Below are 57,671 nucleotides of genomic sequence, written 5' to 3' on the forward strand. Positions count from 1 at the left end.
GCAGGGTGTCTCGGMGTCGGCGACCACCGCGTTCGCGCTGTCCCGGCTCGCCGATCCGGACACCCTGCACCAGACCCCGATCGGCGTCTTCCGCTCCGTGGACCGCCCGGTGTACGACACGCTGATGGCCGAGCAGTTGGACGACGCCGTCGAGCGGCACGGCAAGGGCGAGCTCGGCGCGCTGTTCGCGGGCAACGACACCTGGACCGTCGTCGGATGAGCACCGCCGGCTGACCGTCTTCGACCACCCGCCCCTCAGGGGCCCGAGGCCCGGACGCCTCAGAGCGTCCGGGCCTCGTCGTATGCCTTACGGGCGGTCAGCACGTCGTCCATGCGCCGTTCGGTCCACAGCGCCAGCGCGCGCACCTGCTCGGCCGCCTCCCGCCCCAGGTCGGTGAGGGAGTAGTCGACCCGCGGCGGGATCACCGGCTTGGCGTCACGGTGGACGAGCCCGTCCCGCTCCAGCGTCTGCAGGGTCTGGGTGAGCATCTTCTCGCTGACCCTGCCGATCGCGCGGCGCAGCTCACTGAAGCGGTGGGGCCGCTCCTGGAGCCGGATCAGCACGAGCACTCCCCAGCGGCTGGTCACATGCTCCAGGACCAGGCGGTGCGGGCACAGCGCCTCACGCTCGCTCCGCCGGCCCTCGCCGCCCCGTACGGGCACATCGCTTACCGTCATGCCGGTACCTTACTTCAAAGTGGGTACTTTCCATTAGTTAGCGCAACTCCTAGGGTTAGTGCCATACGTACCCCCCACAAGGAGTTCTGATCATGAGCATCGTCGTCACCGGAGCCACCGGAAACCTGGGCCGCCACGTCGTGGGGCAGCTCCTGGAGAAGGTTCCGGCCGAGCAGGTCACCGCCGTCGTACGCAGTGCGGAGAAGGCCGTGGACCTGGCGGAGCGGGGGGTGCGGATCGCGGTCGCCGACTACAGCGCCCCCGAAACCCTCGACGGCGTGTTCACGGCCGGCGACAAGGTGCTGCTGATCTCCAGCAGCGAGGTCGGCGCGGACCGGGTGGGACAGCACACGGCCGTCATCGACGCCGCCAAGGCCGCCGGTGTCTCCCTGCTCGCCTACACCAGCGCCCCCGGAACGCTGACCGCCGCACTCGCCGACGACCACCGCGGCACCGAGAAGGCCCTGCTGGCCTCCGGTCTCCCGTACGTCCTGCTGCGCAACGGCTGGTACCACGAGGTCTACACCGAGAACCTCGCCCCCGTGCTGGAGCACGACGCGGTCGTCTCCGCCGCCGGCGAGGGCCGCCTCTCCTCCGCCGCCCGCGCCGACTACGCGGCGGCCGCCGTCGCCGTACTGACCGGTGAGGGCCACGAGAACAAGACGTACGAGCTGGGCGGCGACGAGTCGTGGGACCTCGCCGAGTACGCGGCTGAGCTGAGCCGCCGGACCGGCAAGGAGATCGCCTACAAGCCGGTCACGGTCGAGGAGCTCACCGGCATCCTGACCGGCGCCGGGCTCCCCGAGCCGGTGGCCGCCGTTTTCGCGGGCACGGACGCCTCCATCGAGAAGGGCGAGCTGGTCGTCACCAGCGGCGACCTGGCCCGCCTGATCGGCCGCCCGGCCACCCCGATCGCGGACGCCATCGCCGCCGCGCTGAAGGCCCGACCCGGGGCCTGAAGGTCTCGCCCATTCCCTGAAGGCCCGGCCCGGGCCAGGACGCCCCCGCTCGTCACGACCGTCTTCCCAGTATGGGAATGACGAGCGGGGCGTCCGGCGTTACGGTCGTCCGGGCGAGCGTCGCTCGCCCGGACACGCGTCAGGTGAGAAGGAGGGCGGCCCGTGACCGAGAAGTCGGACGGCGAGCGGCGTACAGGACTGCTGAACGGCTTCGCGGCTTACGGCATGTGGGGGCTCGTCCCCCTCTTCTGGCCACTGCTGCAGCCCGCCGGAGCCGTGGAGATCCTGGCCCACCGGATGATCTGGTCGCTGCTCTTCGTGGCCGCCGCCCTGCTCGTCATACGTCGCTGGGCCTGGCTCGGCGAACTGCTGCGGCAGCCGCGCAGGCTGGCCCTGGTCACCGTCGCCGCGGCGGTCATCACCGTGAACTGGGGCGTCTACATCTGGGCGGTGAACTCCGGGCACGTCGTCGAGGCCTCCCTCGGCTACTTCATCAACCCGCTGGTCACCATCGCCTTGGGTGTCCTGCTGCTGAAGGAACGGCTGCGGCCCGCACAGTGGGCGGCGGTCGGGGTCGGCTTCGCGGCGGTGCTCGTCCTCACCATCGGCTACGGCCGCCCGCCGTGGATCTCGCTCTGCCTCGCCTTCTCCTTCGCCGCGTACGGACTGGTGAAGAAGAAGGTCAACCTCGGTGGCGTCGAATCGCTGGCCGCCGAGACGGCCGTCCAGTTCCTCCCCGCGCTCGGCTATCTGCTCTGGCTGGGCAGCCGGGGCGAGTCCACCTTCGGTGCCGAGGGAGCGGGACACGCGGTGCTGCTGGCCGCCACCGGCCTCGTCACCGCGCTCCCCATGGTCTGCTTCGGCGCCGCCGCGATCCGCGTACCGCTGTCCACGATGGGGCTGCTCCAGTACCTGGCCCCGGTCTTCCAGTTCCTGCTCGGCATCCTCTACTTCAAGGAGGCCATGCCGCCCGAGCGCTGGGCCGGATTCGCGCTGGTGTGGCTGGCGCTCATGCTGCTGACCTGGGACGCGCTGCGCACCGCCCGCCGGTCCGCCCGCGTACTCACCACCGAGCGCGCGAGGGCGGCGGCCGTGGCCGGCGCGGCGATGAGCCCGGTGGACACGGTGGCCCCGGTGGTCGTAGCGAACCCGGCGGAAGCGGTGAACACCGTGAATACGGCGAACACAGTGGACACGGTGGACACGGTGGATGCGCCGAAGGCCGGGCCGGAGCACTCCTCAGCGCGTTGAACGGCTCCGTCCACGCCCACTCACCCGTGCCGGGCGCGGGCGGTCAGCCGGCCCATGCGGGTGCGGGCGGACTCCAGTTCCTCGATCTCGTCGGCCGCCGGGCCGTCCTCGGCGGCGAGTTCGGTCCACAGCTCGATCAGCCCGCGTCCCAGCTCCAGCCCGCGCAGCGGATCGCGCACCGCGCGCCAGGCGGTGGCCGCGCTGCGGACGTTGCCGTAGGCGGCCTCCGCGTCGCCCGCTCTGCGGTGGATCCCGGCGAGGTCGAGGGAGAGCCGGAAGGCGTGCAGCGGCTCGTCACCCAGGTAGGCGATGTACGCGGACAGCTCGCACAGCTTGAGCACCTCCGGGTGCTCGGGCCCCAGCGTCCGCGACGCCTCGGTCACCGTCTCCCCGGCCAGTCGCGCCGCCGTGTCGATCCGGCCCGCCCGAACGGCCTCGTTGATCCGTCCCATGGGCTCGGCCAGGTGGGTCTCGCCCGGGGCGGCGGGCGGCTCGTCCCCGAGCACCGCCTCCGCCACGGCGTCGAAACCTCGGGGCGGGGCCGGCTTGAGGTCGGGGGCGAGAGCGGGTTCGGGCTGGGCCTCCGCAACCGGTTCGGGGGTGCGGGAAGGGGCGGCTCCCGGCGCCGGGGGTGGTGTCCGGTCGGCCGGGGGCAGCGGGTCCGGCGTCCGGTCGGCCGGGGGTATGGGAGGCGCTGAGGGCGCCGGAGGTATCAGGGGTGCCTGAGGCGTCCGCGGTGTGCGAGCGGGTGCCGGGTGCCTGCCGTGGTCGGCTTCGGGGGCGGAGTGCGGCCTCGTGTCCATGAGTGGAGGCGGGCCGAACTCGCCCATCGGCGGCACGACCGTGCCGGGAGGTACGGCTTCCACCGACTCGGGCACCGGCCGCAGCCGGAAGGTGGGTGCGCTGTCGCGCACGGGAATCGGCGCCGGCCCCGGAGCCGGGGTCGGCACCGGAGCCGGGGTCGGCGCTGCCGGCTCCATGGGAACCGGTTCTCCGGCGAAGTGGCTGGCACCGTCCGGGTCGACCCGGAGCGGGACGACGTACCCGGTGCGCTCGTCGTGGATGGTGGCGAGGACGGTGTGTCCCGAGTCGACGGCGATGCGGTGGAGGCGGTTCAGCACCGCCTGCTGCACCTCCTCGTCGGGTCCGGCGACCACCAGTACCCCGCCGACCGACGCCTTCCGTGAGCCGGCACCCGCCGCAGGGGCGGGGACATGGACGTCGATCGGCACTGCCGCACGGTTCGCCGCGCGTGCGGCCTGCTGCTGTTCCCGCTTCTGCTCGCGGCTGAGTCGCGCCATCGTCCCCTCATTCGGGTCGTGAACCTACCGACGAGTCTGTCCGCATATCCCCGTTTCTCACGTCACCGCGTTGTCACAGGCTCGTCCCAACGGCCGTCCGCCCGGTTCCGTGCCTGTCGGCCGGCATGAGGACCCGGGGGGACCGCGGTCGGTCCGCCCTGACCGGCGCCTGAGCCGTCACGCACACCCCGGTATTTATTTCTCTCGCGAGAGAGATACCTTGGTAATGGCCGGGTCCCGGTGCCCCGCGGGTACCGCACCCCCCGGAGGTCTCGCACGCATGGAGGATTGCCGTGGCTCTGCCCGCTCTGTCGCCGTCCGCCTCGCCGCCCCAGGCGGCCCCTCCTGCACGACGCCGACCGGGCGGAGCCGTCATCGCCTGGCTGACCACCACCGACCACAAGCGGATCGGCAGCCTCTACCTGGTGACGTCGTTCGTGTTCTTCTGCATCGGTGGCGCGATGGCGCTGCTCATGCGCGCCGAGCTGGCCCGGCCGGGTCTGCAGATCGTGTCGAACGAGCAGTTCAACCAGGCGTTCACGATGCACGGCACGATCATGCTGTTCATGTTCGCGACGCCGATCTTCTCCGGGTTCGCGAACTGGATCATGCCGCTGCAGATCGGCGCGCCCGACGTCGCCTTCCCGCGGCTGAACATGCTCGCCTACTGGCTCTACCTGTTCGGCTCGCTGATCGCGATCGGCGGTTTCCTCACCCCGGACGGGGCCGCCAGCTTCGGCTGGACCGCCTACAGCCCGCTGTCCGACACGGTCCGCTCACCGGGCCTCGGCAACGACCTGTGGATCATGGGCCTGGCCCTGCAGGGCTTCGGCACCATCGCGGGCGCAGTCAACTTCATCACCACGATCATCTGCATGCGCGCTCCCGGCATGACCATGTTCCGCATGCCGATCTTCACCTGGAACGTGCTGCTCACCAGCGTGCTGGTCCTGCTCGCCTTCCCGGTGCTGGCCGCCGCGCTCCTGGCGCTGGAGTACGACCGCAAGTTCGGCGGGCACATCTTCGACGCCGCCAACGGCGGGGCGCTGCTGTGGCAGCACCTGTTCTGGTTCTTCGGCCACCCCGAGGTGTACATCCTGGCGCTGCCGTTCTTCGGCATCGTCTCCGAGATCGTGCCGGTCTTCAGCCGCAAGCCGATCTTCGGCTATCTGGGCCTGGTCGGCGCGACGATCGCCATCGCGGGTCTGTCGGTGACCGTGTGGGCGCACCACATGTTCGCCACCGGCGCGGTGCTGCTGCCGTTCTTCTCCTTCATGACCTTCCTGATCGCCATTCCCACCGGTGTGAAGTTCTTCAACTGGATCGGCACCATGTGGAAGGGCAGTCTCTCGTTCGAGACGCCGATGCTCTGGTCCATCGGTTTCCTGGTGACCTTCCTGTTCGGCGGTCTGACCGGCGTCATCCTGGCCTCGCCGCCGCTGGACTTCCACGTCACCGACTCGTACTTCGTCGTGGCGCACTTCCACTACGTGGTGTTCGGCACCGTCGTCTTCGCGATGTTCGCCGGCTTCCACTTCTGGTGGCCGAAGTTCACCGGCAAGATGCTCGACGAGCGGCTCGGCAAGGTCACCTTCTGGACGCTGTTCATCGGCTTCCACGGCACCTTCCTGATCCAGCACTGGCTGGGCGCCGAGGGCATGCCCCGCCGCTACGTGGACTACCTGGCGGCCGACGGCTTCACCGGGCTGAACACATTCTCCTCGATCTCCTCGTTCCTGCTCGGCCTGTCGCTGCTGCCGTTCTTCTACAACGTCTGGAAGACGGCCAAGTACGGCGAGAAGATCGAGGTCGACGACCCGTGGGGCTACGGCCGTTCCCTGGAGTGGGCCACCTCGTGCCCGCCGCCGCGGCACAACTTCCTCACCCTGCCCCGCGTCCGCAGCGAATCCCCGGCCTTCGACCTGCACCACCCGGCGGTCGCCGCGTACGACCGGGAGGTCAACCGCCCGGAGACCGCGGCCATCCAGGCCCCCGGGGACAAACAGGAGTGATCTCACAGCCCAGCGTGTGGAGGAGCATGTGAACCCCATCCAGGACAGCGCCCGAGGCCTCAACCAACTCGAGGGGTACCTGCTGTGGGCGGCCGAGGTCGAGGACGCCCGGCGGCAGGCCGGCCGATTCACCGAGCAGCTGCCGTGGCTGACGACCGCACAGCGCGAGGACGTGGAGCACGTCTACACCGCCGAGCGGATCGCGGCCTCCCGCGCCTCACTCGTCCGGATCTGCGACCGTGCGGCCGAGCTCCGGGGCGAGTACGAAGACCGCTACCGGCAGCTGCGGGTGCGCTGCGTGGCCGCGGCGGTGGTGGGCGCGGCCAGTGGCGTGGGCGCGGCGATCGTCGCGATCCTCACCGGGTCATGACCGACCGCAGCGACGCAGATGGGGGACGTTGCCCGGACTCGCGCGGGGTGCGAGGCGTTTTGACGAAGTTGAAGTCAGGCTGAGCCCCATGGCTTCATCGATCGAAGGCCCGCACCACGGACGTCCCCGAGTTCCGTCCCGGGGCGGCCGACGGTCCGCCGTTCCCGTCCGGGTGCGCGGACGGCTGCCGACGTCGGCTGTCGCGCTCCTGGTGACGGCGGTCCTCACCGGCTGCGGAGCGATCAGCGGTAGCACGGTGCGGGAGTCCCCGACGGCCGCCGCACCCACGGCCGCCGCCTCCCCGGCCACCACGCCCGAGGCCGCGCCCCCGGTGGCCGGGCCGCCCGTGGTCGGACCGCCGGAGACCGGACCGTCGGAGCACGGAGCCCCCGGCGCCGACAGCACCACACAGGGCAGGTCCGACGCCGGAGCGGAAACGGAGCCCCCCGCCCCGCTCGGCGGTCTCGGCCCGCGGACGCTGGCGCTGATCCCCGAGAACACCCGCCAGGCCGTCGTCGTCACCGGCACGGGCAGGGACGCGAACCGCTCCGAGGCCGTGCTGTACCGGCGTACCGCCTCGGGGTGGAAGGCGGGCACCCCGTGGCCCGCCCGCAACGCCCTCAACGGCTGGACCGACGACCACCGGGTGGGCGACCTCCGCTCGCCGATCGGCGTGTTCACCCTCAGTGACGCGGGAGGACTGCTGCCCGACCCGGGCACCCTGCTGCCGTACGACGAGTCATCGGGATTCGCCATCGGCGGCACGGGCTTCATGGGGGAACCGCTCGCGGGCTCCTTCGACTACGTCATCGCGATCGACTACAACCGCGTCCCGGGCACCTCACCGCTCGACCGGACACGGCCGCTCGGCGTCGACCGGGGCGGCGGCATCTGGCTGCACGTGGACCACCAAGGGCCCACCCAGGGCTGTGTGAGCCTGGAGGAACCGCACATGAGACAACTCCTGCGGGCGCTCGATCCCGCGCAACACCCGGTGATCGTCATAGGGGACGCCGGGGCACTGCGCAGGTGAACGCGATCCCGGTGAGCCGGTGCCGCGCTCTCCCGCGCCGCGTCGCGTGGTCCACTCGCCCGTACTGCGTTCGTCCCCTTCCGGGTCGACCTCGGCCCGCTGTGTTCCGCCCCTGTCCAGGAGCGGCCGGCCAGGGGTGCTCTCGCCCGCGGTGAGGTGCTCCAGCACCTGGACCAGCTCCTGGCACGCGAGTTCCACGGAACGCCCGGTGTTGCGCTGCCGGTGATCATCGCGGGCAGGAGGAGGGAGACAGCGCACGCCGGGAGCGACGGGCAGATTCCGGGGGAGCATGCCGCGTTGCAGTGCGGGGGCCGGTTCGACCCGGGAGCGCTGCACCTCGGCCTGCGCATGTGCCTGACCCGTCAACGTCCCGAGCCTGGCCGGCTGCTCGTCGCCGTCGTCCGTGGAGGCGGTACGGGACATGGATCACTCACTGGGGCCAGGGCGGTGACGCTCGGCGTCTCCCTTGGGATTCAATGCTCGTATTCAGCTGTAAAAGATGATAAGCGGAACTCAAATGCATGGGCCAGTTCCGCAGAGCCGGGCACGGACGGGTGGAACGCGAGCACCGGAGTGCGCCGGGGAAGACTTTAGGCTGTGTCCATGGAGCAGCGCGAAATCATGCAGCGGGGCGTCGGCATCCTCACCGAGGCCCTCGAGATGCGGCGGCAACTCCGGGAGAACCCGGATGCCGAGGTGATGAGGAGCGGGGCCGTCTCCAAGCTTCTCGAAGAGATGCTGCCGCACATCCAGTTGCCGGCCGACGCGAACGCCCGCGAGGTGGCGGAGATCGTCACCGAGAAGCTGGGGCCCGCCATCGTGCACATCACCTCCGCACTCACCTTCGCCTTCGTGCAACTCGCCGAAGTGCACGACGCGGGTCGCACGGACGTGTCCTCCGCGGACGTCCTGCGCTCCATCTCGCTGCGCTACGAATCCGGGACCGAGCGGTAGCCGGCGGGGGCGTTCGCCGTACCGGGCACGGGCGACGGTCGGCCATGGCGCAACGGCGCCCGGGAAAACGGGATCCCGGGTCCGCTCCACCGCCGTTCGTCCCGGACCCTTGACTCCCTACGCGCCAGTAGCCATGCTCGGGCATATCTTGTACCGGTCATGACAATCGGATGAGTCCGGGTCACCGGCCCGGGCCGCCCGGTGGGCCGGCCGTGCCGCTGACGGAGGGACGTGGGCCGTGATCGTCGCTCGACGCCGGTACGGCGGTGGACGCCGCCAAGTCGCCCTCGTGGCGCTGCTTCTGCTCGTGCTCACCGTGATGTCCCTCGGCCCCACACCCAGTTCCGCGGCGGCCGGCGACTGGTGGGAGCCGACCGCGCGGCCGGCGCCGGACTCCGGGATCGGCGTCACCGGTGAGCCGTTCACCGGTACCGACGCGCGCGACGAGGTCCGCGGGTTCGTCGACGCGCACAACCACATCATGTCCAACGAGGCCTTCGGCGGTCGGCTCATCTGCGGCAAGCCCTTCTCCGGGAAGGGGATCGCCGACGCCCTCAAGGACTGTCCCGAGCACTACCCCGACGGCTCGCTCGCGATCTTCGACTTCATCACCAACGGCGGTGACGGCAGGCACGATCCCGTCGGCTGGCCCACGTTCGAGGACTGGCCGGCCCACGACTCGATGACCCACCAGCAGAACTACTACGCCTGGATCGAGCGGGCCTGGCGCGGCGGGCAGCGGGTCCTGGTGAACGACCTCGTCACCAACGGCGTGATCTGCTCCGTGTACTTCTTCAAGGACCGCGGCTGCGACGAGATGACGTCGATCCGGCTGCAGGCGAAGCTGACCTACGACATGCAGGCCTACGTCGACAGGATGTACGGCGGCACGGGCAAGGGCTGGTTCCGGATCGTCACCGACAGCACCCAGGCCCGTCAGGTCGTCGAGCAGGGCAAGCTCGCGGTCGTCCTGGGTGTGGAGACCTCCGAGCCGTTCGGCTGCAAGCAGATCCTGGACATCGCCCAGTGCGACAAGGCCGACATCGACGCCGGGCTGGACGAGTTGTACGACCTCGGCGTGCGCAGCATGTTCCTGTGCCACAAGTTCGACAACGCGCTGTGCGGGGTGCGCTTCGACGAGGGCGCGCTCGGCACCGCGATCAACGTCGGGCAGTTCCTGTCGACGGGCACCTTCTGGCGGACCGAGAAGTGCAGGGGCCCCCAGCACGACAACCCCATCGGCCTGGCCGCCGCGCCCGGAGCCGAGGAGGAACTGCCGGCGGGCGTCGAGGTCCCCGCCTACGACGAGGAGGCCCGGTGCAATGTACGGGGCCTCACGGACCTCGGCGAGTACGCGGTGCGCGGCATGATGAAACGCAACATGATGCTCGAGATCGACCACATGAGCGTCAAGGCCGCCGGCAGGGTGCTCGACCTCTTCGAGGCCGAGTCGTACCCCGGCGTGCTCTCCTCGCACAGCTGGATGGACCTGAACTGGACCGAGCGCGTCTACGGCCTCGGCGGCTTCGTCGCCCAGTACATGCACGGCTCCGAAGGCTTCGTCGAGGAGGCGCGGCGCACCGAGGCGGTGCGCGACAAGCACGGCGCGGGCTACGGCTACGGCACCGACATGAACGGCGTCGGCGGCTGGCCCGCCCCGCGCGGGGCCGACGCGCCCCACCCCGTCACGTACCCCTTCCGCAGCGTGGACGGCGGGTCCGTCATCGGCCGGCAGACCACCGGCGAACGCACCTGGGACCTGAACACCGACGGAGCCGCGCACTACGGACTCGTCCCCGACTGGATCGAGGACATCCGGCGCGTCGGCGGCCAGGACGTGGTGGACGACCTCTTCCGGGGCGCCGAGTCCTACCTCGGCACCTGGGGCGCCTCCGAGCGGCACCGGGCGGGCGTCAATCTCGCCAAGGACGCCCCGGCGACCGCCAGTTCGACCGAGTGGAACCCGTTCACCAGCTACGCTCCCGGCCGGGCGGTGGACGGCGACCGGGGCACCCGCTGGGCCAGCGACTGGAGTGACGACCAGTGGCTCCGGATCGACCTCGGTACCACCCGGGAGGTCGGGCGCGTCACGCTCGACTGGGAGCGCGCGTACGGGACTTCGTACCGCGTCGAGCTCTCCGCCGACGGCTCGCACTGGCGGACCGTCTGGTCCACGGTCTCGGGGGACGGCGGCCTCGACACGGCCCGCTTCGCCCCGGAACCGGCCCGCCACGTCCGTCTCCGGTTCCTGGACCGGGGGACCGACTGGGGCTACTCCCTGCGTGAGGTCGGCGTCCACCGGAGTTGACGGCGGTCCCCGCCCGGGGTGGGGCGCTCCTCAACTCCATTGCGGCAGGGCGCCGTCCAGGAGTTCGCGTACGGCGGGGAGCGCCGCCGCGCGGTCGGCGGGGACGAGGCCGACGCGGGTGCGGCGGTCGAGCAGGTCGCTCTCGTCGAGCGCTCCCTCGTGGCGCAGGGCCCACAGCAGTTCGGCCCCGGTGACCGGGTGTCCGGGCAGCACGGGCTCGCCCAGCCGGGTGTCCCGCGCGCCGAGGGCGTGGACGGCCGGTGCCTCCGTCCCGTAGCGCCGCACCAGGCGGCGGGGTGCGGGCAGGGCGGTGAGGACGTGCGGCGGTGCGGCGCCCACGAGCGGGAGGGACGCGGTGCGGGACGGGCCGGCCGGCAGCCGGCGGACGCGGACGGCGGTGTCGACGGCGTCCTCGGCCATGCGCCGGTACGTGGTGAGCTTGCCGCCGACGACGGTGACGACACCTTCGGACGAGGTCAGGACCGCGTGCCGTCGTGAGACGTCGGCGGTCCTCGTCGTCGTGCCGGCGCCGGCCGCCGTGGTGTCCAGCAGGGGGCGCAGTCCGGCGAAGGCCCCGACGACGTCGTCCCGGTGCAGCGGGACGTCCAGGACGGAGCACAGGACGTCGAGGAGGAAGCCGATGTCCGTCTCGGGTGCCTCGGGGACCTCGGGGATGCCGCCGTCCACGGGTTCGTCGGTGAGCCCGACGTAGACCCGGCCGTCATCCTGGGGCAGCACGAGGACGAAGCGGTTGTTCTCCCCGGGGATCGGGATGTGCAGGCCGGCCGGGAGCGGGCCGAGGCTGTCCGGGCGCAGCACGAGGTGGGTTCCGCGTGAGGGGCGGATCCGGATGCCGTCCACGAGACCGCCGGCCCAGACACCGGACGCGTTGATCACCGCGCGGGCGCGGATCTCGCCCTCCTCGCCGGTGAGTTCGTCGCGGACCCGGGCGCCGGACGCGGTCAGCTCCAAGGCCCGGAGCCGGGTGAGGACGCGAGTCCCGTGTGCGGCGGCGGTGCGGGCGAGGGCGGTCACCAGACGGGCGTCGTCGGTGAGTCGGCCGTCCCACGACAGCAGGCCGCCCCGCAGTCCGTGGCCCCGTACGGCGGGGGCCAGGTGACGGGTCTCGGTCACCGAGATCCGGCGCGGCGCGGGCAGGGTCGCCCGCGTGGTACGGGCGGCCAGCCGCAGGGCGTCCCCGGCCCGGAAACCGGCGCGGGCCAGGGCGGCCTGACCGCGGGAGACCAGGGGGGTGAGGGGCAGGACGAACGGCTGGGCGTGCACCAGATGGGGGGCGGTGCGCTGCATCAGCGCCCCGCGTTCGACCGCGCTCTCGTGGGCGACGTCCAGCTGGGCGGAGGCGAGGTAGCGCAGCCCGCCGTGGATGAGTTTGCTGCTGAAGCGGGAGGTGCCGAACGCCAGGTCGTGGGCGTCGACGGCCACCACGCTCAGACCGCGGGCCGCGGCGTCCAGAGCGGTCCCGGCGCCGGTGGCACCGAGACCGACGACCAGGACATCGACGGCCGGGCCGCCCACGGTCTCGGTCAGTTCGCGGGTGCGGCGCCCGGCGGACAGGGACGAGGCGGAGGCCGGCCCGGTGAGGGGGTTCATGGTGTGAGGGTCCTCTCCAGGATGTCGCGCAGTTCTGCGAGGAGCGCCTCGGAGGTGAGGTCGGGGTCGTCCTCGTCGGTCATGGTGCGCAGGGACAGGGTGAAGGACTGGACGATCAGGAGTACCGACCGCGCCTGCCGTTCGGGATGACCGGTGCGCACCGATCCGTCGGCGTGCCCCTCGCGCACGTTGTCGGCCAGCAGTTCCAGCAGCGCCACCTGGCTCGCTCCGCGGCGGTCCAGCACATAGGGCAGGAGCAGTTCGGGGTCCACGTCGACGATCTTGCGGAAGAGTGGGTGTCCGCCGAAGGCGCGCACCCCCGCCACCAGTCCGTCGACCATGCGGTCCCGGCTGGTGACGTCCGGACGGCGCTCGGGGACCGCGCCGGTGGCCACGTCGATCCATTCCCGGGTCATGAGGTCCCCGACCAGAGAGCGCACGTCGGGCCATCGTCGGTACAGCGTCATCCGGGAGACCCCGGCGCGGCGGGCCACGTCGGTCAGCGTGGTGCGGCGGACCCCGACGGCCAGAACGCAGTCGCGCACCGCGTCGAGCACGGCGTCGTTGTCCGAACGGTTGTGACGAATAGGCGTCATGTGTAACAGTGTAACGACTGGAGGGGCCGTCGGCGACGGCATCGCTCATATCGACGCTCGAACCGACCGGTGAGGACGACAGGCATGGACATGCTGTGGAGCGGCTGGGGCGACCCGGCCAGGGCGACGCCGCTGCCCGACACGGTGATCGGGCTGTTGCGCGATCTGCTCGGCGTCGAGCCGTGCGCGGCCGGACCGGTGGCCCTCGAGGAAGTGGCCGTGCCCGAGATCCGCTTGGCGTCCGCCGCGCACCGCGCGCTGGCCGAGGCGCTGGGCGGTGAGGACCATGTGCGTACCGACCCGGAGACGCGGATCCGGCACACGCGCGGCAAGTCCACCCCCGACCTGCTGCGGATCCGGCACGGTGACGTCACCGACATCCCGGCGGCCGTCCTGTTCCCCGCCGGCCACGACGAGGTGCTCGCCGTCCTGCGTGTCTGTGCCGAACAGCGCCTGCCCGTGGTGCCGTTCGGCGGCGGCACCTCCGTGGTCGGCGGTCTCGCCCCCGGCCAGCGGGGCACCTTCGTCGCCCTGGACCTGCGGCGTATGGACGCACTGCTCGCCCTCGACCCGGTCTCCCGCACCGCCACCCTGCAACCCGGCCTGCGTGCCCCGCAGGCCGAGGCGCTGCTCGCCGAACACGGCTTCACCCTCGGCCACTTCCCCCAGTCCTACGAGTGGGCGACCATCGGCGGCTTCGCCGCGACACGCTCCAGCGGCCAGGCGTCCGCCGGGTACGGCCGCTTCGACGAGATGGTGCTCTCCCTCACCCTCGCCACCCCCGAAGGCACCCTCGACACCGGCCGGGCCCCGCGCTCGGCGGCCGGGCCCGACCTGCGCCAGCTCGTCCTGGGGTCCGAGGGGGCCTTCGGCGTCATCACGTCGGTGACCGTCCGGATCCGCCCTCTCCCACAGGCCCGCGTCCACGAGGGCTGGCGGTTCGACTCCTTCGAGGAGGGCACCGCCGCGCTGCGCCGCCTCGCCCAGGACGGGCCGCGCCCCACCGTGCTGCGGCTGTCCGACGAGACCGAGACACTGATCGGCCTCGCCCAGCCGGACGCGATCGGCTCCGGCACCCCGCAGCCCGCCGGATGCACGGCCGTCGCCGGCTACGAGGGCACGGAGGAGGACACCGCGTACCGCAGGGAAAAAGCCGCAGCCGTCCTGCGCGCGTGCGGTGGAACACCGCTGGGGGAGGAACCCGGCCGCCGCTGGGCCCACAGCCGCTACTCGGCCCCTTACCTGCGCGACTCCCTGCTCGACGCCGGGGCCCTGGCCGAGACGCTGGAGACCGCGACGTTCTGGTCCCGGATCCCCGGGCTGTACACCGCGGTCCGCGACGCGCTCACCGCCACGCTCACCGAGGCCGGCACCCCGCCCCTGGTGATGTGCCACATCTCCCACGTCTACGAGAACGGCGCCTCCCTGTACTTCACCGTGGTGGCGGCACAGGGCGACGGCGACCCCGTGGCGCACTGGACGCGCGCCAAGCACGCCGCGAACGAGGCGATCCTCGCCGCAGGCGGCACGATCAGCCACCACCACGGTGTCGGCACCGACCACCGGGACTGGTACGTCCGCGAGGCCGGCCCGCTGGGCGCCGACGCCCTGCGCGCGGTGAAGCGGCGCCTGGACCCGGCCGGAGTGCTCAACCCCGGCGTCCTCCTGCCCGCCGACTGAGCCGAAGCGCCGTCATCCGTCAGAGGACCATCCCGCTCCATCCCGTCGGCCCGCCCGGAGGCAACCCGATGCGACAGTTCACCGCCGTCGTCAACCCCACCGCGGGCGGATCCACCGGAGCGGCCGCGCTGCTCGCCCTCGCGCGACAGCTCCGGGAGGCCGGGGCCGAACTGCACACGGAGTACAGCCGCAGTCTGGCCCACGCGCAGGAGCTGGCCCGGGACGCCGGGCAGCGGGGGCGGGTGGTGCTGGCCGTCGGCGGGGACGGCATCGCCGGAGGCATCGGCGGCGCCCTCAGCGGGACCGGTGCCACGCTCGGCCTGGTGCCGGCAGGCCGGGGCAACGACTTCGCACGGGCCCTGGAACTGCCCACCGAACCGGCAGCCCTGGCCCGGATACTGCTGGAGGGCGAACCGCGGCACGTCGACACCATCGAGGTCGAATCGGCCGTCCACGACCGTACCGTCGTCCTCGGCAGCGTGTACGCCGGAGTGGACGCGCTCGCCAACCGCCACGCCAACCACAGCAGGCTGCTGCGGGGCGCCGCCTCCTACTACGCCGGCGGACTGCGGGCGGCCACCACCTGGCGGCCGGTCCGCTACCGGGTCACGATCGACGGCGAGGAGCACGCACACACCGGCTACACCGTGGTGGCCGCCAACTCCGGCTACTACGGCTCCGGCCGTGTCATCGCGCCCGACGCCCGGGTGGACGACGGGCTGCTGGACGTCGTGATGATCGAGGACGCGCCGCGGCGCCTGTTCTTCGCCCTGATGAACGACCTGAGGACGGGCGCCCACGTCCACCGGCCCCAGGTGCGGGTGGAGCGGGGCCGGGAGATCCGTGTCGCCGCCGACCGCGCAGTCCCCTACGGTGCGGACGGTGAGGTCGACGCCCTTCTCCCCGTGACGCTCAGAGTCCTGCCCGGAGCGCTGCGCGTGCTGTGCTGACCTCAGACCCGGGAGCCGTGGCAGCGCCGGGCGAGCCGGGCGAGCGCGGCCCGCCGAGGTGCGGCCGGGGCGCTCCGCCGGAGGCTCTACGACTACGTGGTGCGCGAGCCGGAACCGGTGGGCCGGGACGATGCCGCCGCGGCCCCGGGCCTGGTCCGGCGGACCGCCGCCTTCCACCTGGACCGGCCGGCCGACGAGTACCTGCTCGACGTGGTCCGTGCGCGGCGCGGCGGACGCACCGGCCCGGGCGCGGGCAGACCGGCCAAGCTCTACCACCGCTCGACGAAGCAGATCGCCGTCGGCCTCCCGGACCGGCGCCACGAACTCGCCGGGCAGCTCCTCGCCCACGCCGTGGAGGAGTCCGGCGCCACCGGGGAGCCGGTGCGTGACGTCCTGCACCGCACGGCACGGGGATGCGGCGCGCAGGTGGGCGCCGACGGCCACGGAGAGGTCTTCCCCCTGCTGGAGCGGTACGGTTTCGAACCGCGGCACGAGGGTGACGCCGTCGTCCTGGGAAACTGCCCCTTCCACACGCCGGCCCGCGCGCACACCCGGACGGTCCGCGGGATGAACCTCCACCTGCTGCGCGGTGTCCTCGACGGCCTCGGCGACACCGGCTTCGAAGCACGCCTGGCGCCAAAACCCGGCCGCTGCCGCGTCCGCCTGGATCCGACCGGCCTGAAGACCGGTCACCTCACTTGGCGAGGAAGGACAGAAGTGCCCGGTTGACGTCCTCGGCGTGCGTCCACAGCAGACCGTGCGGAGCGCCCTCGACCTCCACGTACTCCGCGCTCGGCAGCGCCCGGTGGAACGGGCGCCCCGCCGAGTCGATGGGCAGGATGTTGTCCGCCGTTCCGTGCAGGATCAGGGCGGGCACGTCGACGGCGGGGATGTCCCCCCGGAAGTCGGTGAACCACGTCATCGGCGCGGCCGCCGCGGCGAAGGATCCACCCGACGCCGCCGTGTGCCAGCTGTTGCGGACGGATTCCGGGCTGATCCGGCTGCCGAGGTTCTCGTCGAGGTTGTAGAAGTCCTTGAAGAACGACGTGTAGTACGCGTACCGGTCGGCCTTCACCGCCGCGGAGATGCCCTCGAAGAACTCGCGGGGCGCCGCACCGTCCGGGTTGTCGTCGGTCTTCAGCAGGCAGGGCTCCAGCGAGGCGAGGAAGGCCACCTTCGCGACGCGCTCCGTGCCGAACCTGCTGACATAGCGGGCCACTTCACCGGTGCCCATGGAGAACCCGACGAGCACGGTGTCCGAGACGTCGAGGGTCTCCAGGACCGTGTTCAGGTCGGAGGCGAAGGTGTCGTAGTCGTATCCCGTCGTGGGCTGGCTCGACTGTCCGAATCCGCGCCGGTCGTAGGTGATCACGCGGTACCCCGCGTCGAGCAGCGCGGCGGACTGCTTCTCCCAGGAGCGGCCGTCGAGTGGGTACCCATGGATGAGGATCACGGCCTGTCCGGCCCCGTGGTCCTCGTAGTAGAGCTCGATGTCGGTGGAGTTCTCGCGTCCCACAGTGATGTAAGGCATTGCGGTTCTGTCTCTCCTCGGCTCGATGGCGGGCAACCCGGGTCGCACGACCGCGCCGGGGCGGAACCGGGCGATGTCTCCAGGTTCCCGCGACATGCGCGAACCCGCATCCGGTCGACGGTACGTGCGAGATCGACGAAGAGGACCTGCCGCAGCATCCTTCTCCGTGATCTTGGGCATGCATGGGGCGTTCGACGGCCCCCCCACAAGGAGTGATCCGCTCGATGAGCGCCACGACGAGACCGTCCGCCCCGACTCCGACCGCTCCCGGCAGCCTGCCGCTGATCGGTCACGCCCACCGGCTGGCCCGGGACCCCCTTCCGTTCATCACCTCACTGCGTCGGTACGGCAGCGTCGTCCGGATACGCATAGGTCCGAGCCCTGCCTACGTCGTCACCGATCCCGCGCTGACCCGCCGAGTCCTGGTGACCGACGCCGCCCACTTCCCGAAGGGCGGCAGGATCATCGATGCTCTCCGCCTCTTCTTCGGCGACGGTCTCGCCACCATCGCCGACGGCGAGGCACACCTGCGCAACCGCCGTCTGATGCAGCCCATGTTCAACAAGTCGCACATCGCCGACCGCGGCGACGCCATGATCCGCCAGGTACGCGCCATGGTCGAGGCGTGGCCGCAGGGCGCGCCGCGGGATGTGTACGCCGACATGAACGCGACCACCCTCGCCGCGTTCCTTGTCGCCCTCTTCGGCACGGACCTGCCCGACCGGCTGGAGAGCGAGTTCACCTCGCTGATGCCCGAGATCATGAAGGGAACGATCCGGCAGACGGTCCTTCCCTCCTGGATCACCGGACTGCCGCTGCCCGCGAACCGCGCCCACGCCGCCCGCGTCGCCCGCCTGCGGTCCCTGATCGACCAGGCCATCGACCACCACTCCCACCGCGCCGCGCACCCGGGGGCGGACGAGACCGGTGCGGTACCGGCGCAGTGCCCGCACGCGTCGGCACCGCCGACGCGGCAGGCGGGTCTGTTCGCCGCCCTGCTCACGGCCGAGACCCCGCTCAGCCGCGAGCAGTTGCAGGACGAGGCCATCACCCTGCTGACCGGAGCGATCGAAACCACCGGTACCACCCTTGCCTGGGCCCTGTACGAGATCTCGAGGGACCCCGGGACCGAGCGGCTCCTCCGTGAAGAACTCGCCCTCGTGTGTGCCGACCGCCCTCTGCGGCACGAGGATCTGGACCGGCTCGTCCACGCCCGGCGGGTCCTCCGGGAAGCGATCCGGAAGTACGGACCGGCCTGGATGGTGACGCGCACCGCGAGCCGCGACATCGAACTCGGAGGCCACCGCATCCCCGAGGGTGCCGACGTCGTCTGGAGCCCTTATCTGCACCAGCACGACCCGGAGGTGTTCCCCGCCCCGGACGTCTTCGACCCGGACCGCTGGACCCCTGACCGCGCGCAGGCCACACGCGGCTCCTTCCTGGCGTTCGGCGACGGCCGCCGGAAGTGCATCGGTGAGAACTTCGCCTGGACGGAACTCCAGATCATCCTGGCCACCATCCTCCAGACCTGGCCCCGGATCGGCGTCACCTCCGCCGCACCGAGCGCCCAGGCGGTGGTCACCGTCAAGCCGGACAAGCTGATGATGACGTTCTCGTCCGAGGCTTCCGGCTGAAGCCGGACCGGTCGGGCCGGTCGCAGTGGGCGTACCGGCTCGACCGATCCGGCCATGAACGGCGAAGAACGGCCAAGTGCGGCTAGAAAACAGCACCCTCAGTCACCGGTGACGGGTTAATGTCGGTGTCAGGGAGCAGAATGATCAATGAAAGAGATCAACACCGGCGCCGTGCTGGGTAGACGGTCTCGAGTCCCGGCTCCGGAAAGGCCCCAGCGATGCTCTTCACCATCAACCAGATGCAGGACCGTCCGCGCGCCGGACGGGTGACCACCGGGCTCCGGGCGGCCCCCGCGAGTTCGTTCGTCCCGGACGGTACCGGCGGCGCCGACGTACTGCGCATCATCGCCGATCCGCGTACCCCCACCTTCGTCACGGTGTACGCGAACGGCCGCCGCAGATACAGCTACTGGCGTCCGCTCGACTCCACCACGGGCCAGGGCGGTTGCTACGCGGCCCTGCCCACCTCGGACTGCGACGAGCTGCACGCGGCAGGGAAGATCGAACTCGGGGACCCCGTCGAGGACCCGAACCGGACGACATACCGGGTCAGTGCGTCCCCCCGAATCGCGCCTTCGCCGATACGCTCGGCGCGGGAGCGCCCCCGCGTGGTGCGAACCGCCCGCGTGGCCTGAACCGGCCGCCGAGGTGCGCTCCCGTGCCGTGCGAGGTGTGCGAGACGCGGCACGGGAAGGCCGAACGGCACCGTCGAAAGCCGGGCAGAGTTCCGGGGATGCGCGGGAACATCATGAACACGGAGGCGACGGCACACCGGGCGGGAACGACGCGGATGCGAGGGGCGGTCGCGCTCCGGGTGCTCGCCGTGCTGACGGTCGGCGCGCTGGTCGGCTGCGGAGGTCCGGGTGGCGTGGGCGCACAGTCCCCGGACGGCGACCGGGCGTCGGAGTCCCGCTCCGCCTCGGCACAGCTGTCGGTGTCGGCCGCGGATGGGCACGACACGGCCGCCTGCTCGGACGGAAACTGCGAGATCGCGGTCTTTGAACCGGTGACCATCCGCTTCGACGGGCCGGCCGGCACAACGACCCTGTCCGTGACCGAGGTCGGCCCGGACAGGATCGAGTACGCGCTGAAGTCCGGCAACAGCCAGTCCAAGGGCGGGATCGAAGGCCCCGGGCAGGGCTGCCTCGTCGTGCTGCGTTCCGACGGTTCCAGCACCTCGTGCGGCGGCATGGGCGACGGACGGCCGCCCAGTGCCCGGTCCGACGCCGTCGTCGTCCAGGCGGCGACGGGGGAGGACGGCACAGCTCTGCTCCGCGTCGTGTCGGGCTGACGCCCCGTCAGGCGATGGAGGCCGAAACGACGGCGGACACCGCGAGGTTGCAGGACGCCGTCACCCAGACCGCGGGGTGCGGCTCCGGCTCGACCAGCGTGGCGCCCAGACGCCCCGGCGTGATGAGGTCCACCACCAGGAACGCCACGGCCATCATCACCAGCCCCAGCAGACCGAACGCCGCGGTCGACACCAGCCCCTTGCCGAAGTCCTCGTACGTCGTCCAGATGGACGTGAACACGATGCCGCCGATGCCGAGCAGCGCGGAGCTGAGCACCAGGGCGGCGTTGCGGTTGCGCTCCTGCCATATCTGCCGGCCGAGCTTTCCCGGCGTCAGCAGGTCGACCAGGACGATCCCGAGGACCAGCAGGACGAGACCGAGCGCGCCGTAGGCGGTGGCCCGGCCGAGTCCGTTGACGATGTCGCTCATGGGGTTGCCGGCTCCGTAGCGTGAGGGATCGTGAGTGATCGCGGTCGGGGGCGAGCAAAATGTAGCGCACCCCTCCGCCGCTCCGGTGCGTGCGGTGGGAAAGGTGTGCGCGACAGCGGCGGGACACCGCCGGGCCTCCTCACCGCTGTCGTCCGCGTGGAAGACGAATCGGGCGGCTCCGTCGGTGATTCGGTGGCGGAAGGCCCGAGTGAGGCCGGCCAGTACACCCTCCGGCAGCGGCTCATGACGTCAGACGCTGTCCTCGCCCGGTACGGCCCACCGGGCCGGACCGCTCTCGTACGGGAGACGATCGCGGAATCTCGTGCCGAAGCGGTCGGACGGCGACTCGACCCGAAGCTGCGGCCACTTGATGTTCGACGGCAGTGTGCTGTCGTTCTCTCGCGCAGGCGGTGCGCGGTTCCCGCCCGCGTCACACCGAGGCATGTCGGTGAATCACTGGTCCGTACCAAAGTATTGACGCCCTCTTGGCTCACTCCTTAAATCAAGGAGCGACGCACTTACCCCCCCACAACCTCGGTCGGCGCACCCGTGTGTACGGGCCGCCGCACGGAAGGGAGAGCCATGTCCTCTCCGCGCATGCTCCGCAGATGGCTGACCGCCGCCCTGTCCGCGGCCCTGGTCGCCTCCGCCGCCGTCGGGACCGCCCGGGCGGAACCGGTGGACAGCACCGCCGTCGCAGCGGCGGACGGCGCCGCGGCTCCCGCGGCCGTGACGTTCTCGGACAACTTCGACGGGCCCGCCGGCGCGGCGGTCGACTCCTCGAAGTGGCACATCGAGACCGGCGACAACGTCAACAACCACGAGCGGCAGTACTACACGTCCGGCAACAAGAACGCCGCCCTGGACGGCCGGGGCCACCTGGTGATCACCGCCCGCAAGGAGAACCCGGCCAACTACCAGTGCTGGTACGGCACGTGCCAGTACACCTCGGCCCGGCTGAACACCTCCGGAAAGTTCACCGCGCAGTACGGGCACGTCGAGGCGCGGATGAAGGTTCCACGCGGTCAGGGCATGTGGCCCGCCTTCTGGATGCTGGGCACGCCGGTCAACTGGCCGGACTCGGGCGAGATCGACATCATGGAGAACGTCGGCTTCGAGCCCTCCACCGTCCACGGCACCCTCCACGGTCCCGGTTACTCCGGCTCGGGCGGCATCGGCGCCGGCTACACGCTGCCCGGCGGCCAGGCCTTCGCGGACGGCTTCCACACCTTCGCCGTCGACTGGGCGCCGAACTCGATCACCTGGTCCGTGGACGGAAACGTCTACCAGCGGCGCACCCCCGCCGACCTGGGCGGGCGGGCCTGGGTGTTCAACAAGCCGTACTTCCTCATCCTCAACCTGGCGGTGGGCGGCTACTGGCCCGGCGACCCCGACGGCTCCACCGTCTTCCCGCAGCAACTCGTCGTGGACCACGTCTCGGTGACCACCGGTGACTCGGCCCCGGGCGCCCCCATCAGGGGACTGGCCGGAAAGTGCGTCGACGTCGCCGGGGCGAACCCCGCCAACGGCACCCCCGTACAGCTCTACGACTGCAACGGCACCACGGCCCAGAGCTGGACCGTGGGCTCCGACGGCACGCTCCGCGCGCTCGGCAAGTGCCTGGACGCCACCGGCAACGGCACCGCGGACGGCACACCCGTCCAGCTGTGGGACTGCACCGGCGGACCCAACCAGAAGTGGACGGTCACCGGGGCGCGCGACATCGTCAACCCCCAGGCCGACAAGTGCCTGGACGTGACAGGCAACAACGCGGCCAACGCCACCCGGCTGCAGATCTGGACCTGCACGGGTGGCGCGAACCAGAAGTGGACGGTGGGCTGAGACAGGCGGTCTCCGGCGGGACACCCGCGCCGGTCCCGCCGGCCGTTACGATCGCCGCGTGCGCTCTCCCCGCTCAGCCTCGGGCTGGACCATGGCCGTCTTCGGAGCAATCGCCGCCGCTCTGGGGGCGGTCGGCCTGATCGCGCCGGCCGCGCAGTTGTCGCTGCTGGGCCTCGCGGCTCCGGGCGGGCGGGGCAGTGGCGACCTCACGCCGGCCTTCGTGACGGCGTCCTCGATGGCGGCGCTCAACATGGGCGTGTACTACATACTGGCGGCGCTCGCCGACTGGCGGGCCTTCTTCCGGTGGACGGTGCCGTTCCGGCTGCTGACGTGCACGGTGTTCACGGTCGCCGTCTTCACCGGGCGGGCGCCCGAGGCGTTCATCGGCGTCGGTGTGTGGGAGGGCCTCGGCGCGGTCGCGACCGGTGCGGCGCTGCGGTACGAACGGCGCACCGCCGCAGCGGGCAACCCCGGCGAGGGTGCGGTGACCCCCGAGTCCGCGGACCGTGCCGAAGCCTGACCCCGACGCGTTGGGTCACTGTAAGTATTTTTACCTTTCTTTTGTTGTGGGGGAACACGGTCGCCGCCGCGTCCGTTGACCGCTCGGACCGTGAGATCCGGGACCGACGACCGGTACCGGAGAGACAGCAACAGAAGCCGAGGTGGAACCAGTGGCGATGTGGGACCGTGTCAAGGACCAGGCCAGGGCGCTGCAACAGTCCCAGGGCACGCGGGCGGGAGGCGGGCAGTACGGGAACCCCGGACCGGCACCGGCCGGCGGCCCTGCGCGCGGTTCGTCCTCCGGCGGCTCCAAGGCCCAGCTGATGGGCTTGCTGAAGTCCCAGCTCGCCTCGGCGAAGGCGGAGCTCAAGAGCGGCGCCTACCGGGACGCCAGCATGGCGATGTGCGCGCTGGTCGCGGCCGCCGACGGGCGGGTGGATCCGGCGGAGCGGCAGCGCGTGGAGGAGCTGATCGTCTCCAACGACGTCCTGCAGAACTTCCCGCCGGACCAGCTCCGCAAGCGGTTCAACGACCACGTGGACCAGCTCGTGGCCGACTTCGAGGCGGGCAGGGTGCGGGCGTTGCAGGACATCGCCAAGGCGGCGAAGAAGCCCGTCGAGGCACGCGCGGTCGTCCAGACCGGCATGGTCATCGCCGGTGCCGACGGCACCTTCGAGGCGTCCGAGCAGTACGCCATCCGTGAGGCCTGCGCGGCCCTGAACCTCTCACCGACGGAATTCGGAGTCTGAGGGCCGCCCAGGTCCCTTCGGTCACACCGCCGGAGCGCCTCCGACGGTGTGACCGAGCAGGTGCAGGGGGGCGGCCGACACCCCGGCCCGTTCCACGGCGTCCCAGTAGGCCAGGGCCACCCCGGCGTCCACCAGGCCGTGCACCAGCGGCAGTCCGTGGCCGGCCGCGTGCAGCAGGGACTCGGCGCGGCAGGACGCCAGGGTGCCCTCGATCCAGGGCTGGGCGAGGTAGCCGGCCGCCGCCACGGCCGGCAGATCCTCGGCGACCTCCCGGTCGGTGCGGCCGACATGCAGCAGCCCGCCGCCCAGCACCAGCACGTCGTCGTGTTCCCGCATGCGTGCGAGGGCCCGCTCGGTGTCGAAGCAGTGCGGGAAGGAGTCGTCGACCACGATGGCCCCCGGTCGCAGCCGGTCGACGTCGAGCACCGCGGTGGCGCCGCTCACCGCCGTCACCAGCAGGTCCGCACCGTGGACCGCGTCCGGCAGCACCCGATCCGACTCCGCCACCTCGACGCCGCCCGCACCGACCAGTCCACGTTCCCGCAACCGCCGTCCCAGCGCGGCCAGTCGTGGCCCGCTGCCCCGCACGTCGCACAGCAGCAGACGCCGGGGAGGCCGGGCGGCCAGGGACAGCAGCAACTCCAGGGAGGAGGCGCCGATCGAACCCATTCCGGCGAACGCCACGTCGAGATCCGAGAGATCCCGGCCCGTGGCGCCGAGCGCCGCGTGCACCGTCCTGACCACCGCCACCACCGTCGCCGCGTGCCCCGTCGTCACGGCCGCCGGACGACTTCCGGACCGCAGCACGTCGAAGCCGTAGCCGGTCAGCGACGGAATCATCCCCGCCAGGGACACACAGCGCGCTCCCTGTGCGGCGGCGAGCGACACGGCACGGACCGTGTGCCCCACCAGCCCGCCGCCCGCCGTGAGTTCGTCGGCGAAGAGCGGAACGCAGACGAAACCGGACCGGCCCAGTGGCGTACTGATCGTCTCCAGCAGACGCGGGACGCCGTCGGGGAACAGCAGGTCGCGCAGCTCGGCCCGAGGCAGTGCCGACCCGGGCAGACCCGCCAGGCGCGCCAGATGGCCGGGTGCGGGCAGGTAGCCGACCAAGGCCGCGTCCATCGTGTCCCGCGTCCCGGGCCCGTGGTGGCCACCCGAACCGGAGGGACGCGGCGCGGGCCGGCGTGTTCCGGGCTGATCCGGCACGCCACCGCCACCTGAGGCGGCCCGGGTGAGACGCCGGCGCACCGATTCGGCGAAACGGTCGAGCGTGCCCGGTGCGAACGCCGCCGCCGAGCCCCGGACCGTGACCCGCACCCCGTCCGTGTCGGGCCGTACCGCCATGAACACGTCCGTCGTGGCCGCAGGCGGCAGGAACGTACTGTCGCCCGACTCCCACGACAACCGCAGCGTCCCGCCGTCCGCGGGAGCCAGCGCGGAGAAGTCGAGGAAGGTGAAGAAGAACTGCGAGGTCAGGGGAAGCCCGTCGGTACTCCGGGGGATCACGTCCTCATGGGCGCGTGCCTCCTCCGCCTCCGCTGCGACGCGGCGGAGCGCGTCGTCGAAGTCCCCGTCGGAGAGGGGCCCGTCGGAGGAGGAGGCGGAGGTGCGGGCGGAGGCCGGCCGTACGGGTACGGCCGTGGCGAACGGGCCGAAGACCCGGTGCGCGTCGGGCAGTGTTCCGTCCCGGCCGCTCACCGCCAGCCCCACGATCAGGTCAGGTCGGCCGGTCAGCGCCGTGAGCTCCTGGTAGTAGGCGGTCAGCAGCGGCGCGTAGAGGGTGGTCCGCGCGCGGGCGGCGAGCGCGCGCAGTGCCGCCGTCGGGGAGGCTCCGAGGGTGAACTCCGCGGAGCGGAACATGACGTCGCTGCAGGCCCCGGTTCGCTCCTCCTCGCCGTTGCCGCTGACGGTGGTCCGCAGTACCGGCGGTCGGTACGGGGCGCACACCCGGGCCCGGCGCCGCGCCCGGGCCCGCCCGGCGACACCTGCCTGGTGCCCGGCCTGCGTCGAGGACCGGACGTGGTCACGGAAGTCGCCGCGCGGCGGCGGGAGCGGGGGTGCGTCGCTGCCGCCGGTCAGCCGGTCGTACACCTCGGTCAGTTCCTGCATCAGCAGCGCCGCACTGTATCCGTCGCCGATGACATGGTGCGCGTGCACCAGCAGGACGTGCTCCTCCGGGGCCAGGCTCAGCACCTGGAGCCGCATCAGCGGCCAGGCCCAGGGCTCGAGGCGCCGTGCCGCCTCGGCCGCGGCCCGTTCGTCCACTTCGGCAGGGGTCGCGACCGTCGTGAAGGCGACCGGCAGACGCAGCGACGGCGGCAGTTCCTGCTGGACGGGCGGACGGGCACCGGCCGGGAAGACGGTGCGCAGCATGCCGTGACGTTCCACCAGCAGGTCGACCGCGGCCTGGAAGACATCGGGGTCCAGCGGTCCGGACAGCCGAAGCCGCGCCAGCCAGGTACCACCGCCCGGCGAGAGAGCCTCCGCGAGGAGGAAACCGCGCTGACCGGGCGTGACGGGGAACGGGGCCGTGCGGTCGTCCGCGGCCGGGGAAGGAGAGGGGGTAGGGGTAGGGGAAGCGGAACGCGGCTCCACCGCGACGGCGTCGACGGCCGCGGAGAGCGCCGCGAGGGTGCGATGACGGTAGATCACGGTCGGCCGGGGCAGCGGCGCTTCGAGTTCCGAGAGCCGGGAGAACACCCTCAGGACGAGCAGCGAGTCACCGCCCAGGTCGAAGAAGTCGTCCTCCCGGCGTACCGAGGCCACCTGGAGCACGTCGGACCAGATCTCCGCCATGCGTCGTTCGGTCGCTGTGGCCGGGGGAGTCCCGGCACCGTCCGGCAACGCCGAATCGGCGGGAACACTGTCCCGGACCGCCGTCGCGCCGGAGCCGGGGGACGGGCCGGCCAGTGCGAGGCGGTCCACCTTGCCGGTGCCCGTGAGGGGCAGCGCGTCGAGGCAGGTGATCCGGGCCGGGAGCATGTACGACGGCAGGAGACCGGCCAGGTACCGGCGCACCTTCCGGGTGTCCGGCCGGTCCGCCGCGGACCGGGGGGTGACGAAGGCGAGCAATCGCCCCTCATGCGCGATCACCACCGCCCGCGCGACGCCGGGACATCCCTGGAGTGCCGCCTCGACCTCTCCCGGCTCCACCCGGTTCCCACGGATCTTCACCTGGTCGTCGATCCGTCCCAGGAACTCCACGGTGCCGTCGGCCGACCGGCGGACCCGGTCTCCGCTGCGGTACCAGCGCCGCCCCGCCCGCAGGGTGAACGCCCGCCCGGTCAGCTCCGGTTCATCCAGGTAACCGGGGGTCAAGCCGACTCCCGCGATGAGTAGTTCACCCGGTTCGTCCGGCTCGCAGGAGGTGCCGTCGGCGCGGACCACCTCCAGGTCGGTTCCGGCCACGGGGCGTCCGATCGGCAGCTGCCGCACCTCGTCGCCGGGGCGGGAGTCGATGACGTGGCAGGTGGCGTTGACGGTCGACTCGGTGGGCCCGTACAGATTGGCGATGCGCGCGCCGTTCCCGAACAGGTCGAACCAGCGGCGCACGTGGTCCACGGGCAGTGCCTCCCCGCCGACATGGACCCAGCGCAGCGCGGTCAGGTCCGGCAGGCCCGTCCCGCTCCGCGCCCTCGCCTCGGCGGCGGACAGCAACTGCTCCCACAGCGTCGGCACGGAACTCCACACGGTCACCCGCGCCCGCTCCACGTGGGTGAGCAGCAGTTCGGGATCCCGCAGCAGGGCCCGCGGCACCGTCACCACGGTGCCGCCGACCAGGAGAGGGGCGAGCAACTGGCGCACCGAGGCGTCGAAGCAGGGCGAGGCGGTCTGCGCGAGGCGGTCGCCGGCGCCGTAGCCGAAGGCGGCGACGGCCCAGTCGAGGTAGTTCTCCATCGCCCGGTGGGTGATCGGTACCGCCTTGGGCCGTCCCGTGGAACCGGAGGTGAAGATGACATAGGCGATCGCCTCGGCACCGGGCGGCGCGGCAGGCGCGGCAGGCGGCTCCGGTACGGTCACGGGAACGCCACCGTCCACCGGTGCGTCCCCGAGGACGGGAACCGCCCGTACGGCCGTGAGCGCGTCGGCGGTCTGCCGGGTGGGGGCGTGGCACACCACGGTGGTGGTGCCCGTGCGGACCAGTTGGCCGGTCAGGCGCGCGACGGGATGCTCCGGGTCGAGCGGGACCCAGCCGGCTCCGGCGCGCAGGATGCCCACCACACCGACGACGGTGTCGGCGCCTGGCTCGGTGAGCAGGCCCACCAGATCACCCGACCGTACGCCGAGGGCGCGCAGGCGCGCGGCGAGCAGAGCGGAAGCGCGGTCGAGCGCCCCGTAGCTGAGCGACGCACCCGCGGCGTCCGAGGCGTCCACGGTGGCAGTGGCGTCCACCGCGACCGCGTCGGGCCGGTCCCGGAACCGGTCGAGCAGCCGCGCGACCAGCGGGGACGGCACTGGTGACGGCACCGGGTGAACGGTGCCGGCATCCGGCGACGGTGCTGCCGAGCCGGGCGACGGCGGTGTGCCCGGCACCGCGGCCAGTTCGGCGCGGAACTCCCGGTCCAGTCGTGCCACGGTGGCCCGCCGGAACAGCGGCTCCGGGAAGTTCCACGACCAGCGCAGGAGCGGGCCGTCCGCCCAGCACAGCAGACTCAGCCGGGTCGCGGCCGACCCGGTGCCGGCCGCCGTCGCCCGTACCTCCACCGGGCAGTCCGCGGCCGAGCTCACCGGGAAACGGGCGAAGCTGAAGCCCGCCGGGCTCACCGTCCGGGGGCCTGATCCGGCACCGGGCGCGGCACCGGGAAGCAGCGCGGCCAGGTCCAGACTGCTCAGCCCCGCGTGCCGTTCGCTCTGCAACCAGGTCCGGCGCAACCGCTCCGCCAGGGACAGGATTCCCTCATCGTCAGCCGTCCGGCACAGCAGGGGAAGAGTGTCGGCGAGTGGGCCGACCAACCGCTCCACACCCTCGAAGCGGTCCTCGCGACGGGCCCTGGCCACGTTCACGGCGACGTCCCGGCCCTTCGACCACCGGGCCAGGCAGCGCACATACGCGGCGAGCAGCAGGTGGAACAGGGAGATGTCGTGCGCGGCGGCCAACTGTTCCAGGCCGGCGGTGAGTTCCGCGTCGAGCTCGCCGTAGTGCTGCACGATCGGGCCGGACGGGCCGGACGCGGGCGCGTCGGGATCACTGTCGTACGGCAACCGCAGTGGTTCGCCACGTGCGGCGAGGCGCTCGGACCAGTAGCGCCGGTCGGCACGCCGCTCAGCGGAGTCGGACGGCGGCAGACTCGACGCGTACTGCGCGAAGTCCGGGGCTGCGAGCGCCTGTTGCGGACGCTCGCCGTGGCACAGAGCGGTGTACGTGTTCCACAGTTCCTCGGCGAGGAGGTTCAGGCTGTAGCCGTCCACCGCCACGTGGTGCACCACCAGCAGCAGATGGGCGAGCGCCGGCTCCCGGCGGAGCAGTACGGCCCGGATCGGCGGCAGCGCCGCCAGGTCGAACGGCTGGTTGCACACGGCCGTTTCGGCAACGTCCACCTCGTCGGCGGCGCAGTCGCGCACCTCGTACCAGTCCGACAGCGGCACCGGCGGCGTCGTGCGCTGTGTCGGCAGCCCGCCCGGTTCACGTACGTCGGCCACCCGCAGCCGCAGCATGCCGTGCCGTTCGGCCAGCGCCGCCAGCGCCCGGCCGAGCAGACCGGTGTCGAGCGGGCCGCGGACCGTCAGTCGCAGATGCCCCCGTGCCGGGACGTCCGGGTGCAGCCTGCTGCTGGTGTACAGCGCGAGTTGCACGGGCGTCAGGGCGAAGGGCGGCTTGTTCCCGGCACCGGACCCGTCACCCGGCCCGGGCCCGTTCGTGGCCGGTGCGGAGGGCTCGCCGGTGTGATCCTCCAGGTGGGCAGTGAGTTCACGCACCGTCCGGTGCTCGAAGAAGAGCGTGGTGGGCAGCTGCCGTTCCAGCCTCCGCTCCAGCCGCTTGACCAGGTCGACGGCGCCCAGCGAGTCCAGGCCGAGCCGCAGGAACGGAGTGTCGTCGTCGACGGCGGACGCCGGGACACCGAGCGACTGCGCCAGCAGTTCCCGCAGCACGACAGCGGTGTCCGAGGGCGTCGCGGGCCGGCGTCGACCGGCGTCGTCCGTGTCGCCGGTCCTCTCGACGGCCGTAGGCCGCGCGGGATGCCGCGGCACGGCGGCAGGCCGTGTCGCCGACGCCAGGTCGGCGAGTACCAGCTGAGCGGCGTCGGTGCCGCACGCCGTGCGCAACGCGGCCAGCGCGGGCGCGGTGGCCAGGGGCCGGCCTCCGCCGCCCGCGACGGCCGTGCGGCTTCCGGCGCCGTCGAGTGCTCCGAGGCCCGCGGCGACCGCGAGGCCCGTCTCGGCGAACGGGCCCAGGTTCACCGACAGCCAGGGCCGGCCCGCCAGGCGCTCTGCTCCGGCGAAGGAGTCGAGGAAGGCGTTGGCCGCCGCGTAACCGCCCAGCGCACCGGCCAGGCCGGGCAGCACCGACGAGACCGACGAGAACGCGACACACACCCCCGGACGCTGCCCGTGCCGCTGCAACGCACCGGCCAGCAGGACCGTGCCCAGGGTCTTCGCCCCCAGCGCGTCCACCGTCTCCCGCACGCCCGTCCCGCGCAGGCTGCCGGGCCGTGCCACGCCCGCCGCGTGGAACACGGCATCCAGCGGCGGCAGCACGCGGACGAGCCGCTCCACGTCGCCGGGCGCCGTGAGGTCGGCCATGACGTAGCGTGCGTCGGCACCGAGGTCGGTGAGCTCTTCCAGCAGACCCGAGGGCGGGTTCGGGGACCGTCCCGCCAGCACCAGGACCGGCCGGCCCCGGCCCGCCAGGTCCCGGGCCAGTGCGGACCCGATGCCTCCGGCACCGCCCGTGACGAGATACGCACCGTCGACCGGCAGCCGGTCCTCGCAGACCGGCTTGCCCGCCGCTCCCGCCGCTCCCGCCGCTCCCGCCGCTCCGGCCACTTCCGGCGCGACGGACCGTACGAGGCGCTGCCCTCCCCTCCAGGCCACGGCTCCCGCCGCCTGCGGCGCCGTCGACTCGGCGGCCAGGGCACGGAGCAGCCGCTCGCCGTCGGGGGAGTCGGGAGAGCCGGGTGCGTCGCGGGACGAGAGGTCGATCCAGTTCGCGACCACCCCGGCCGACTCCTCCGGCACGGCGAGGGCCAGACCGCCCAGGACCGCCTGCCCGGGCACCGCGTGCTCCACACCGTGCCCGGTGACGTGCGCGTCCTCGGTCACGACCAGCAGGCGGCGGGCTCCGGACCGGTCGAGCAGAGCGAGGGCGTCCTGGAACGCCGCGACGGCCTGCCGCAGGTCCCCTTCGAGGCCCTCCGCCGGGTCCGGCCGGGCCGGCCCGCCGAGGAGGACCACCGTCTGCGGACGGATCTCACCATCGTCGGCCGTGACGGCCCGCACGCCGACGGCGGCGAACCCGTCCGCCAGGCGGCGCACCGCCACCGGGTCCGCGCCGGTCACCAGCACGGGGCCGGGAAGACCGGCGCCCGGCAGGGGCGCGGGCCGCCAGCCGACGCGGTGCAGCAGTCCGGGCGCATCGGGCTCGGGCCAGTGCCTGCGCCGCTGGTACGGGTACGGTGGCAACTGCACCCTGCGGTGGCCCGCGTCGAGCGCCGTACGGTCCAGCGGCACCCCGCGCACCCACAGCCGCGCCACCGTCTCCATCAACTCCCGTGCCCCGCCCGGCGCGGCCCCGGTGCCGGACCGCTGCACGGGGGCGGACACCACAAGGGCGCCGTCATGAGTGCCGTCATGGGCGCCGCCGAGGTGCCCCCGGCGGCGGGCGGCCACCGCACGGACGGGACCCGCGAGGTTCTCACCCGGGCCGAGTTCCACGAACGTGTCGTAGCCCTCGTCCAGCAGACGGTCCACGGCCCGGCCGAACAGGACCGGCCGCAGCGCGTGTTCGCGCAGGTGGTCCGGGTCCAGGCGCGGCTGCCACTCGGCGGTGAGCGTGCTCATCACCGCGAGCGCGGGCACCGAGGGGCTCAGCAGCCTGCGTGCCGCATCGCTCACCCCGGGTGCGACCGGTGCCATCAGCGGCGAGTGGAAGGCGCGCGGCACCCGCAGCGCACGGACCGTCGCGCCCTGCGCGGTGAGCAGTTCCGACGCCTGCCGCACCGCGTCGGGGGTGCCGGAGATCACCAGCCGGCCGGGACCGTTGTACGCCGCCACCGCGAGGTCACCGGGGGAGGCCGCCACCAGGTCCTCCACCGCCCGTTCGTCGGCGCCCCGCACCGCCGCCATGGCACCCGGCGCGGTCGAACCGCCCATCAGCCGTCCTCGTTCCGCGGCGAACAGCACCGCCTCGGACAACGACAGCATGCCGCCGACGCAGGCGGCCGCCAGTTCACCGACGCTGTGCCCGACCACCGCGTCGGGCCGCACCCCCCAGGCCGTCAACTGCCGGGCGAGCGCGACGCCGTGCGTCACCAGAAGCGGCTGTGCCACCTCGGTCGCGGCCAGCGAGGAGGCGTCGACTCCGCCGTCGACGCACCAGGCCGTCAGCTCCCGCCCGTGTACGGCTCCCACCAGCGCCGAGGCCTCGTCGAGCGTCGTGCGGTACACGGGTGCCGTGTCGTACAACTCCCGCCCCTGCCCCGGCCGCAGGCCGCCCTGACCGGGCAGGACGAAGACGGTCCGGGGCCGGTGCGTCACCGTCCCGGCGACCGCGCCCGGCACGGGTGCCCCGTCGGCGGCGCGCACCGAGGCGAGCCGCTCACGCAGGTCGCCGGCGGCCACGACGGCGAGCCGGTGCGGCCGTTCGTCGCGTGCGGCGCCCACCGTCAGACAGACATCACCCTCCGTGAACTCCGGGTGGTCGCGCAGCTGCTCCGAGACCCGTGCCGCCCACGCGTCGAGCCCGGCGGCGCTGCCCGCCGACAGGGTGAGCAGGTTCGGGCCGCGGGCATCCCCGCCCGGCGGCAGAGCACGGGAAGGCGGCGCCTGCTCCAGTACGGCGTGCGCGTTGGTGCCGCCGAAGCCGAAGGCATTGATCCCCGCCCTGCGCGGCCCGGACGACTCCCAGGCCGTCACCTCGGTGACCAGGGCGAACCCGGACCGCTCGACTGCGGGGGAGACCGGTGCGTGATGCAGGGAGGCCGGCAGCCGCCCGTGCCCGAGGGCCAGGACCACCTTCACCAGGGAGGGCAGCGCCGCCGCGTTCAGCAGGTGCCCGACGTTGGTCTTCACCGAGCCGAGCAGCCGGGGCCGGCCGTCCGGGCGGGCCGGGAAGGCATGGGCGAGGGAGCGCAGTTCGATCGGATCCCCCACGGCGGTACCCGTCCCGTGGGCCTCGACGTACGAGACCGACGCCGGGTCGACACCGCAGTACGCGTAGGCCCGGTCGATCACCTCGCGTTGCCGCAGCGGGTTGGGCGCCATCAGACTCAGCGACGTACCGTCGTTGTTCACCGCGGTACCACGTACGAGGGCCAGGACCACGTCGTCGTCCCGCTGGGCCTCCTCGAGGCGCCGCAGGACGAGGACCGCGCCGCCCTCACCCGGTACGAACCCGTCGGCCGCGGTGCTGAAGGCACGGCTGCGCCCGGTCGGTGACAGGGCCTTGGCCGCCTCCAGGGCCTGGTGTGCGGAGGGGGTGAGGTGCAGGTTGACCCCGCCGACGACCGCCACGTCGCACTCGCCGTCCGCGAGACTGCGCCGGGCCAGATGCAGCGCCACCAGGCCCGAGGAGCACGCGGTGTCCACGGCCAGTGCCGGGCCGTCCAGGTCGAGGCAGTGTGCCACGCGCGCGGCGACCAGGTTGGGGAGATTGCCGGTCAGGGCCGTCGCGTCCGCGGAAGCGCCCGCGGGGTCCGCCTCGGCGAGGAGTTGCCGGTAGCCGCTGTCGCCGACGGCGGCGAAGACCCCGGTCCGCAGGCCCCGCCGCCGGGGCCCCGCGTACCCGGCGCGTTCCAGTGCCTCGTGGGCGAGTTCGAGGAAGACACGCGCCTGCGGATCCAGCGTGCGCGCCTCCTCGTCGCCGATGCCGAAGTGGCCGGCGTCGAAGGCGGCGGGGTCGTCGAGGAAGGCTCCCCAACGCGCCGGCTGCTCCGGTTCCGTACGGCCGTGAGCGCTCCAGCGGCCCGGAGGCACCGCGGAGACGGCGTCTCGCCCGCCGGTGAGCAGGTCCCAGAACTCCTCCGGCGTGTCGGCCCCGGGAAACCGGCAGGCCAGCCCCACCACGGCGGTCGCGGACACACCGTCCGCACGGCCCGCGGCGGACGCTCCCTCCTGCCCGTACGCCGCCGCCTCCCTCTCGGCGGACGTGCCCTCCGCGGCATCCGTCCCGACGACGTCCATGAGGTGGTCGGTGAGCGTGGCGACCGTGTCGTTGCGCATCACCGCCGGTCCCAGAGCGACACCGAGGGACCGTTCCAGCCCGGCGAGCGCCTCCATGGCCCTGATCGAGGTACCGCCCAGCTCGGCGAACCGCTCCCGGTCCCCGAACGACGCCTGCGGCAGCCCCAGAACCCCGGCCCACGCCTCACGCACCGCACGCCGGACCTCCCCGCGGGAACGGGGCGCCGACCCCGGCCCCGCGGACGACGGCCGCGGCCGTTCCACCGGGTCGCCGGGCACCGCACCGGAACGCGCCGACGGCCGGTACGCCCCCGCCTCGAACCGGGAACGCATGCGCTGCCGCCGCACCTTTCCGCTCGTCGTGCGGGGGAAGGCGGACGGCGGCAGCGCGAGCACCCGTACGTCGTCGTGGCCCAGTGCCGCGCGGACCCGACGCGCGACCCGGTCCAGCACCTCGGACGCGGTACGCGGCGGTCGCGCCCAGGCGACGAACACCACCACCCGCTCCCCGCCGCCCACCGGGTCGGTCGACCCGACCACCACCGTCGTACCGGCCGGTACCCCCGCCGTGCCGGCCGCCACCTCCTCCAGGTCCGGGGCGTGGAACGTACGGCCGTTGACGAACAGGACGTCCTTGTGCCGGCCGCTGACGCACAGCCTGCCGTCCCGGAGGAAACCCAGGTCGCCGGTGCGCAGCCAGCCGTCCGCGAAGGACCGCGCCGTCGCGTCCGGCAGACCGTGGTAGCCGCGTGCGATCTGCGGACCGCTCACCTCGATGTGCCCCACCCGCCGGTCGCCCAGCACCCGGCCCCCGTCGTCGGTGATACGCACCGAGCAACCCGGCACCGGTACGCCGACATCCATCAACTCCACGGCATCACCGCCGGGTTCCCGTTCCACCACACGGCCCCGGCTGAGCGCGGCGCGCTCCACGGCCACCGGCACGGCCACCTCGCCCAGCGGCGGGAACGCGACGGCCAACGTCGCCTCGGCCAGCCCGTACACCGGCGTCGCCGCCCGCGGATCCAGCCCCGCCGCCCGGGTCCTGGCGGTGAAGTCCCGCCACACCGTCGCCGATATCGGCTCGGCCCCCACCAGGATCAACCGCACCGCGCTCAGGTCCAGCCCGGCGAACACCTCGGCGGGAACCCGGCGGAGGGTCAGGGCCAGGGCGAAGTTGGCCGCCGACAGGATCGTGGCGCGATGCGCGGCGGCCACGTCGAACCACAGCCGGGGATTCTTCGCGAACGACAGGGGGCCGATCTTCACCTGCTTGGCCCGCGCGGCCAGCGGTGCCAGATGAGTGCCGATCAGGCCCATGTCGTGGAAGTACGGCATCCAGCTGACCACCACGTCGTGTTCCGTGAGGGCGGAGGCCTCGGTCAGCTGCCGCAGGTTCGCCAGGACGACCGCGTGGGTCAGCTCCACGCCCTTGGGCGCACCTGTGCTGCCCGACGAGAACTGCAGGAAGGCCAGTCCGTCCGGGGCCACTTCGGCGGGAGCGGCCACGGGCGGGCACGCCCGCAGTGCGTCCAGCCGCAGGACCTCGGCGCCGCCGGGGAGTTCGGCGGCCACCGGAGCGCAGGCCGCGTCCACGACGACCGGGGGACGGCCGAGGTGCTCCCACACCGGCCGGACCCGCCGCGCGTCCGGCGCCAGCGGCACCGGTACCGAACCGGCCGCGAGCACGCCCCAGAACAGGGGCTGGAAGTCCGCGCTGTCCTCCGCGAGCACCGGAACGCAGGTGCCCGGCGCGACATGTGCCGCACGCAGACCGCCCGCGACGCGCAGCGCCCGGTCCACCAGTTCCCGGAAGGTGACGGCCACCTCGCCGCCGTCCCCCCGGACATGGACGATCACCTGGTCGGGGGAGCGGTGGGCGGCATCGAGCAGGACGTCCAGCAGCGTCGCGGCGTTCATCTGTCCGTTCGTTCGTCGGTGAGGCAAGCGGTGTGGTGAGGCATGCGTTGTGTGGGACGGTCCGGAGCCGGGACAGGTTGCTTTGCCGTGCTGCCTCTCGCGGGGCGTACCTCCAGCGCACACGGTGCATGCGTGAGCCCTGTACGCGCCCCCGTGGCCGTACGGACAATGCAGTGTCCGTGATCATGCGCGGAGTACCCGGTTCCTTCCGCCGAAGCAGAGGAAAGCAGGTCGACCGCCGTGCTGTTGCGTCTGCCCACGTCCCTGTCCGAAGCACAGAACTGCATGGCCGAGGGAGCGGTGCCCATCGGCGGAGCCACCCTCGTGTGGGCACTCTGGCAGCGGGACGGCTTCCCCGAGCAGGCGATGTCCCTGCGCAGCCTCCCGGAGGCCAATGTGCTCGAGCGCGAGGCCCTGGGCGCGGCCGTTCTGCTGCACCGGATCGACGACCGGGTGCCGGAGGTCCTGCGCGGCGCGGCCGCCACCGTGGGCACCGGCGCCGTGCGCCGGACGGCCACGGTCGGCGGCAACATCGTGGGAAGCACCCTGCGCTGCCTGCTGCCGGCAGCGCTCGTCCTGGACGCGCGCGCCACCGTGCTGGACCGGGACGGGACCTACGAGACCGATCTGGGCGAGGTGGTGGCCAAGCGTCACCTCCTGCTCAGCCTGCGCTGGCGCGACCCCGTGACGAGCGGGTACCACAAGGCGCCCGGCGAGGTGGGCGGACCGCCGCCGCTCGTCGTCGCCACCGCCGTGCACGCCGAGGAGGACGGACAGCGCCGTGTCCGCGTCGCCGTCCGTGACGGCTACGAGGTGAACGGCGGGAGCACGCGGTGCGCGGCCGACACGGACGAGGTGCTGGACGCCCTGGACCGCACGGATCTGGGTTCGCTCCCCCCGGCAGCCCGGGACGTGATGCGCCGGGAGGTGTCCGGGGTCCTCGGCCGGGCCACCGACGGCTGACGGCACCGACGGCTCACCGCTCCAGCCGGCCGTGGGGGTGCGCCGGGCCCACGTCAGTCGACGGGCCAGGTGTGCACCGGGGCGTTGAGGTGCATGTAGTCGATGTACACCTGCGTCATTCGCCGCAGGGCCTCATGGCGGCCGCAGTGGGCCGAGGCGTCGATGTGGTGGAACATCTCCTTCTGCCACACCGCCCCGTTGCGCCCGGTGACGCACCGCTGCTCGATGATGCCGAGCAGCGGCTCCCGCCAGACCTCGTCCATGCCGGAGAGCTCCAGCCCGCGGTGTGCCAGCGGCAACAGCCGCCGCAGCACGAGCTCGGGCACCGGCACCTCGCCCATCCCGGGCCAGTACAGCCGTGCCTCGATGCCGTGCCGTGCCGCCGTGTGCAGGTTCTCCTCGGCGGCCGAGAACGACATCCGCGACCACACGGGCCGCTCCTCCTCCACCAGGGCACGGGTGAGCCCGTAGTAGAAGGCGCCGTTGGCCAGCGTGTCGGCCACGGTGGGGCCGGCCGGCAGCACCCGGTTCTCCACCCGGACATGCGGCTTGTCGTGCGCGATGGCGTAGACCGGACGGTTCCAGCGGTAGATGGTGCCGTTGTGCAGGGTCAGCTCGCCCAGTTCGGGAATGTCGCCGCGGTCCAGCGTCTCGGCGGGATCCTGCTCGTCACACAGGGGGAGCAGCGCCGGGAAGTACCGCAGGTTCTCCTCGAAGAGGTCGAAGACACTGTTGATCCACCGCTCCCCGAACCAGACCCGGGGACGCACTCCCTGCACCTTGATCTCCTGCGGGCGGGTGTCGGTGGCCTGCTCGAACAGCGGGATCCGGGTCTCGTGCCACAGTTCCTTGCCGAACAGGAACGGTGAGTTGGCCGCCAGCGCGATCTGCACCCCCGCGATCGCCTGCGCCGCGTTCCAGTAGTCGGCGAACTGCTCCGGGTACACCTGGAGATGGAACTGGGTGCTGGTGCACGCGGCCTCGGGGGTGATCGTGTCCGCGTAGGTCCGCAGCCGGTCGATGCCGTCCACCTCGATGTGCAGGTCCTCGCCCCGGGCCGCGAAGATCTGGTCGTTGAGCAGCCGGTAGCGCGGGTTCTCCGACAGCGCCGACTCACCCACGTCCTCCTGCCGCAGCGTCGGCAGAATACCGGTCATGATCAGATGGGTGCCGACCGACTTCGCGCGTCGCTCCGCGTGGTTCAGCGCGGCGCGGATCTCGGACTCCCAGGAGTCCGGGCCGCCCGCCGTCAGCTGTCGGGGCGGCACGTTGATCTCCAGATTGAACCGGCCCAGCTCCGTGGACCAGGCGGGGTCCGCGATCACTTCGAGCGCGTCGAGGTTGCGCATCACCGGCTCCGCCCGGTCGTCGACCAGGTTCAGCTCGATCTCCAACCCCACCTGGGGCCGCTCGGATTCGAACCGTGCCTCGCGCAGCATCTGTGCGAACGTGTCGAGGCACTCCTGCATCTTGATCCGGTACCGGCGGCGGTCCTCACGGGTGAACACCAACGCCGGGACGTCGCGTCCCATCGCTTTGCCTCCCGGCCCCCCGTCCTCGGACACCTCTCCACCCCAGCCTCGCACCACCGGGCGACTCCGACCAGACGGGACCCACCAGGACACCCGGGCCACCAGGTACCCGGGTGGGGTACCTGGCGGGCAGGGAAACGCTCCTTGGGCGACGGACTCCTGAAGCCCCGGCGCCCTCGCCCCTCCACCACCCGTCGGCGGCCCCCGGAACCGCCGCGGCACCCCATCGGCGTACCTCGGTTGCGAACCGCCGCGCGGACCGGGCTAGCGTGCATCGTGAAGACGCCGTGGCAGCGCGTCCGGCGATTCTCACGCGTTGGTGGTCCAAGGCAAGACGCCCTGCTCCCCGTGGGGAGATGCAGGTGCAAGGCCTGCCCAACGCTCCCCCCGAGTGCCGCTCAGCGGCGTTTCCTCTCCGGAGAACGAACCGGGGAACGCGGCTTCTCAGGCTGCGGTTCCCCGGTGCCGTGCCCACCCGCACGGTCCATCTGACGCCATTCCGGCCTCAGACCGGCCAGATTCGTGGTGAGGAAGGGCACGGCCCCTCCACCGAGCAGCACCGGCACGAGCCCGGCCGGAGCCACCGCCGCCCCGGCGATCAGCCCGCCCAGTGGCATGCCGGCCCAGGCCAGTGACGTGGTGAGCGCTTTGACCCTGCCCGGCATCCGGCGGGGGATCCGTTCGAAGAGCACGGCTCCCAGCACCGGGTCGACGAAGCCGACGCCGAAACCGCTGAGAGCGAACACGGCCAGTACCGCCCCCATCGGCGCGTCGTGGGCGAGGACCAGGAATCTCGGTGCCCCGGCGAGCGGGAACCCGGTGAAGAACACCAGCCGACGCCGCAGCCGGTGCGCGTACGCCGCGGCGATTCCCCGGACGCTCCCCAACAGGCCGATCGCGCCGGGCCCGTTCCCGGACTCGTCGGTCCGGACCGGCACGAGCACCGAGTTGAACGCGGTGTCCAGCAGGTTGGTGACGGCGGCCGTGAAAGCGATCGTCAGCAGCAACAGGTCACCGCGGAAGAACGTGAGGCCCGCCGCGAACCGTCGCCAGTAGCCTGCTTCCGGCGAACCCGGCCGGCGAGGGCGGTGCGGTGGCGGCGCGCCCCGCGCCGCGAGGCAGCGACAGCGCGATGATCACCGATCCGAGGGCGAAGCAGCCAACGTTGGCGGTCAGCGCTGTCAGGGGACCGAGCAGCGCCACCAGGGCGCCGCCGGATGCCAGGCCGATCGTGGAGGTAAGCCGTTCGGCCACCCCGGACAGACCGGTGGCCCGTTCCATCGGTACCCGGCCGCGCTCGGCCGCCTCCGGTACCACGACCCCCTTGGCCAGGTCGCCGGGGCCCCGGGCCGCGCCGCTCAGTGCGACCAGGGCCAGCAGGAGGGGAAGGAGAGCAGGTCCAGGGCGTGGAGGAGGGGAACCGCGGCGGCCGCGCTCGCCGGATCGACGGTCCAGGAAACGGCCCGCGGGCCGATCCGGTCCACCAAGGAGCCGGTGAGCGTCTTGACCGCCACGTAGGGGGCCATCTCGAAGAAGACGACCAGCCCGGTCCGGGGGGCGCTGCCCGCCGTCGCCGCGCACGGTGCCCTCTGTTCCGGAGATGCCGGTGAGTGGCCCGGCTCACATGGCGTAGCGGGCGTGGCACCGACACCATGGTCTTCGTCACCCGGCAGGCTGAAGGGATCAAGAATGTTCCGCAAGGTGCTGGTAGCCAACCGTGGTGAGATCGCGATTCGGGCGTTTCGCGCGGGCTACGAACTGGGCGCCCGAACCGTCGCGGTCTTTCCGCACGAGGACCGCAACTCGCTGCACCGGCTCAAGGCGGACGAGGCGTACGAGATCGGGCAGCCGGGGCATCCGGTGCGCGCCTACCTCTCCGTCGAGGAGATCATCGGCGCGGCGCGCCGGGCGGGAGCCGATGCCGTCTACCCGGGGTACGGATTCCTGTCCGAGAATCCCGAGCTGGCCCTCGCCTGCGAGGACGCGGGCATCACGTTCGTCGGACCGGACGCCCGGATCCTGGAACTCACCGGGAACAAGGCCCGCGCGGTGGCCGCGGCCCGTGAGGCGGACGTGCCGGTGCTCGGGTCCTCGGCGCCCTCCACCGACGTGGAGGAACTCGTCCGTGCCGCCGACGACATCGGCTTCCCCGTGTTCGTCAAGGCGGTCGCCGGTGGCGGCGGGCGCGGAATGCGCCGCGTGGAGGGTCCCACCCAGCTGCGGGAGGCCGTCGAGGCCGCCTCGCGGGAGGCCGAGTCCGCGTTCGGCGACCCCACGGTCTTCCTGGAGAAGGCCGTCGTGGAGCCCCGCCACATCGAGGTGCAGATCCTCGCCGACGGCGAGGGCAACGTCATTCACCTGTTCGAGCGCGACTGCTCGCTGCAGCGCCGCCACCAGAAGGTGATCGAACTCGCGCCCGCGCCGAACCTCGACCCGGAGCTGCGGGACCGGATCTGTGCCGACGCCGTGCGCTTCGCCCGCCGGATCGGCTACCGCAACGCCGGGACCGTGGAATTCCTCGTCGACCGCGACGGGAACCACGTCTTCATCGAGATGAACCCGCGCATCCAGGTCGAACACACCGTGACCGAAGAGGTCACCGACGTCGACCTCGTGCAGGCGCAACTGCGCATCGCCGCCGGTGAGACGCTGGCCGACCTCGGTCTCGCCCAGGAGAACATCACCCTGCGGGGCGCCGCGCTGCAGTGCCGCATCACCACCGAGGACCCGGCCAACGGCTTCCGCCCCGACACCGGACGGATCAGCGCCTACCGCTCACCCGGCGGCTCCGGCATCCGCCTGGACGGCGGCACCACCCACGCCGGTACGGAGATCAGCGCCCACTTCGACTCGATGCTGGTGAAACTGACCTGCCGGGGCCGGGACTTCACCACCGCGGCCAACCGGGCCCGGCGCGCCGTGGCCGAGTTCCGCATCCGCGGCGTCGCCACGAACATCCCCTTCCTGCAGGCCGTGCTGGACGATCCGGAGTTCCAAGCTGGACAGGTCACCACGTCGTTCATCGAGCAGCGTCCGCACCTGCTCACCTCACGCCACTCCGCCGACCGCGGCACGAAGCTGCTGACCTACCTCGCCGACGTCACGGTGAACAAGCCGCACGGCGAACGGCCCGAACTGATCGACCCGATGACCAAGCTGCCCCGGCTGTCCGCCGGAGAGCCGCCGGCCGGGTCCCGGCAGCGGCTCACCGAACTCGGCCCCGAGGGCTTCGCCCGCTGGCTGCGCGCGTCACCGACCGTCGGCGTCACCGACACCACCTTCCGCGACGCCCACCAGTCGCTGCTCGCCACCCGGGTCCGCACCAAGGACCTGCTCGCCGTCGCCCCGGTGGTGGCGCGCACCCTGCCCGAACTGCTCTCCCTGGAGTGCTGGGGCGGTGCCACCTATGACGTCGCCCTGCGCTTCCTCGCCGAGGACCCGTGGGAGCGCCTGGCCGCCCTGCGGGAAGCCGTACCGAACATCTGCCTGCAGATGCTGCTGCGCGGCCGCAACACCGTGGGCTACACGCCGTACCCGACCGAGGTGACCGACGCCTTCGTCCAGGAGGCGGCGGCCACCGGCATCGACGTCTTCCGCATCTTCGACGCGCTGAACGACGTCGCCCAGATGCGGCCCGCCATCGACGCGGTACGCGAGACCGGGACGGCCGTCGCGGAGGTCGCCCTGTGCTACACCGCCGACCTGTCCGACCCGTCCGAGCGGCTCTACACCCTGGACTACTACCTGCGCCTGGCCGAGCAGATCGTCGACGCGGGCGCGCACGTCCTGGCCGTCAAGGACATGGCCGGCCTGCTCCGGGCACCTGCCGCGGCGACCCTGGTGTCGGCCCTGCGCCGGGAGTTCGACCTGCCGGTCCACCTGCACACCCACGACACCTCCGGCGGTCAGCTCGCCACCTACCTCGCCGCGATCCAGGCCGGAGCGGACGCGGTCGACGGGGCGGTGGCGTCCATGGCCGGCACCACCTCGCAGCCGTCCCTGTCGGCGATCGTCGCGGCGACCGACCACTCGGAGCGGCCCACCGGCCTCGACCTCCAGGCCGTCGGCGACCTGGAGCCGTACTGGGAGAGCGTCCGCAAGGTCTACGCCCCCTTCGAGGCGGGCCTGGCCTCACCCACCGGCCGGGTCTACCACCACGAGATCCCCGGCGGGCAGCTCTCCAACCTGCGCACCCAGGCCATCGCCCTGGGGCTGGGCGACCGCTTCGAGGACATCGAGGCGATGTACGCCGCCGCCGACCGGATACTCGGCCGCCTGGTGAAGGTCACCCCCTCGTCGAAGGTGGTCGGTGACCTGGCACTGCACCTGGTGGGCGCCGGGGTCTCCCCGCGGGACTTCGAACAGGATCCGGACCGGTTCGACATCCCCGACTCCGTCATCGGCTTCCTGCGCGGCGAACTGGGCACCCCGCCCGGCGGCTGGCCGGAGCCCTTCCGTACCAAGGCACTGCGGGGCCGCGCCGACGCCAAGCCCGTGCGGGAACTGACCGCCGACGACCGTGCCGGACTGGCGAAGGACCGTCGGGCCACGCTCAACCGGCTGCTGTTCTCCGGTCCGGCCCGCGAGTTCGAGACCCACCGCCAGACCTTCGGCGACACCAGCGTCCTGGACAGCAAGGACTTCTTCTACGGGCTGCGCCCCGGCAAGGAGTACACCGTCGACCTCGACCCCGGGGTGCGGCTGCTCATCGAGCTCCAGGCCGTGGGCGCCGCCGACGAGCGTGGCATGCGCACGGTGATGTCCACCCTGAACGGTCAACTGCGGCCGATCCAGGTTCGCGACCGGGCGGCGGCCTCCGACGTCCCGGTCACCGAGAAGGCCGACCGGACCGATCCCGGCCATGTCGCGGCGCCGTTCGCCGGAGTGGTGACCCTCGCGGTCGCCGAGGGCGACGAGGTGGACGCGGGGGCCACGGTGGCCACCATCGAGGCGATGAAGATGGAAGCCGCGATCACCGCCCCGAAGTCCGGCACGGTGAGCCGGCTGGCCATCAACCGCATCCAACAGGTGGAAGGCGGCGACCTCCTCGTGGAACTCGCCTGACCCGACCGCAGACAGTGGAGGCCCTCCTGCGTGTACTGGGCCGCGGCGAGCACGAGCCGCCCCCGCGCTGGACGCCGACCTGGTCCAGCCGCACACCAGGAGGGCCGGTCGGGCACCCGGAACTCACCCAAGGCCCGGAGGCTCGCTCAGGTCGACGGCGCGCAGGGCCGCCGCCAGAGCCGGTTCGTCGCCGACGTCGAGGGCGGTGTCGGCCAGTTTGATGACGTGTTCGTCGCCGTGCGCCAGCGCCCGTTCGAAGACCTCGTCGGGGGTGAGAGGCCCCGGCGGGGCGTACGCGACGGGGGAGCGCGGCGCGTACATCGCGGTCACCGCCGCGGACACCGTCCAGGCGGCCCGCAGACTCGGTACCCACAGGGCACGCGGCAGGGCGGGCATGCTGCGCAGTACGGCGTTGGGGGCCGTGGCCGCGTGGACCAGCATGGTCTCCTCGCCGTGGCCGTGGGTGGCGTAGCGGTGGGTGGCGGCCCGCACCAGTTCGCCGAGTCGGCGGCGGGCTTCGTCCGGGTCCGTGACCGTGGCCGCCCACACCGGCAGGCCCGTGACCCGGGGGAGCCGGTCGGCGAAGCCGCCGTCCTGTGCGGCGAGCGGCCTCACCGCGTCCAGGGCGGCGGCCGCGCTGCCGGAGCCGGGCAGCGGTGCCGGGGCCGCGATGGGGCGGTGGCGGGCGGCCCAGTAGCCGAGGCCGTGCCCGAGTTCGGCCAGACGCGGCTCGGTGGCCTCGCCGGCCAGGAGCGTCCGCACGGCGTGTCCCACCCGGATGACCGGATGGGTGGAACCGCCGTACAGGCCGGGCAGGAGCCGGGGCCACCACTCGGTGAGCACCTCACGCCAGGGGCGTTCGGCCAGCTCACGGCCGAAGCAGTCGATCCAGTCGGCGGTGCGGCGGGGGTCGCCGAGCGCCGAGGGCCAGTTGACGGCCGTGACCGGCTCGCTCCCGGCCGGGAAGTCCTCGAGCTTGCGCGCGTACAGGTCGAGCCACCGGTGGACCGCACCGGCCCGCCCGTGCGTGGTCAGGGCTTCCACGGCCATCGGCGCGTGATTGGTGAGCCGGCCGAGCCGCTCCGGTCCGAAGGTGTGCAGCCGCTGGAGAGCTTCGTCGAGTGTGCCTGTCGTGTCCATGGACGGGACGTTAGGCGCGGCGCCGCGGCGGGGTAACGGGCCGCAGACCTAGGACCGATGAGACCGGCCCCGACCGGCCCCGACTGACTACGTTTCCGGTGTCGCGGTGCGGCTGCGCACCGGGTGCTTGCTCAGGACGGAGACCCGGTTGAAGGCGTTCATGGTGATCGCCACCCAGATCACGGCGGAGATCTCGTCTTCCGACAGCACGGAGCGCGCGAGCGCGTACGCGGTGCTCTGCGCGTCGGCGTCCGTGGGCAGGGTGGTGACCTCGGCGAGTGCCAGCGCGGCGCGCTCGCGCGGATGGAACAGTTCGGTGTCGCGCCAGGCGGCCAGCACGCCCAGGCGCTGCGCGGTCTCGCCGGCGCGCAGCGCCCGCGTGGTGTGCAGACTGAGGCAGAACGCGCAGGCGTTGAGCTGGGAGACCCGGATGTTGATCAGCTCGACGAGGACGCGGTCCAGACCGGCGTCGGCCGCGACCCCGCGCACCGCCTCGGCCGTGGCCGCCAGCGCGCGATAGGCGGCCGGGCTCTGCTTGTCGACGAACACCCGCTGGTCCGTGCTCTCCGCTGCCGTCTGGGTCACGTGAACTCCTTCATCGCGCGGTGTCTGAACCTCTGCTCCCATCATCCATGATTGTTGAAAAATGTAGTTTCATCGGCCGGCCGGACGCGGTCCCTCGCCCATCGCCGTGAGCTGCAGCCGCAGTGCCAGCCGCACCCGGGGCGAGGACAGGTCCACCGGGGCCACCTCGTCGAGCTTGCGCAGCCGGTAGCGCAGCGTGTTGGGATGGATCCGCAACAGCCGCGCGGCGCTCTGCGGGTCACCGAAGTGGTCCAGCCAGGCCGCGAGCGTCGTGCGATACGGCGTGCCGTGCTCCTCGTCGTGCGCGCGCAGCGCGGCGAGCGGTCCGCCGAGCAGGCCCGTGTCGATCCCGACGGCCGCCGTGGCACGCTCCACGACGACGGCGTCCCAGGCGTCCTCCATCAGGACGATTCCCGTCCGGTCGGGGAGCGGGAGCCGGCCGGTGCCGATCAGCCGGTGGAGTTCGCCGGCCTCCGCGGTGGCACGGGGCAACTGGTCGGGGGAGTCGGCGGGGCAGCCCGCCGCGGCGTACAGACCCGGGTCATGGGCGTGGACCTCACGCAGCACATGCCGAAGCCAGTCCAGGGTGCCCGCACCGGCATCGGCCATACCCCCGGCGGTGACGGGGCGTCTGCCCCGCGGCCGTTCGGCGACCAGGCCGAACAGCAACCCGTCGAGGTCGGTCAGCAAGGGCTGGTGCCAGCCGAAGCGGAGGGCGACCGATTCCCACAGATCCAGTTGCCTGCGTATGTCGGTCCCGTCGGGGGATCCGAAGGCCACCACCCGCCAGGGACCCGCCGGCAGCGCGGGCGCGGCGCCCGGTCCGGGAACGACCGGTCCGGGTGCGGCGCCCGGACCGCTGCCGGAGGCGGCACCCTCGCGCAGGGCCACCCGCAGCTGACCCGTCGAGACCCGCCGTGCGATACCGGCCTCGGCACGCAGCCGCAGCAGATGCAGGGCGAGGACTGAGGCCACGTCGCTGAGCTCCCGGATGCGTTCCGGGGGGACCTGGGAGCGGACCACCGCCCAGATCGAACCGAGCCACTCACCGCCGGCCCGTACCGGGATGATCAGCCGGGGCAGGGTGCCGTCGGGGCCGGCCGGGGTCCAGATGGGGTCACTGGAGCGGGCGAGCCTGCGGAAGACACCGCCGGCCCGGAAATGGGTGAGGGTTTCCGGGGGCACACGCCGACCCACGATGGTGGAGACGCGTGCCGGATCGGTCGTGTCCTGCCGCGCGGAGTAGGCGAGAACCCGGGACTGCGCGTCCTCCACCGTCACCGGCGCGTCGATGATCTCGGCTGCCGCGTCGGCCAGCGCGAACAGGTCGGCGTGCGGTCCAGGGCTGCCGAGGCGACTGGTGTCGGGCGCGGAGGCCCGGTCGATGACGCCGCGCAGCAGCCAGACGACATGCGCCCACGACGTGTGCGGCTGCAGCTCGACCAGCGCGGGGCCCGCCAGCTCGCGGGCGGCACGGGCCACCTGCGGATCACCGGCGAAGGGGCCCTTGAGTACGACGCCCCCGGCCGCCGCCCGGGCGGCCCGTTCCAGCAGGGCGACGGCCCCGTCCCGGTCGGCCACACCCACCCCCAGGACGAGCTCTCCCGGCTGCCCCACGGCATCCCCGGGCTCGGCCAGGGCGACGTCGTGCACTTCGGCGTCCCGGGCCGCCACAACGGTACGGAGGAATCCGGCGCCCAGGGAATCCACCAGATCGGTGACCGTGATCGTCATCGGTCCCCCGCGGTGCGACGGCAGCAGCTCATGAGCAGGGTCATGCCCCCATTGTGACCTGGAGGCATGGTTCCCGGGGCACCACATGTACGGCTCCGATTGGCCGTACAGCACAAAGACAACGGCACGGCCCGGGCTCACCATCGAAGACACCACCGCCTTGGAGAAGAGGTTTCGCATGACCCGCCCCGCCTCGCCCGCGCACTCCGGCCCCCGCTCCGTCGCCGTCGTCGGTGCCGGCATGGTCGGACTGTCCACCGCCTGGTTCCTTCAGGAGCGAGGCGTCGACGTCACCGTGTACGACCGCGACGGAGTGGCCGCCGGCTCCTCCTGGGGCAACGCCGGATGGCTGACCCCCGGCCTGGCGACGCCGCTGCCCGAGCCCGCGGTCCTCAGCTACGGCGTACGCGCGGTCCTCAGCCCGTCCTCCCCGGTCTACGTCCCGCCCAGCGCCAACCCCGGCCTGCTCAGGTTCCTCGCGGGATTCGCCCGGAACAGCACCGCGACACGGTGGCTGCGGGCCATGCGCGCGCTCGTCCCCATCAACAGCCTGTCGCTGTCCAGCTTCGACGCGCTGGCCGAAGGCGGCGTCGAGGCGCGGACCCTCGACGCCAAGTCCTTCCTCGCGGCCTACCGCACGGCAGGGGAACGCCGGGTCCTGCTGGAGGAACTCGAACAGATCCACGCCGCCGGACAGCGCATGGAGTTCGACGTCCTCGACGGCGACGAGGCCCGGGGGATCGAGCCGTCCCTCTCGAACGAGATCGGCGCGGCGATCCGTCTGCACGGCCAGCGCTACATCGACCCCGGACACTTCGTGCACGCCCTGGGCGACGCGGTCCGCGCCCGGGGCGGCGAGATCCTGGAGAGGACGGAGGTCACCGATGTGCGGGACGCGGCCACCGGCGTCATCGTCCGGACCGGTGACGACCGGGACCGGCGCTTCGACGCGGTGGTCCTGGCCACCGGAGCCTGGCTCGGCCGCCATGCCAGGAAGTTCGGGGTCCGCTCCCTCGTACAGGCCGGGCGGGGGTACAGCTTCAGCGTCCCGATCGAGCACGTGCCGTCCGGCCCCGTCTACTTCCCCGGCCAGCGCGTCGCCTGCACACCGCTCGGCGACCGGCTGCGCGTCGCCGGAATGATGGAGTTCCGCAAGCCGGAAGCGCCCCTGGACGCGCGCCGGATCAACGCCATCGCCGAGGCGGCCCGCCCGCTGCTGCGCGGCGCCGACCTGGAAGCCCGCAAGGACGAGTGGGTCGGCTCGCGCCCCTGCACGACCGACGGACTGCCCCTGATCGGGGCCACCCGCTCGCCCCGGGTCTTCGCCGCCGGCGGACACGGCATGTGGGGCATCACCCTCGGCCCGGCCACCGGACAGCTGCTCGCCGAGACGATGGTCACCGGCGCACGCCCCGCGCAGCTCGCGCCGTTCGACCCGCTGCGCTGACCGGCTACCGGCGGCGGGGCGGGAATGCCCGCCCCGCCGCCGGCCCGTCCGCTACTTGGGCGGGGTCGGTGTGTCGTGGGTCCGGTACATGGCCTGTACGTCGAGCGCCAGCTGGACCGTCGGCCCGACGACGGCGATGCCGCGGGCGAGCATGGAACGCCAGTTGAGGGTGAAGTCCTCGCGATGCAGTTCGGCCTTCGCGAGAGCGGCGCAGCGCAGTTCCTGCTCGTAGCCGCCGTTCACGGCGCCGAGATACTCGGTGTCGAGGCCTATCGAGCGACTGGTGCCGTGCATCGTGAGGGTGCCGTGCACGGTCCACTTGGAGCCGCCGTGGTAGGCGAACCGAGTGCTGGTGAAGTCGATGTACGGGTAGTTCTCGACGTCGAGGAAGTCGGCCGACCGCAGGTGGTTGTCGCGGGTCTGGTTGCCCGTGGTGATGCTGGAGGCGTCGATGCGCACCGAGACCTGGGAGTCGCCCATGTTCTCCGCGACCCGGATGCCGCCCTCGAACCGGGTGAAGCGGCCGTGGACATGAGCCATGCCCACGTGCTTGGCGATGAACCGGATCGCGGTGTGCGGAGGGTCGAACAACCAGGTGCCGGCGGGCGGCAGCTCCAGCTGGCGCCCGGGCTCCAGCACGACGCGTGCGGGGGCGAGAGCCACCCCGGCGACTATGTCGACGGTCTGGCGGGCGGGTGACAGGCCCTGCGCTGTCAGCATCACGCTGTACCTGCCGGGGGGCAGGACCGCCATGTAGTAGCCGTACGGGTCGGTGGTGCCGCGGGCCGCGACGCGGTGGCTGTCCAGCGCGGTCACCGTGACCTCGGCCGCGCCCAGCGGCTGCCCCAGGGCATCGACGGCCTCGCAGCCGAACGCCCCCGCGCCGGTCGGCAGGGGGACCGAGAGGCCCGACGAGGCGCCGGAGGCGCCCTGCGGGCGCAGGCGCCGCAGCAGTCCGAGGACCATGGTGTTCACCTTTCTTCACGCATGTTTCCGCCTGGCCCGTACGGCACACCGCGTTCGCGGCTGCCAAGAGCCAGAGGATCAGGACACCGGTACGAGGGGGGCGGCCTGTCATCGATCCTAAAGCCGTCGGAAGAGGAGAGTGACTGCTCCCGACATCGGCGCGGGCGCCGGGCGGTGCCGGATGGGCCATCGGGGGTGCGGTGTCATGAAGGGCAATGTGCCGATTTGCAGGGGTGTTTCTTTGCAGCGCCGCTCCGGCAAATGGCGGGAACGTGTCGGGGTGTTCATGCATCACTCGCGATTTCCGTGCACATTGCACACGATCCACGCGTGCCGTCGCCCGGGCCGATGAGTTCTCGCGCGTTCCGTGGTCCAAGGAGGAGGCGAGGGGAAAGGCGTTTTCCCCGCCCGGGAGAGGAGCGCGGACGATGAAGCTCACGCTGACGCAGTTTCTGACACTGGACGGCGTCTACCAGGGCCCGGGGGCCCCGGACGAGGACACCAGTGACGGATTCACCCGGGGCGGCTGGTTCGTGCCGTATCTGGACGAGGCGTTCGAACGGATGGCCGCCACCTGGCTCGGCCGGGCGGACGCGTTGCTGCTGGGCCGCCGCACCTATGTGGGTTTCGCGCGGGACTGGCCGAAGATGACCGAGCCCCCCTTCGGCCCGCTCATGAACGGCCTGCCGAAGTACGTGGCGTCCCACAGCCTGACCGAGGCCGGGTGGAACCCGACCACGATCCTCTCCGGTGACGTCCCCGCCCAGGTCGCCGACCTGAAACGACAGCCCGGCCGAGAGCTGCAACTCCACGGCAGCGCCCGGCTGGCCCGGTCCCTGCTGGCCGCCGGCCTGATCGACGAACTGCGCCTGGTCGTCGCCCCCGTGGTGCTGGGTGCCGGCCGCCGTCTCTTCCCGGACGGCGGCGCCCCGGCCGGCCTGAGCCTCGTCCACCACGAGGCGACACCGCGCGGACTGGCGGTCCACGTCTACGAATTGACCGGACGACCCGAGTACGGAACCTACGGAGCCGGCACACAGGGATCGACGGACGCACGGCACGGCGAAGGTCCTCGCCCCGGGCCCGGCCTGTGAGGGGGGTGTGCCCGGGCGGGGCGAGGACGGCTGCGTGCTGCGGGGCTCACCGGGCAGGTCGGGGGACGCCGTCAGTCCTGCAGGCGGTACTCGATGATCGCGCCCGGGTTCTCCAGGGGGTCGGACACCGGACTGCCCTGCGCGTCACGGACGGGGCCCGCGGAGTCGGTCGCGGCAAAGAGGGACCTGCCGTCGGCGCTGAACTCCGTGTCACGGAAGCGGTTGTGCTCCATGAAGAGCTCGGTGACCTTGCTGACGCCCTGGCCTCCCGGTGTGAGGTCGACGCGGTAGACGGTGCCGTCCTTGAGGGTGGTCATCACCAGGGAGTTGTTCCAGCCGGGGATGCCCTTACCGGTGGCTTCGGCGGACTTCCTGGACATCCCGTAGTGCTCGAAGCTGGAGGGCGCGATGGTGGGCCAGCACAGGGACCACTCCTCGCCCTGCGCGCACCTGGGGTTCTGGAAGTTGAAGTCCGAGCCCACGGTGCCGAAGGTGTGGATCGGCTGGACGAAGGGCTGTTTGAAGTCGGTCTCCTGCTGGACGGGGACCGTCTTGGGGATCTCGAAGTTGCTGAAGGTCAGCTCGTCGCACGGCGTCGGCCACGAGGCGGACCAGTTGGCGTAGACGTAGGCCTTGTCGTCGCGGTAGCCCGAGACGTTCGGCCAGCCGTAGTTGCCGCCCTTCTTCAGGATGTTGATCTCGTCGTCGGTCTTCGGGCCCTGCTCGTTCGAGTAGAGCGTGCCGTCGGGGCCGAAGGCCAGGCCCTGCGCGTTGCGGTGCCCGTAGGTGTAGACGTGGCTGCGCACGCCGCCCAGGACCGGGTTGTCCGAGGGGACCGAGCCGTCGGTGTTCAGCCGCAGGGTCTTCCCCTGGTAGGCGATCCAGTCCCTGCCCTCGACTTCGTGGGCGGTGGGCAGCCGCATGGCGTAGCTGGGCTTGCAGGTGTTCCCGAACTGGTTCACACCCTGGTCACCGATGGTGTAGTACAGCTTGCCGTCCGGGCCCAGGCGCAGCCGCGCCGACTGGTGGTCGTTGCTGGCCGGCATGCCGGCGATGACGGCCTTCGGGCTGTGCAGCCGCTTTTGGACGGGGTCGTAGGTGTAGCGCTCGATCTTGGTGCGGGCCTGCACGGCCGGGGTGGGGTCGATGTCGTTGGTGTAGGAGATGTACGCGTACACCTCGCCGGTCCCGCGCCGTTGCTCGATGGCGAGGCCGAGCACACCGTCCTGCCCGCCCTCGCTGTGGACGGCCTGCGGCAGGCTGAGCAGGGTGGTCTTGGCGCCGGTCTTCGGGTCGACCCGGGTGACCTTCTTGCCGGTCTTCTCGGTGACCCACAGGGATCCGTCGGGAGCCCGGACGACCTCGTAGGGGTCTTGCAGGCCGGTGGCCACGACACGCTTGGCGAACATGCCCGAGGCGGGCGGTGTGCCGGTGCGGGCGGGAGGGGAGACGGCGTCGGGGTCCGAGGTGCCGGAGGGGTCTCCGCCGGTGACGGCGGCGCCGGTGAGGGAGGCGCCGAGGGCCAGGGCGAGTACGGTCGCCACCGGCCCGCGCAGTATGTGGTGCATGCGGTTCCTTCCAGTGAGGTTGCCCCTGCCCGAGCATCGCCTGGAGTAATCGATTCAGCACTCCGGGTGTCGCGGCATTCCGCCGTTCGGGTGACGGGGCGCCGTGGCCGGAAGGCGGGACATGCGCGAGAACCCGCCCGGTCGCCGTCCGGGCAGGTCTGAAGGACCGCCCCACCCCGACGAGTTGAGGGCCGGAGTGCCGGGCTGCCGCTGTGCGCGGTGGCCGGCCCGGCGGTAAACCCAGGTTTCGAGGGCGCTCAAGGGGCGCGCCACCGGTGTTCACCCGATCGGAGTGCGAGGAGCACCCCGCATCGTGGTTCGCCCGGATGGCTAGACTGCACCGGCAGTGCCGTACCGCCGCGCCGACCGCCCAGGAGTGTCCCGTGACCCACCGCTTCTCCTCGTGAGTCAGGGGCTCCGCATGGCAACGAACCGTACGGCCAAGAGCATCGCCACCCGTCAGCGATTCGTCGACGAGGCCCTGCGCCTCTTCAAGGAACAGGGCTACGAGCGCACGTCCATGGCCCAGATCGCGGCCGCGGCCGGCAGCAGCCGGGCCAATCTGTACCTGTACTTCAACAGCAAGTCCCAGATCATCAGGGCCCGCATGACCGAGATCGAGGCCGAGGTGGCCGAGCTCTACGCCGTACTGGACGGGATGCCGAGGCACACACCCGGGGCCATGCGGGAGTGGATGGGCACCGCCCGTGAGATGTGGCTGCGCTACGCCACCGAGTTCGAGGCCGTCAACCAGGCCATGGCCATCGACCCGGACGTACTCGAGGAATGGCTGGGCCTGATCAGGCGCGTCTCGTCGGCCCACGCGTCGCTCCACCTGGACGGTGCGACGGAGGACGAACGGGCGGAACGCGAAGTGCACATGGCCACGCTGATGATGAGCCTGGAACGCAACTTCTACTTCCTGTACATCCGCGGCCACAAGGAGCGGGAGGAGCTGATCCTCACCTCACTGGCCCGGCAGTGGGCCCGGTTGTTCGACGACTGACCGGACACAGGACTCCGTCGGGAAACCCGGCGAACGGATTTCCCGACGGAGTGGGGGAGCGGGTGAACGGCCCGGGGTCAGCCGCCCAGCACCAGTCGTGGGCAGTCGGCCGCGGCCCGGGACACGCAGATCAGCATGGTCCTGTCGGCCTCCTGCTCCGACGGGGTGAGGATCGAGTCCCGGTGGTCGGCCCGGCCGGAGACGATGGGTGTCTCGCAGGTGCCGCACGTACCGGTCTTGCACGAGGAGACCACCGGGAGCCCGGCGTTCTGGGCGGCCTCCAGGATCGTCTCGTCCGCGCCGACCTCGACGACCGTCCCGGACTCGGCGAACTCCACCTGGAACGGTGTGTCGGGAACGGTCCGCACCACGGGCTTCGGGGCGAAACGCTCCATGCGCAGCGAGTTCTTCGGCCAGTGGGCGGTGTTCTCCTCCACGGCCCGCAGCAGCGGCTCGGGACCGCACGCGTAGACGAGCGTCCCCTCGCGTACCTCACCGAGCAGACCGGACAGGTCGATCAGCCCGAGCTCGTCCTGGGGGACCACCGTGACGCGGTCGCCGTGGACGGCCAGCTCGTCGCGGAAGGCCATCGACGCGTGCGTGCGTCCACCGTAGACGAGGTCCCACTCGGCGCCGGCCCGCTCGGCCTCCCGGACCATGGGCAGGATCGGGGTGACACCGATGCCGCCCGCGATGAACAGGTAGCGGGGCGAGGGCAGGAGCCGGAAGTTGTTGCGCGGCCAGGACACGGTGACCCGGGACCCGACCGTCAGCGTGTCGTGCACCGCCGCCGACCCGCCCCGGCCGGCCTGCTCCCGCAGCACGCCGATGCGGTAGGAGGTACGGTCCTGCGGGTCGGAGGACAGCGAGTACTGACGTACCCACGGCTCACCGTCCCCGCCCGGCACATGGACGTCGACATGGGCCCCGGCCTTCCACGGCGGCAGTTCCCCGCCGTCAGGATGGCTCAGGGTCAGGGCGACGACACCCTCCGACGCCTCGGTGCGCTCCGTCACCTCCAGGTTGAGCGTGCGCACGGTCCGCGTCCGGGACCGCTCGACGTCCGCGACGTCCCAGCGCACCTGCAGCGAACGGCGCACCGGGAGCAGGGCCATGCGCAGGAAGTCGAGCTCGTCCGTGTCGTCCGGGCGCAGCGACGGCAGCCGCTCGAAGAGCACCCGCAGTCCCGTGGCGCCCTGGACACGGGCCAGGGGGTTGCCCAGGCAGGTGTGCCGTCCGGCCGTGAAGGCCAGGTGATCGGCGGGGTCGGGGCGGTGGATGTCGAACTCGAAGGGCCGCTCGACGTGCTCGGGATCGGTGTTGGCCGAAGCCAGCGCGACCCACACCATGTCACCGGCGGAGATGTGCACACCGGACAGTTCCACGTCCCGCGTCACCCGGCGCGAGGTGAAGGTCGAGGACGGGCGCCGCCGCAACGTCTCCTCGAAGACCCGGGGCCAGAGCTCCGGTTCGGCGAGCGCGTCCTCGAGCGCCTGCGGGTTCTGGGACAGGAAGAGCACCGCGTTGGTCATGGCCTGGGCCGTGGTGTCCGTGCCGGCCGCGGCGAACTCGGAGACGTGCAGGGCGATCTGGGGCGTGGGCAGCGCGTACGAGCCGTCCTTCGCCCGGGCCGACGCCATCACGGAGATGATGTCGTCGGCATCGGAGTCGCGCCGCGCGTCGACGATGGCACGCAGCTTCAGGTTGGCCTCGACGAAGCGGTCCCACACCTGAGACCGCTTCGGCTCGGGCAGCGGCTCGTGCGCGGACGACAGCACGGCGAACAGGTCGTCGCGCAACTGCCGCAGCATCGCCTCGTGTTCGTAGCCGAGACCCAGCAGCGCCATGATGGTCTGGGTGGTCAGCTCCAGCGAGTACTCCTCGAGCAGGTTCGCGCAGCCGTTGTTCTCGAACCGGTCGATGATGCGGTGCGCCCTGGCCTCGATCTCGGGCTGCAGCCGGTCCATGCGCTCCTTGACGAAGCCCCGCTGCGCCACGGACCGCGTCTCGGTGTGCCCGGGCGGATCCTGCCCCACGATCATCTTCGACACGAGATCCGGCGGGTAGACCTCCCGGTGCTTCGCCGGCACGTCCGCGGCCGAGTTGGCGGCCGAGGAGTAGGTCTGCCAGTCCGACAGAACGGTGAGGCAGTCCTCCCGCCGCGTGACGATCCACGCGTTCAGGTGCGGGTACCAGAACACCGGCGAGGTGTCCCGGACCGCGGCCAGATGAGCGGCCGGGTCCCGGTAGTAGTCGTCACCCATCGCGTCGAAACCGTGGGCGACGGGGCAGCGGCCCACGGGACGGGCCTCTTCCTGCAGTGACGTCATGGCCTGGTCCTTTCGCGGGTCAGACGCTGGTCGCCGCGGAGGCGGCGATCGAGGAGAGCTTCTGGAAGCGGGCGACGTTGTCGCCCTCGTCCATCACCCCGGAGGAGAGGAAACAGAAGGACATGCCCGAGACCGGGTCCACCCACAGCAGGGACGAACCGGCGCCGTAGGAGCCGAAGGTGCGCGGCGAGACGAACGGGCCGAAGAAACGGGCGTGCGTCCCCGTGCCGGCGAGGGCCATGCCCAGGCCCATGTTGCCCGGCGGAAGGTCCCACTTGCGGGCGGCGGCGACCATGCCGTAGAGGTCGTTGATCTGGTCGCCGGTCTGGTTGGTCGTGGCGAAGTCCAGCACCGACTCACCGATGAGCTGCTCCCCGGAGCCGGTGCGTCCCTTGTTCCGCAGCATCTCGGTGAACGCGAAGACGTCGTCGATGGTGGACACCGCGCCGACCCAGGGCATCTCGGCGTCCTCGCGGTCGATGACCTCGTTGAGGCACTCGATGTCCTCGGGCTTGAGCCAGGAGTCATTGGCGACGATGACCTTCAGCGGAACGCCCAGGTCACGCCATTCGGCGGGCATCCCGAACCTGGTGTGCGTCATGCCGACGGGGCCGAAGACCTTCTCCTGCATGAGCTCCCGGAACGAACCGGCACCGTAGGCGCGGCGGGCCATCTCGCCCATCAGCGCGTGGTTGATGGCCGCCGAGTAGTTCAGGTTCGTGCCCGGTTCGTGCACGACGTCGACTCCGGCCAGCGCCTCGATGACGTCGGCGAGTACGGCGAAACCCTCCGGACCCAGCCCCGGGTTGGGCGTCGCGGGCATGCCGGCGCGATGGGTGAGCAGGTGGGCGAGGTTGATCCGGTCCTTGCGCGCCGCGCGGAACGGCTCGGTGCCGAAGAACTCGGGAATGAGGTCGACGACGCGGGTCGACAGCATCAGCCTGCCCTCGCTGAGGGCCCGGAAGACCAGGGCGTTGGTGAAGCCCTTGGACATGGACAGGATGCGGTAGACGTCCTCGCGTCGGGTCGGGCGGCCGGTCAGGGCGTCGGCCAGTCCGTAGCTGCCGCGCAGGGCGATCTCGCCGTGGCGGGCCACGATGACGTTCGCCCCGTGGTACGCGCCGCTCTCGATGTCCGCGCGGATGGTGTCGTCCAGGACCTCGAGGAAGCGGCGCTCGACGCCGGGTGTCCCGGTGAGGGCGACCGTGGGCTCCGGGGCCTCGGTGTGCTGCACTGGATCTTCTCCGTCCGGTTGTCGATGGGAGGTCAGAGCATGAGGGCGCCGCCGGAGGGCGCCAGCGTCTGACCGGTGTAGTGGCCCGCCGCGTCGGAGGCGAGGAAGAGGACCGTCCGGCCGATCTCGTCGGGCTCGGCCAGACGCTTCAGCGGCTGGAGGGAGAGCAGTGCCTGGACGTGGTCGTCGCCGGACGCCGTGAGCATGGCCGTCCTGATGCCGGCCGGGGCCAGCGCGTTGACCCGGATGTCGAAGGGGGCGAGCTCCGCCGCCACCGCCTTGGTGAGGCCCACGACCGCGGCCTTGGACGCCGGGTAGTAGGCGGGCATCGGCAGGCCGATGAGCCCCGCGACGGAGGCGAAGTTGATGATCGAGCCGCTGCCGCTCTCCTTCATCAGCGGTACGGCGGCACGGATCGTGTAGAAGGTGCCGTTGAGGTTGATCGCGACGACGCGGTCGAAGTCCTCGTCGGAGATGCCGTCCAGGAACTCGGGGTGGTAGGGCTCGCCGCTCTTGAAGGACTCGGTCATCTTCTGGTTGATGCCGTCCACCCACGCCTGCTTGGCCTTGTCCGGCGTGGCGACACCGGCGGCGTTCACGAGGATGTGCAGGCGGCCGTGGTCCTCCCGGACCCGGTCGAACACGCGGTTCACGGCAGCGGAGTCGGAGACGTCCGCGGCATGGCCCAGGACCCGCTCCAGACCGGCGAACTCGCGGTCGAGGTCCTCCTGCCGCAGATCCATGCCGTAGACCGTGGCACCGGCTCCCGCCAGGGCCTTCACGGCGGCCAGGCCCATGCCCGAAGCCGCACCGGTGACGACCGCGATCCTGCCGTCGAGTTCCATAGTCGATCCCCTCGTCGTTGAGGTGTGACCTGCCGCTTCAGGGCAAGTCCTGCCTGCCGGCGGTGAAGTCCGGTCAACCTAACCAAGAATTTGACACCTGTCTAGGTTTAGTTCCCGGGGATGTCCGGGCGCCGGAATCCGGCAGTTCGCACCGGGGAGGTGTCCTGGTCCGGTTCCACTGGACGGAAGAAGGCCCTGGCCGGGCGGCTCGGACGGACGCA

At 72.1% G+C, this 57,671-nt stretch carries 36 protein-coding genes and 4 pseudogenes; 22 read left to right on the forward strand and 18 right to left on the reverse strand.

The window, feature by feature from the left end; translation table 11 throughout:
• Positions 1-220: pseudogene (locus DIZ27_RS27160) on the forward strand (2-oxoacid:ferredoxin oxidoreductase subunit beta); the annotation flags it as partial.
• 59 nt (positions 221-279) lie between these two features.
• Here DIZ27_RS27160 and DIZ27_RS27165 read toward each other — a convergent pair.
• Complete coding sequence (locus tag DIZ27_RS27165; RefSeq protein ID WP_109381097.1) at positions 280-678, reverse strand: helix-turn-helix domain-containing protein; 399 nt, start codon at positions 676-678, stop codon at positions 280-282.
• 92 nt (positions 679-770) lie between these two features.
• Between DIZ27_RS27165 and DIZ27_RS27170 the strand changes: the two genes are divergently transcribed.
• Complete coding sequence (locus DIZ27_RS27170; protein WP_109381098.1) at positions 771-1,637, forward strand: SDR family oxidoreductase; 867 nt, start codon at positions 771-773, stop codon at positions 1,635-1,637.
• 162 nt (positions 1,638-1,799) lie between these two features.
• Positions 1,800-2,888, forward strand: a complete 1,089-nt coding sequence (rarD, locus tag DIZ27_RS27175) for an EamA family transporter RarD (protein WP_258308558.1) — start codon at positions 1,800-1,802, stop codon at positions 2,886-2,888.
• A gap of 20 nt (positions 2,889-2,908) precedes the next feature.
• On the opposite strand, the gene DIZ27_RS27180 is transcribed toward rarD, so the two are convergent.
• The gene (locus tag DIZ27_RS27180) at positions 2,909-4,189 is read right to left on the reverse strand and encodes a hypothetical protein (protein ID WP_109381099.1); all 1,281 of its coding nucleotides are present in this window, start codon (positions 4,187-4,189) and stop codon (positions 2,909-2,911) included.
• Between the two features lie 293 nt (positions 4,190-4,482).
• Between DIZ27_RS27180 and ctaD the strand changes: the two genes are divergently transcribed.
• The 3 genes from ctaD (at position 4,483) to DIZ27_RS27195 (ending at position 7,604) form a co-directional block, all read left to right on the forward strand.
• Positions 4,483-6,201: a cytochrome c oxidase subunit I gene (gene ctaD, locus DIZ27_RS27185; RefSeq protein WP_109381100.1), complete on the forward strand. Its 1,719-nt coding sequence runs from the start codon at positions 4,483-4,485 to the stop codon at positions 6,199-6,201.
• 28 nt (positions 6,202-6,229) lie between these two features.
• Positions 6,230-6,571 (forward strand): hypothetical protein, encoded by a 342-nt coding sequence (locus DIZ27_RS27190; RefSeq protein ID WP_109381154.1) that lies wholly within the window; start codon positions 6,230-6,232, stop codon positions 6,569-6,571.
• Between the two features lie 88 nt (positions 6,572-6,659).
• Positions 6,660-7,604, forward strand: coding sequence for a hypothetical protein (locus DIZ27_RS27195; protein WP_109381101.1), 945 nt, complete (start codon positions 6,660-6,662; stop codon positions 7,602-7,604).
• A 255-nt stretch (positions 7,605-7,859) separates the two neighbouring features.
• On the opposite strand, the pseudogene DIZ27_RS47420 reads toward DIZ27_RS27195, so the two are convergent.
• Positions 7,860-8,027, reverse strand: a pseudogene (locus DIZ27_RS47420) (serine/threonine-protein phosphatase); the annotation flags it as partial.
• A 180-nt stretch (positions 8,028-8,207) separates the two neighbouring features.
• On the opposite strand from DIZ27_RS47420, the gene DIZ27_RS27205 reads away from it, so the two are divergent.
• Positions 8,208-8,558, forward strand: a complete 351-nt coding sequence (locus DIZ27_RS27205; RefSeq protein WP_109381155.1) for a hypothetical protein — start codon at positions 8,208-8,210, stop codon at positions 8,556-8,558.
• A gap of 319 nt (positions 8,559-8,877) precedes the next feature.
• Positions 8,878-10,866 carry a discoidin domain-containing protein gene (locus DIZ27_RS27210; RefSeq protein ID WP_109381156.1) on the forward strand — a complete coding sequence of 663 codons (1,989 nt, stop codon included), beginning with the start codon at positions 8,878-8,880 and terminating at the stop codon, positions 10,864-10,866.
• A 30-nt stretch (positions 10,867-10,896) separates the two neighbouring features.
• Here the strand turns inward: DIZ27_RS27210 and DIZ27_RS27215 are convergent, their stop codons facing one another.
• Positions 10,897-12,477 (reverse strand): glycerol-3-phosphate dehydrogenase/oxidase, encoded by a 1,581-nt coding sequence (locus DIZ27_RS27215; RefSeq protein ID WP_109381102.1) that lies wholly within the window; start codon positions 12,475-12,477, stop codon positions 10,897-10,899.
• Positions 12,474-13,073 (reverse strand): TetR/AcrR family transcriptional regulator, encoded by a 600-nt coding sequence (locus DIZ27_RS27220; RefSeq protein ID WP_109381103.1) that lies wholly within the window; start codon positions 13,071-13,073, stop codon positions 12,474-12,476. The genes DIZ27_RS27215 and DIZ27_RS27220 overlap by 4 nt, the downstream gene beginning before the upstream one ends.
• A gap of 84 nt (positions 13,074-13,157) precedes the next feature.
• Between DIZ27_RS27220 and DIZ27_RS27225 the strand changes: the two genes are divergently transcribed.
• The 3 genes and pseudogenes from DIZ27_RS27225 to DIZ27_RS27235 all read left to right on the forward strand — a co-directional run.
• Entirely contained in the window at positions 13,158-14,753 is a 1,596-nt protein-coding gene (locus DIZ27_RS27225) for an FAD-binding oxidoreductase (protein WP_181383713.1), read from the forward strand.
• A 68-nt stretch (positions 14,754-14,821) separates the two neighbouring features.
• Positions 14,822-15,703, forward strand: coding sequence for a YegS/Rv2252/BmrU family lipid kinase (locus DIZ27_RS27230; RefSeq protein WP_109381104.1), 882 nt, complete (start codon positions 14,822-14,824; stop codon positions 15,701-15,703).
• A gap of 75 nt (positions 15,704-15,778) precedes the next feature.
• A pseudogene (locus tag DIZ27_RS27235) lies at positions 15,779-16,432 on the forward strand (helix-turn-helix transcriptional regulator); the annotation flags it as partial.
• Here the strand turns inward: DIZ27_RS27235 and DIZ27_RS27240 are convergent.
• The gene (locus DIZ27_RS27240; protein WP_109381105.1) at positions 16,398-17,234 is read right to left on the reverse strand and encodes an alpha/beta fold hydrolase; all 837 of its coding nucleotides are present in this window, start codon (positions 17,232-17,234) and stop codon (positions 16,398-16,400) included. The pseudogene DIZ27_RS27235 and the gene DIZ27_RS27240 overlap by 35 nt on opposite strands.
• 224 nt (positions 17,235-17,458) lie before the next feature.
• Between DIZ27_RS27240 and DIZ27_RS27245 the strand changes: the two genes are divergently transcribed.
• The 3 genes from DIZ27_RS27245 to DIZ27_RS27255 all read left to right on the forward strand — a co-directional run bounded on the left by DIZ27_RS27245 (position 17,459) and on the right by DIZ27_RS27255 (position 20,159).
• Positions 17,459-18,868 (forward strand): cytochrome P450, encoded by a 1,410-nt coding sequence (locus DIZ27_RS27245; RefSeq protein WP_109381106.1) that lies wholly within the window; start codon positions 17,459-17,461, stop codon positions 18,866-18,868.
• Between the two features lie 218 nt (positions 18,869-19,086).
• A complete protein-coding gene (locus DIZ27_RS27250; RefSeq protein ID WP_109381107.1) occupies positions 19,087-19,503 on the forward strand; it encodes a hypothetical protein in 417 nt (138 codons plus the stop codon).
• 98 nt (positions 19,504-19,601) lie between these two features.
• The gene (locus tag DIZ27_RS27255) at positions 19,602-20,159 is read left to right on the forward strand and encodes a hypothetical protein (protein WP_181383714.1); all 558 of its coding nucleotides are present in this window, start codon (positions 19,602-19,604) and stop codon (positions 20,157-20,159) included.
• 7 nt (positions 20,160-20,166) lie between these two features.
• On the opposite strand, the gene DIZ27_RS27260 is transcribed toward DIZ27_RS27255, so the two are convergent.
• A complete protein-coding gene (locus DIZ27_RS27260) occupies positions 20,167-20,589 on the reverse strand; it encodes a DUF350 domain-containing protein (RefSeq protein WP_109381108.1) in 423 nt (140 codons plus the stop codon).
• A gap of 582 nt (positions 20,590-21,171) precedes the next feature.
• Here DIZ27_RS27260 and DIZ27_RS27265 point away from each other — a divergent pair.
• From DIZ27_RS27265 to DIZ27_RS27275, 3 genes are all read left to right on the forward strand, one after another.
• Positions 21,172-22,431: a ricin-type beta-trefoil lectin domain protein gene (locus DIZ27_RS27265; RefSeq protein WP_109381109.1), complete on the forward strand. Its 1,260-nt coding sequence runs from the start codon at positions 21,172-21,174 to the stop codon at positions 22,429-22,431.
• A 91-nt stretch (positions 22,432-22,522) separates the two neighbouring features.
• Entirely contained in the window at positions 22,523-22,951 is a 429-nt protein-coding gene (locus tag DIZ27_RS27270; protein ID WP_109381110.1) for a hypothetical protein, read from the forward strand.
• Between the two features lie 151 nt (positions 22,952-23,102).
• The gene (locus DIZ27_RS27275; protein ID WP_109381111.1) at positions 23,103-23,681 is read left to right on the forward strand and encodes a tellurite resistance TerB family protein; all 579 of its coding nucleotides are present in this window, start codon (positions 23,103-23,105) and stop codon (positions 23,679-23,681) included.
• Between the two features lie 21 nt (positions 23,682-23,702).
• Here DIZ27_RS27275 and DIZ27_RS27280 read toward each other — a convergent pair whose 3' ends face one another.
• Positions 23,703-35,942: a non-ribosomal peptide synthetase/type I polyketide synthase gene (locus DIZ27_RS27280; RefSeq protein ID WP_109381112.1), complete on the reverse strand. Its 12,240-nt coding sequence runs from the start codon at positions 35,940-35,942 to the stop codon at positions 23,703-23,705.
• 240 nt (positions 35,943-36,182) lie between these two features.
• Here DIZ27_RS27280 and DIZ27_RS27285 point away from each other — a divergent pair, with 240 nt between their 5' ends.
• On the forward strand, positions 36,183-36,905 hold the full coding sequence (locus tag DIZ27_RS27285) for an FAD binding domain-containing protein (RefSeq protein WP_109381113.1): 723 nt from the start codon (positions 36,183-36,185) through the stop codon (positions 36,903-36,905).
• Positions 36,906-36,958: 53 nt separating this feature from the next.
• Here the strand turns inward: DIZ27_RS27285 and DIZ27_RS27290 are convergent, their stop codons facing one another.
• Both DIZ27_RS27290 and DIZ27_RS27295 read right to left on the reverse strand, forming a co-directional pair.
• Complete coding sequence (locus DIZ27_RS27290; RefSeq protein ID WP_109381114.1) at positions 36,959-38,437, reverse strand: glutamate-cysteine ligase family protein; 1,479 nt, start codon at positions 38,435-38,437, stop codon at positions 36,959-36,961.
• A 398-nt stretch (positions 38,438-38,835) separates the two neighbouring features.
• Positions 38,836-40,008: pseudogene (locus tag DIZ27_RS27295) on the reverse strand (MFS transporter); the annotation flags it as partial.
• A gap of 118 nt (positions 40,009-40,126) precedes the next feature.
• Between DIZ27_RS27295 and DIZ27_RS27300 the strand changes: the two are divergent.
• Positions 40,127-43,501 (forward strand): pyruvate carboxylase, encoded by a 3,375-nt coding sequence (locus DIZ27_RS27300; protein WP_109381115.1) that lies wholly within the window; start codon positions 40,127-40,129, stop codon positions 43,499-43,501.
• A gap of 123 nt (positions 43,502-43,624) precedes the next feature.
• Here the strand turns inward: DIZ27_RS27300 and DIZ27_RS27305 are convergent, their stop codons facing one another.
• The 3 genes from DIZ27_RS27305 to DIZ27_RS27315 all read right to left on the reverse strand — a co-directional run bounded on the left by DIZ27_RS27305 (position 43,625) and on the right by DIZ27_RS27315 (position 46,960).
• A complete protein-coding gene (locus DIZ27_RS27305) occupies positions 43,625-44,641 on the reverse strand; it encodes a questin oxidase family protein (protein ID WP_109381116.1) in 1,017 nt (338 codons plus the stop codon).
• A gap of 87 nt (positions 44,642-44,728) precedes the next feature.
• Positions 44,729-45,226, reverse strand: a complete 498-nt coding sequence (locus DIZ27_RS27310) for a carboxymuconolactone decarboxylase family protein (RefSeq protein WP_258308559.1) — start codon at positions 45,224-45,226, stop codon at positions 44,729-44,731.
• 69 nt (positions 45,227-45,295) lie between these two features.
• Entirely contained in the window at positions 45,296-46,960 is a 1,665-nt protein-coding gene (locus DIZ27_RS27315) for a CdaR family transcriptional regulator (protein ID WP_109381117.1), read from the reverse strand.
• 178 nt (positions 46,961-47,138) lie between these two features.
• Here DIZ27_RS27315 and DIZ27_RS27320 point away from each other — a divergent pair, with 178 nt between their 5' ends.
• Positions 47,139-48,407, forward strand: a complete 1,269-nt coding sequence (locus DIZ27_RS27320) for an FAD-binding oxidoreductase (RefSeq protein ID WP_109381118.1) — start codon at positions 47,139-47,141, stop codon at positions 48,405-48,407.
• A 51-nt stretch (positions 48,408-48,458) separates the two neighbouring features.
• On the opposite strand, the gene DIZ27_RS27325 is transcribed toward DIZ27_RS27320, so the two are convergent.
• A complete protein-coding gene (locus DIZ27_RS27325) occupies positions 48,459-49,373 on the reverse strand; it encodes a YceI family protein (RefSeq protein WP_109381159.1) in 915 nt (304 codons plus the stop codon).
• 428 nt (positions 49,374-49,801) lie between these two features.
• Between DIZ27_RS27325 and DIZ27_RS27330 the strand changes: the two genes are divergently transcribed.
• The gene (locus tag DIZ27_RS27330) at positions 49,802-50,467 is read left to right on the forward strand and encodes a dihydrofolate reductase family protein (RefSeq protein WP_109381119.1); all 666 of its coding nucleotides are present in this window, start codon (positions 49,802-49,804) and stop codon (positions 50,465-50,467) included.
• A 71-nt stretch (positions 50,468-50,538) separates the two neighbouring features.
• Here DIZ27_RS27330 and DIZ27_RS27335 read toward each other — a convergent pair whose 3' ends face one another.
• On the reverse strand, positions 50,539-52,035 hold the full coding sequence (locus DIZ27_RS27335) for a glucose/sorbosone family PQQ-dependent dehydrogenase (RefSeq protein WP_219933655.1): 1,497 nt from the start codon (positions 52,033-52,035) through the stop codon (positions 50,539-50,541).
• A 421-nt stretch (positions 52,036-52,456) separates the two neighbouring features.
• On the opposite strand from DIZ27_RS27335, the gene DIZ27_RS27340 reads away from it, so the two are divergent.
• Positions 52,457-53,041: a TetR/AcrR family transcriptional regulator gene (locus tag DIZ27_RS27340; protein ID WP_109381120.1), complete on the forward strand. Its 585-nt coding sequence runs from the start codon at positions 52,457-52,459 to the stop codon at positions 53,039-53,041.
• Positions 53,042-53,118: 77 nt separating this feature from the next.
• Here DIZ27_RS27340 and DIZ27_RS27345 read toward each other — a convergent pair whose 3' ends face one another.
• Genes DIZ27_RS27345 through DIZ27_RS27355 form a run of 3 tightly spaced genes read right to left on the reverse strand, consistent with a single transcriptional unit; the run spans position 53,119 to position 57,450 of the window.
• The gene (locus DIZ27_RS27345) at positions 53,119-55,371 is read right to left on the reverse strand and encodes a cytochrome P450 (protein WP_181383715.1); all 2,253 of its coding nucleotides are present in this window, start codon (positions 55,369-55,371) and stop codon (positions 53,119-53,121) included.
• Between the two features lie 19 nt (positions 55,372-55,390).
• The gene (locus DIZ27_RS27350; protein WP_109381121.1) at positions 55,391-56,605 is read right to left on the reverse strand and encodes a serine hydrolase; all 1,215 of its coding nucleotides are present in this window, start codon (positions 56,603-56,605) and stop codon (positions 55,391-55,393) included.
• 32 nt (positions 56,606-56,637) lie between these two features.
• Complete coding sequence (locus DIZ27_RS27355; protein ID WP_109381122.1) at positions 56,638-57,450, reverse strand: SDR family NAD(P)-dependent oxidoreductase; 813 nt, start codon at positions 57,448-57,450, stop codon at positions 56,638-56,640.
• Between the last annotated feature and the right edge of the window lie 221 nt (positions 57,451-57,671).

It is taken from the genome of Streptomyces sp. NWU339, assembly GCF_003143855.1.
Taxonomy (GTDB): Bacteria; Actinomycetota; Actinomycetes; order Streptomycetales; family Streptomycetaceae; genus Streptomyces.

Bases quoted from the DNA above. Each gene is read 5' to 3' on its own strand.
- DIZ27_RS27330 (WP_109381119.1), top strand. From the start codon at position 49,802: ATGAAGCTCACGCTGACGCAGTTTCTGACACTGGACGGCGTCTACCAG.
- DIZ27_RS27280 (WP_109381112.1), bottom strand. From the start codon at position 35,942: ATGAACGCCGCGACGCTGCTGGACGTCCTGCTCGATGCCGCCCACCGC.
- DIZ27_RS27325 (WP_109381159.1), bottom strand. From the start codon at position 49,373: ATGGTCCTCGGACTGCTGCGGCGCCTGCGCCCGCAGGGCGCCTCCGGC.
- DIZ27_RS27245 (WP_109381106.1), top strand. From the start codon at position 17,459: ATGAGCGCCACGACGAGACCGTCCGCCCCGACTCCGACCGCTCCCGGC.
- DIZ27_RS27240 (WP_109381105.1), bottom strand. From the start codon at position 17,234: ATGCCTTACATCACTGTGGGACGCGAGAACTCCACCGACATCGAGCTC.
- DIZ27_RS27345 (WP_181383715.1), bottom strand. From the start codon at position 55,371: ATGACGTCACTGCAGGAAGAGGCCCGTCCCGTGGGCCGCTGCCCCGTC.
- DIZ27_RS27180 (WP_109381099.1), bottom strand. From the start codon at position 4,189: ATGGCGCGACTCAGCCGCGAGCAGAAGCGGGAACAGCAGCAGGCCGCA.
- DIZ27_RS27195 (WP_109381101.1), top strand. From the start codon at position 6,660: ATGGCTTCATCGATCGAAGGCCCGCACCACGGACGTCCCCGAGTTCCG.
- DIZ27_RS27290 (WP_109381114.1), bottom strand. From the start codon at position 38,437: ATGGGACGCGACGTCCCGGCGTTGGTGTTCACCCGTGAGGACCGCCGC.
- DIZ27_RS27260 (WP_109381108.1), bottom strand. From the start codon at position 20,589: ATGAGCGACATCGTCAACGGACTCGGCCGGGCCACCGCCTACGGCGCG.
- DIZ27_RS27340 (WP_109381120.1), top strand. From the start codon at position 52,457: ATGGCAACGAACCGTACGGCCAAGAGCATCGCCACCCGTCAGCGATTC.
- DIZ27_RS27225 (WP_181383713.1), top strand. From the start codon at position 13,158: ATGGACATGCTGTGGAGCGGCTGGGGCGACCCGGCCAGGGCGACGCCG.
- DIZ27_RS27170 (WP_109381098.1), top strand. From the start codon at position 771: ATGAGCATCGTCGTCACCGGAGCCACCGGAAACCTGGGCCGCCACGTC.
- DIZ27_RS27270 (WP_109381110.1), top strand. From the start codon at position 22,523: ATGGCCGTCTTCGGAGCAATCGCCGCCGCTCTGGGGGCGGTCGGCCTG.
- DIZ27_RS27255 (WP_181383714.1), top strand. From the start codon at position 19,602: ATGCGCGGGAACATCATGAACACGGAGGCGACGGCACACCGGGCGGGA.
- DIZ27_RS27315 (WP_109381117.1), bottom strand. From the start codon at position 46,960: ATGACGATCACGGTCACCGATCTGGTGGATTCCCTGGGCGCCGGATTC.
- DIZ27_RS27265 (WP_109381109.1), top strand. From the start codon at position 21,172: ATGTCCTCTCCGCGCATGCTCCGCAGATGGCTGACCGCCGCCCTGTCC.
- DIZ27_RS27305 (WP_109381116.1), bottom strand. From the start codon at position 44,641: ATGGACACGACAGGCACACTCGACGAAGCTCTCCAGCGGCTGCACACC.
- DIZ27_RS27220 (WP_109381103.1), bottom strand. From the start codon at position 13,073: ATGACGCCTATTCGTCACAACCGTTCGGACAACGACGCCGTGCTCGAC.
- DIZ27_RS27215 (WP_109381102.1), bottom strand. From the start codon at position 12,477: ATGAACCCCCTCACCGGGCCGGCCTCCGCCTCGTCCCTGTCCGCCGGG.
- DIZ27_RS27205 (WP_109381155.1), top strand. From the start codon at position 8,208: ATGGAGCAGCGCGAAATCATGCAGCGGGGCGTCGGCATCCTCACCGAG.
- DIZ27_RS27250 (WP_109381107.1), top strand. From the start codon at position 19,087: ATGCTCTTCACCATCAACCAGATGCAGGACCGTCCGCGCGCCGGACGG.
- DIZ27_RS27165 (WP_109381097.1), bottom strand. From the start codon at position 678: ATGACGGTAAGCGATGTGCCCGTACGGGGCGGCGAGGGCCGGCGGAGC.
- DIZ27_RS27355 (WP_109381122.1), bottom strand. From the start codon at position 57,450: ATGGAACTCGACGGCAGGATCGCGGTCGTCACCGGTGCGGCTTCGGGC.
- DIZ27_RS27210 (WP_109381156.1), top strand. From the start codon at position 8,878: ATGTCCCTCGGCCCCACACCCAGTTCCGCGGCGGCCGGCGACTGGTGG.
- DIZ27_RS27335 (WP_219933655.1), bottom strand. From the start codon at position 52,035: ATGCACCACATACTGCGCGGGCCGGTGGCGACCGTACTCGCCCTGGCC.
- DIZ27_RS27230 (WP_109381104.1), top strand. From the start codon at position 14,822: ATGCGACAGTTCACCGCCGTCGTCAACCCCACCGCGGGCGGATCCACC.
- DIZ27_RS27320 (WP_109381118.1), top strand. From the start codon at position 47,139: ATGACCCGCCCCGCCTCGCCCGCGCACTCCGGCCCCCGCTCCGTCGCC.
- DIZ27_RS27300 (WP_109381115.1), top strand. From the start codon at position 40,127: ATGTTCCGCAAGGTGCTGGTAGCCAACCGTGGTGAGATCGCGATTCGG.